This window comes from Snodgrassella sp. B3837 (assembly GCF_026535955.1).
GTDB classification, from domain to species: domain Bacteria; phylum Pseudomonadota; class Gammaproteobacteria; order Burkholderiales; family Neisseriaceae; genus Snodgrassella; species Snodgrassella alvi_E.
This window is the reverse complement of sequence record NZ_JAFNPI010000019.1, coordinates 236,968-294,638: the sequence shown is the minus strand read 5'-3', so window position 1 is coordinate 294,638 and position 57,671 is coordinate 236,968. Positions and strand designations below refer to the sequence as shown.

Below are 57,671 nucleotides of genomic sequence, written 5' to 3'. Positions count from 1 at the left end.
GGCTTTGGACATTGTGAAAGAACGTTTTGCGATTACTGGTGTGCAGCCACAAGAGGTTCGTTTCGATTTAATCGGAGTGGATTCGTTGCATGGGGCGACGTTGTCTCGGAATAGTCAGCCTTACGAGGTGCGTGTACGTGTGGCCGGCCGTTTTGAAACGAAAGCTGCTGCTGCGGTGGTGGGTAATGAAGTGGAAGCTTTGTATACCAATGGTCCTGCTGGCGGTGGTGGTGCAATGAAGTCTGTCAAAGAAATTGTGGCGATGGATTCTACTTATATTCCGCGTAATCTGGTGACAACCAGCATTGACTATCTGGAGGTTTGATAATGAAGCTACGTGAAATTGCACACTCTCGTACTGGTGATAAGGGCAATACTTCTAATATTTCGGTAATTGCTTATCAACCTGAAGACTTTGAGCGTCTGAAAGCGGCTGTTACACCGGAAAAGGTGAAAGCGTTTTTTGCTGACGTTGTGACTGGTGAGGTGGTGCGCTATGAGCTGCCAAATATTGGTGCGCTGAATTTTGTGATGTATGGCGCGCTGGGTGGCGGGGTGACCCGTTCTCTGGCTCATGATATGCATGGCAAAGGGCTAAGCGCCGCAATTCTAGATATGGATATTGAGTAATTGCTAAATGGCTGGCGGTAGCTGTGGGCACTGCCGGCCGACAAGACGATATGTCCTGATGTGCATGTAGGCTGGAAGGGTAGTTGCTTTTTGTCTGGATTTTGGTTTGTCTCAGGTTAGAAAAATATGAAAACGAAACAGCTCAGTTTGGCAGATGTGAAAAATCATCTGTGGGATGGCATGACAATTATGTTTGGCGGTTTTATGGGTATAGGTACGCCTGCCAGATTAGTACAGGCCATTCTGGATGCAGGGGTGAAAGATTTAACGATTATTGGCAATGACACGGCATTTGTGGAAACCGGTGTAGGGCCGTTGATTACGCATAATCGGGTGAAAAAAGTAATTACTTCCCACATTGGTACCAATCCGGAAACTGGTAAAAAAATGATTGCCGGCGAGATTGAGGTGGAGCTGGTGCCGCAGGGTACTTTGGCTGAGCGTATTCGCGCAGCCGGTGCTGGTCTGGGCGGAGTGCTGACGCCAACAGGGCTGGGAACGGTGGTTGAGGAAGGTAAGCAGAAAATTGAGGTGAATGGGCGCGAGTTTCTGCTGGAACTGCCTCTGGAGGCTGACTTGGCTATTGTGGAAGCCAAAACGGCCGATAAGCTGGGTAATTTGGTGTATGAGCTGGCGGCGCAGAATTTCAATCCGCTGGTTGCTCTGGCAGCGAAAACGGTAATTGTGGAAGCGAATAACGTGGTTGAAGTAGGCGCAATTACACCAGATGCAGCGATTACGCCAGCAGCACTGATTGATTATATTGTTTATCCAGCATAGGGGATTATTGCCATGAATGCAAAAGAGCTGATTGCACGCAGAATTGCGCTGGAATTTAATGACGGTGATGTGGTGAATCTGGGGATTGGTCTGCCGACACAGGTGGCCAATTATGTGCCGGAAGATGTTCATATTACCTTACAGTCTGAAAATGGTTTTCTGGGTCTGGCAGCATTTAATCCAGATGAAGCCAATCCGAATATGGTGAATGCTGGGGGGCAGCCGTGTGGTATTGCAGCTGGTGGCTGTACTTTTGACAGTGCGTTTTCATTTGCGCTGATTCGCGGCGGCCATGTGGATGCCTGTGTGCTGGGTGGTCTGGAAGTGGATCAGGAAGCCAGTCTAGCCAATTGGATGGTACCTGGCAAAATGGTGCCGGGCATGGGAGGAGCGATGGATTTGGTTACCGGAGCTCGTCGTGTGATTATCGGTATGGAACACTGCACGAAGAACGGTGAATCGAAGATTCTGAAAAAATGTAGTCTGCCGCTGACAGCTAAAAACAAGGTAAATCTGATTGTTACTGAGCTGGCGGTGTTTGCTTTTGACGATGGGCAGCTGGTGTTGCAGGAGCATGCGCCGGGCGTTGATTTGGAAACGATTAAGGCCAAAACACAGGCTGAATTTATGGTTGCAGAAAATTTCTGCGAAATGACAATCAGCCAGCGAGGTTTGTAAAACGGGCAGTTGTCAGGTTAAGGAGTAGATATGGAACATGCGGTAATTGTTAGTGCAGCGCGTACACCAGTAGGCAGTTTCAATGGTTCGCTGGCCAGTGTGGGTACGGTGGATTTAGGCAGATTAGTGATTGCAGAATCGATTAGTCGTGCCGGTGTCGATGCGGGGCTGGTTGATGAAGTTGTGATGGGTAACGTGTTGCAGGCAGGACTGGGACAAAATCCGGCACGGCAGGCAGCACTGGCAGCTGGGCTGAATGATACGGTACCGGCTTATACGGTAAATAAAGTATGCGGTTCTGGCCTGAAAACGGTGGCTTTGGCGGCACAGGCTATTGCAGCTAAAGATGCAGAAGTGGTTATTGCGGGTGGTATGGAAAATATGAGCCGTGCACCGTATCTGCTGGACAGTGGAGCACGCTGGGGCTTTCGTATGGGCAATCAGCAGGTAATTGATACGATGGTTCATGATGGTCTGACTTGTGCGACCAATCATTATCATATGGGTATTACTGCTGAAAATATCGCACAAAAATATCAGATTAGCCGGCAGGAGCAGGACGAGCTGGCTTTACGTTCGCAGCAGCTGGCGGCACAGGCTGTGGCTGCTGGTGTGTTCGACGCTGAAATTGTGCCGGTGACGATTAAGTCGCGTAAGGGTGAAGTGGTGTTTGCTCGTGATGAGTATCCGCGTGCAGAAGCAACCGCTGAGGGGCTGGCTAAGTTAAAACCAGCTTTCCGCACCGATGGTACGGTGACGGCGGGTAATTCATCTGGTATTAATGATGGTGCGGCAGCAGTGATGGTGATGGCGGAAAGTAAAGCCAGAGAGCTGGGTTTGCAACCGCTAGCGCGTATTCGCAGCTATGCCAGTGCCGGTGTTGATCCTGCGCTGATGGGGCTTGGGCCAGTGCCGGCGACACAGAAAGCTTTACAGAAAGCTGGTCTGTCTCTGGCAGATATTGATCTGATCGAGGCTAATGAGGCTTTTGCTGCGCAGTTTCTCGGGGTTGGGCGTGAGTTGAACTTTGATATGGATAAAACCAATGTTCATGGTGGGGCAATTGCACTTGGTCACCCCATTGGTGCCAGTGGTACACGTATTCTGGTAAGCCTGCTGTATGGTTTGCGTAAACGTGATGTACAGCTAGGTTTGGCTACGCTGTGTATTGGCGGCGGTCAGGGTATTGCCATGATAGTGGAACGGATGTGATGTTGTCGCAATTGTGTTAGCAAGGAATGGAATATGTGAGCCATGTAATACTGATGTGTTATGTGGCTTGTTTTTTGTCAGAAACTATACCAGTTGATATGGTGTAACTTGGTATTTTAATTTTTATCTTCAATCATTTGCAGAATGTCGGCTTCTGTCATGTTTTGGGTTTGATTGGCGAAGGTGTAGCAGTCAGGTTTGTTGTCTATATACACTTGTAGGTTGAAGTCCAGTGGCAGGGGTGGTTTGAAAATCCATGCAGCTATGTAATATTGGCCGCTGTGTTTTAATCGGTAGTAAAGATGGGTGCCGCATGCTGAACAGAATGCCCGTTCTGCCCATTCTGATGATTGATAATGAGTAATCAGCTCTTTGTTGTGAAAGTGAATTTTGCCAGTATGCATGATGGTCATTAATGGACCAGCATTCCATTGGCGGCAGGTATGGCAGTGGCAGGCACTCATGGAATAATTTTCCAGTTCAAGGGAAAAAGTAATTTTTCCACACAAACATGAAGCAGTGTGATTTGCCATGTATGGACTCCGATAGAAGATGTAAAGTGTAGTAGACGGCAGCTGTTAGGCTTTATGTCTGACTACTGCTGTCTGTAGGCTTTGGTTATGTTTTTATATTGCTACTGACTACACTTTTAGATGGAAGCGATATATAAGGAGATGATGCACACGACGCCTACTCCCCAAATGCAGGAGCGGGCAAAGGGTTTATCTTTGATGTAGCAATATAGGTAACCTAGCCGGCTGAGTATGAATAGAACGCTCCAGTAATTAATAGTGAGCTGAGCAGCCTTGCCAGTGGCATGAGCTATGATAACCGCAGCGGCAAAGGGGGCAAAAATTTCGTAACCATTCTGTTGCGCTGCATTGGCGCGAGCAGCTTTGCCATACGCTCTAGCCAGAAATGCGCGCGGTTGATGATTGTCGTCGGCAATGAAACCACCGCTTTTTTTTGCATAAAAGGCGGTAATCCATGGCAGTAGCATGGCTATGAAAACACACCAGTAGGCAAGGGTCATGATGTTATCCTGTTGAGTATGCTTATGTGCTGGGTTGATAATGGTATTAACTATATTAAGGGTATATTTGCTTTCGGTTTTATCCGGTTCTGACTTTACCCTGAATTTAAATTATAAGATAATTCAAAGTTTTTCAAGTTTTTTGTGTTTGATAACTATTTTTATGTGTTTGTTGCGCTGATGAGGTGGTCGTCGGGCGGTTTTGAATGGTAAGGCGATTTTGTCGGCGATTTTTGTTTCGGGAACTCTACCATGTTGTTTAAAAAGTTGGCTGACCAGAATGTGTCGGGCAAGACTGTTGTTATTCGGGTGGATATGAATGTGCCGGTAAAGGATGGTGTGATTGCAGATGATACGCGCATTCGTGCTTCGCTGGCTTCAATCCGTTTTTGTTTGCAGCAAGGGGCTGCTGTGGTGGTATTGACGCATCTGGGGCGTCCGAAAGCTGGAGCACCGAAGCCGGAAGACAGTGTGGCGCCGGTAGCACAACGTCTAGGCGAGCTGCTGGGGCAAGAAGTCAGGGTAGTGGAAGATTGGCGTGAGCATAAACCACAGTTACAGGCGGGAGAGGTGGTGATGCTGCCTAATGTGCGCCTGAATGTTGGTGAAAAAGAAAATGACTCAGCTCTGGCTGCGGCTTATGCTGCGCTGGGTGATGTGTATGTAAATGATGCGTTTGGGACGGCACACCGAGCTGAAGCTTCTACTGTAGCGGTAGCCGCGGTGGCGGGTATGGCCTGTGCTGGTATGCTGTTGACTGCTGAGCTAGATGCGCTGTCACAAGCGTTGCAAAATCCCCAAACACCGGTTGTTGCGATTGTGGGTGGCAGTAAGGTATCGACTAAACTGACGATTCTGGAGAGTTTGGCTGATAAAGTGGACCATTTGATTGTTGGCGGTGGGATTGCCAATACTTTTTTGCTGGCACAAGGCTTGCCAGTGGGACAGTCGCTGGCGGAATCGGAGCTAGTAAACAGTGCGCGGCAGATTCTGGACAAAATTGCGGCTAAGGGCGGGGATATTCCGCTACCCACTGATGTTGTAGTGGCAAAACGCTTTGCGGCAGATGCGCCGGCTGAAATCAAAAATGTGGCAGATGTGGCGGCGGATGATATGATTTTGGATATTGGCCCGCAGTCGGCACAAAGGCTGGCACAGATGCTCAAATCGGCCAGAACAATTGTTTGGAACGGCCCAGTAGGGGTGTTTGAGTTTGCTTCGTTTGCGCATGGTACTGAGGTGCTGGCTGAGGCAATTGCGGCTAGTGAAGCTTTTTCAATTGCCGGTGGCGGCGATACGCTGGCGGCGATTGCTCAGTTTGGTGTCAAGGATGATATTAGTTATATCAGTACTGGTGGTGGTGCATTTTTGGAGTTTTTGGAGGGTAAGACTTTGCCAGCTGTGGCTGCGTTAACTGCCCGTGTGTAGGTTGGAATAATTCTGCCGGTACTGCTCTGGTATCTATGATGATGGCGAAACCGCTACTAATAGCGGTTTCGCTTTTTTTATGGCCGTAAGTCCGGCTGTTAGGACTACTCTGATGTGATGATAAAGAATGAGATTATGGATTTGTTTGGATTTGAATGAGTGCCGACGCAGGCAGAAAGCAGAATTTTTTTCAAAATGCGCACTTTTTTAATTTTTTGCTTGGTCTGTTTTTACTTATCAACTATAGCCTGAATGTTAATTTTTTGACAATGGCTTATTTTCAAGTTAATAATAATGCTGTTTTGTTAATTTTATTTTAATTTTGTTTGTTTAAGTCATTTAATTTCATTGATTTATAAATAATTATTTCAAATATTGGTATTGATTGCTGGCTGACGGGCAGGGTGGAAGCTTTGCGTGTTGGGTGGCAATTTTTATTCACACACTTCAGGTTAGGAGTAGTTGATGTCTGGTTCTTCAGGTGGTTGCTGGCGTTGTTTACCTCGCTGGCTGCTGGTATTGATTTTACTGGCAAGTGGTCTGGCGCTGGGCTATGGCGGGATTGTGCTGCTGATGCAGGGCGGATCCATTTATTATCTGCTGGCCGGTATTGCTTATCTGGTGCTGGCGGTGCTGGTAGCTAAGCGTAAGTCTTGTATGGCTTTAGTTTCACTGCTGATTTTTGTGGCAACGTTTATCTGGGCATTGGTTGATGCGCCGGAGCTGACTTTCTGGCCGCTATTGTCGCGACTGGTGGTGCCGGCTCTGCTGCTGATGATGACTTTCTGGTCAGGCAGTGGTTATTCTGGTGTTTCGACTGGGGCGCGCCGTTTCTACAATTGGGGCGGAGCAGTTATTTTCCTAGCGTTGCTGGCTACGCTGATTGCGGCATATTTTCCTCATGGTGAGATTCGTAATCAGGTCGCCATTAGCGAGAATGCAGCTGCTGCTCAGGTAAGTGCGCGTAATCCAGCTGATTGGGCATTTTTTGGCCGTAATCAGCATGGGACACGTTTTGCGCCTTATACCCAAATTAATCCGGATAATGTACGTAATCTACAGGTGGCATGGACGTTCCATACCGGCCGCCGTACCAGTGGCAAGGCAATTGGTGTGGATGAAAATACGCCGTTGCAGATTGGTGACAAGCTGTATTCGTGTACGCCGGAAAATCTGGTTTCGGCCATTGATGCGGATACGGGTAAGCTGATCTGGCGCTTTGACCCGAAAGCGCGTACAGCCGAACATGTGACCTGTCGCGGTGTTGGCTATTATGATATGGATAAGGACGAAAGTCTGACTACAGCAGAGAAAGCAGCCTATACTGAGCCTGTATGCCGCCGCCGTATTGTGGTTTCTACTGTTGATGCGCGTTTATTTACGCTGGATGCGGATAAAGGAACGTTGTGCCCAGGTTTCGGTAATAAAGGCTATGTGGACCTGAAAACGTATATGGGGCCGACTGAAAACAGTAAGCGCTATCACCCAACTTCGGTACCGGTAATGATGGGGCATCTGACGGTGGTTGGCGGCTGGGTACGTGATATCGTGCATGGTGAGCCTTCCGGTGCGGTGCGTGCGTTTGATGTGCGTGACGGTAAGCTGGTGTGGACTTGGGATATCGGTAAACCGGATGGTTTAGCTAAACCTGGTCAGAACTATACTTTAGAAACGCCAAATGTATGGACTATTCCTACTTATGATAAGGAACTGAATCAAGTTTACTTACCAACTGGTAATGGCCCTCCGGATTACTGGGGCGGTGACCGCAATCACATTAAAGAAAAATTCGGTGCGGCTGTGGTGGCTCTAGATGCCAGCACGGGTAAGCTGCGCTGGGTGCGACAGCTGATTCACCATGATGTGTGGGACTATGATCTGCCTTCTCAGCCGGTGTTGTATGATGTGACTAATGATAAAGGACAGAAAGTTCCTGCTCTGATTCAGACTACTAAGACCGGTCAGATTTTTGTGATTGACCGTCGCAATGGTGAGTTTGTGACTAAGGTAGTGGAACGGCCTGTACCGACTGCTCCGGCTGCAGAAGGTGAGCGTCTGGCGACTACGCAGCCGGATTCGGTAGGTATGCCGAGTATCGGAAATGAAACGCTGACTGAGCAACGGATGTGGGGTATTACGCCGTTTGACCAGCTGTATTGCCGTATTTTGTTTAAGAAATCGGTATACAAAGGCCGTTTCACGCCACCGGGTGCGCAACCCTATATTGAATGGCCTAGTCTATTGGGTGGTATGAACTGGGGCGGTATTTCGATTGATGAATCGCGCAATCTAATGTTTGTTAATGATATGCGCATGGCGCTGCGTATGCAGTTGGTCACCCGTGAGCAGGCTAAGCAGTATAAGGTATCCACTGATGAAGTACCTGGCTTTATGGGTACAATCCGGCCGCAGGTGGCAGGTATTTATGGTGGGGTGAAGATTGATATTCTGCAGTCTCCACTGGGTGTGCCGTGTCAGCAGCCTCCGTTCGGTACAATGAGTGCTATTGATTTAACCACTAAGCAGCTGGTATGGCAGGTACCTTTGGGTACGGTGCAGGATACTGGTCCGCTGGGTATTAAGACGCATCAGCAAATGCCGATTGGTATGCCTACTTTGGGCGGTCCTACGGCTACAGCTTCTGGTCTGGTGTTCTTTGCTGGTACGCAGGATTATTATCTGCGTGCTCTGGATGCGAAAACAGGTAAGGAAGTGTGGAAAGCGCGTCTGCCGGTGGGTTCGGTGGCTGCCCCGCTGATTTATGTTTCGCCGAAAACAGGTAAGGAATATGTAGTGATTTCAGCTGGTGGCACCAGCCATGCTACGGATGTAGGCGATTATGTAATTGCTTATGCGCTGCCGGATAAGAAATAATTCTGGCCGTTTGATTCAACAGCACCTGTAATGCAGGTGCTGTTTTTTTTCTGATGGCGCTATAATGGTATTGTTTACTTATTAATTGCATTTATATTCCTGTTTTTACGCTGGTTTATGAAATACTGTTGATGATATAAGAATGTGATGCTGTGGTGCATTGTTAACTGAAATAATAAGGAGTTGTGTTATGAAAAGTTTTACCCGTGTAGTAACGCTGGCTGCTTTGTCTTCTTTGAGTATGGCCGCTTTTGCAGCACCCGCAACGGAGGTGCCCACTGCGGTGATGACTGAAACTGTAGTGGTTCAAGAACATGCACCGGTAAAAGGGTGGGTGAATACGCATTCAATTTTGCCGCAGTTGAATTTGAGTACGCAACAGAAGGCGCTGGTGCAGAAAATTGATCATCAATATGCTAGTCAGCGTCCGTTGATGAGTAATGAAAATCGGCAGACATTGTCTAATCTTCAGCAGCTGCGTAGAAATCTGGTTACTGGCAAACGTTTTGATGATGCTAAGGCTAAGAATATGATTGCGCAGGAACAGCAGATATGGGCGCAGCAGCAACAGGCTCGCGCTGATTATGATTTTTTACAGCTGAAACGGGAACACGATATTTATCAGATTCTGACGCCTAAACAGCAGCAGCAATATTGGCATTTACGCCAGCAGCAGAAGTTGTTGCGCTGATGCGCTGGTGTGTATTCTGTTGATTGAAAACCCCGGATATCCGGGGTTTTTGTATGTGGGTTGGCAATGTATCAGAAGCGTATCTGAGCCCGTGCCCAAAGAGTACGGCCGGGTTCGTTGACGCGACGTTCCTGTACGGAATAGGTGTCGAAGTCGTAGGCAGATTTGTTGACAGCTTCGGCATAGGTTTTGTTGAAGAGGTTGTCGATGCCGATTTGTACGAGTGCGTGCTTGTTCGGTTTCCAGCCTGCATTGAGGGCAAGCGTGCCGAAACCATTGCTGCGGCCTAAATCCATGCCGACGATGTTGCCCTGATTTTTGGCATAGCGATGCTGGCTGGCAGCTAAACGCCAAAGGGCACCGGCGCTGAAGTGTTCGTTTTCCCAGTTGAGGTACGTGCGCCATTCTAGTGGTGGTGTTTGTGCTAGCGGCCGTTTGTCGCTGCGGTTGCTGGCGTAGGTATAAGCCAGACTGCCACCAAGATTCCAGTGTGGGGCAAACTGCCAGTTAGTTTTGGCTTCGAAGCCATAGCGACGGGCATTAATCTGGCGGGCAAAATTTTTGTTGTTTATGCTTTCAATCAATATGAAATCATTGATTCTGCTAGCGAAGATGTCGATGGAGCTGGTGATGCTGCTGCCTTGATAGCTGAGGCCAGCGTCGATTTCGTGGTTGGTTTCTTTGTGCAGTTTTGCACCATTTGTTTTGCTGCGTTCCCAGTAATCGGGGGCACGCTCGGCCTGACCATAGCCAATATAGCTGGTGAATCTGTCACCACGGTGTTGCAAACGCATGAAGCCTGCGTTTAGGCCTTCATGTTGATGTAGATAATTTGGGGCAATGGTATTTTTCTTAGGGTTGAACTGGGTATTGGTCCAGTCGTGACGCAGACCACCGTAGAGACTATTGTTTTCGTCGAAATTCCATTCGCTTTGCACGTAGACACCATGGCGTTTATAAGTCTGATTCCATTCAAACGGCCATCTGGTGAAGTTTTCTGCCTGATGTTTGTCGGTGCTCATTATCATCGGGCGTGCGCTGACTTCGTCACTCTGCCAGTCTGTGCCAATTTCGCTGTGGGTATTGCCAAGCTCTATCTGTGCCGACAGTTTGGCTGATTTAATTTCACGTCCTGGATTCATGACTGAATACATGCGCCGTACCGGCATGGCTGCTTGATGCGTACTGTCCATTCCGTTCATGCCTGTACCCATTTTCATGCCCATACCCATGCCGCCATTCATTTTCATTGGTGGAGTAGTACGCAGGCTGAAGTTGTCCATGACATGATCAATTTTGCTGCGGCCGTATTCAAACTGTATCTGGCTTAGCCAGTCGGTTATGTTTTGCTGACGCAGTTTCATTGACCAGCCACGGCGGTTAAATTGGGTACCGTCCATTGACCGGTCGGCATAGCGGGCATGGCCGGTGCTGTGTTCATACTGTACGGCCAGCAAGGTATCAGTAAAGGGTGTGAGGGCAGCCTGCACCATCTGGTTGTTGCGCTTGAAAGCGGAATGAACGGTGTCACCATCACCATCTTTGTAGTCTTTTGATTCGTTATGGCTGGCATTAAGTCGCAGCCAGCCGTACTGATTGCCCAGTGTGCTGTCTATGTAGGCATCGCTACGGCCAAATGAGCCTTTGGTAAGGGCGCTATCGAGTTTGGCCGTGGGCTGTGTGAGTGGTTTTTCGTCACGCATGAATCGGACTGAACCAGTAATCATGCCCGGCCCTTGATTAACGGCCTGAGGGCCTTTAGTAATGATTACGCGGTCGTAGCTGGCCGGAAAGAGGTAGGATGTGGGCGGGTCCATGCGTCCGGGGCAACCACCGAGTACAAACTGGTCGTCGGCGGTAATGAGCAGGCGCGAACCGCCAAGACCGCGCAGCAAAGGGTCGCCGGAGCTACCGCCTTTGCGGGTAACACTCATGCCGGCTACGGATTTGAGTAAGTCGGCACCATCCTGTGCCGGTAGAGGTTGAAGGGCGGTTTTGGGGTCGATAATTTCGATACCGGGTGCATTTTGCTTTGAAGCAACAACCACAATGGGACTTAGTTCGGTGGTATGAGAATCAGAATTAACTGGCTGGGGCTGAGCCTGTGCTTTGACGAGAATGCAGGACAGTGCAAGAAAAACAAGAAAGCGGGAGGGAATATACATGGGGTGAGTCTGTCCAGATGCAGGTATGGATGTGGCTTATTATATCTTAATCAATACAAACAAATCTTTAAACAATAAAATCATTTGTTTAGGCGGACAGGTTAATGTGCTTTAATTTTTTAGTGACTTAACCATTGTGATAGTACGTAGATGATGAGACCGATACATCCGCCCACCAATGTGCCGTTGATGCGGATGAATTGTAAATCGCGGCCGACACTTAGCTCGAGTTTATCTACCATCTGCCGGCTATCCCAGCTTTTTACTTTGTCTGCGATAAACTGGCTGACGCGATTTTTGTACTGCTTGATGAAATGGCGTGCACATAGTGTGATGCGGGTGTCGAGCCGGCGCATAAATTGCGGATACTGGCTGGCTTGCTGTTGCATATGGGTACACAGGCGAATGAGCTGCTGCTGCCACCATGAATTATGTTGAGTGATGTCCTGCTCACTCCAACCAACGAAGCTATCCCATAAATCCATGATGCTTTGCTGTAAGGCGGCCGATTGTAGTAATTGCTGCCGGCTAGTGGCCAGTTGGCGATGCCAGCGGCGGTTGCGGCGTAACTGCCGCTCGATGATGAGCAGTTGTTTGCGACTGGCACGCCAGAATGCATGTTGTGGATTGTCTAGTACAGCGTCTATATAGGAATCAGCCCAGTTGAGGGCTTTGCCGGCTACCCAATCATCTATCTGTGCAGTGAGGGTGGTTTTGAGCGAGGCTTTGAGTTTGTCCCATGTAGAGGGGTCGCTTTTTTCAATTCTGCCTACCCATGACAGCAGGCTTTTTTCCAACTGAGCTCGTGTTTGTTCGTTTTGTAGCCAGCGGCGCACTTGTTGTAATAGTGCACGCAGGAGAATGGTGTCGATTCCTTGTTTGTTTATCAATAGCAGGAGGTTGGCTAATGTTTTGCCTACGCGGGCACCGCTGTACTGTGTGTTTAGCAGTTGGCTAATGAATCGGGAGACGTCGCTAGCGGTGGCGGTGCGTAATAGGAGCGGAATCTGACGAGTAAGGATGGGCAACCATTGCTGCTGGTTGTCTGTATTGACCAGCCATTGTAATGCGCTGGTGGCCGGATGCAGACGATAAATGCGGCTGGCGATGGCTTTGTCTTGCAAAAAATTGTTTTCGATAAAGCGTGCGAGCTCATCAGCGATTTTATTTTGCTTTTGCGGCAGAATGGCGGTGTGAGGAATGGGCAAACCGAGTGGATGGCGGAATAGGGCTGTAACCGCAAACCAGTCAGCCAGTGCACCTACCATGGCTGCTTCGGCAAATGCTTTCAGGTAAGCGAGTGCCGGATAGTGCTGCTGCCACAGACAACTGAACACAAATAAGATGCAGGCAGCAAACAGTAGGCTGGTAGCCAGAAGGCGCATGCGGCCTAATCGACGGCGTTGCTGCAAATTGTGTGCGGTATGAGACATGGGTTTGGGCTGATGTGTTCTGTGGTAGATGTAGTGATTTTAGTGGTTGCTGTCCGGTTATCCAGTCTGATTTCCGGAATTTTACCCGATTAAGTAAAAATATGGATTTGGGGAGCAGATGTGTGTGACAGGCTGTTGTTTTTTGCCGGCAGGATTTGAATTGTGGGAAAGCCGCCTATCTTCTGTAAATGAGTTTGCGGCAAAACTGTGGTTTTGCAGCACGGTAGAATGATGCGAATGGAAATTTAGGCGCTAGGCTGCGGGCGTTGCCGTTTATGCTGCCACCATTTGAAAGCATAGCCGGCAATAACCGGAATCAGGGCGTAGATAATGAGTGCTGTCCAGCTGCCGTACCAATGTACCAATTTGGTTGTGCTGCCATCACTATTGAGCATGATTTCGCTTGAGCCGTAGTGAATGGCACGCCACCAGCACATGACCAGTAAACCCAAGAATAATGGCCATATGTTGCGCGTGCGTGCGCGTTGCCATAGAAGAAAAAACACCAGTGCCCACACCAGTGTCAAGGTGGTGACGAGCAAACCCGTATCTGTTGGCAATTGCAGATAGCGGCAGATGATGAAGGTGATCACTACCCAGATGCCGGCGAGAATGGCCATGATGAATTCTTCGGGTTTATTTAGCATGCTGTTGCTTCCTTAGCGAATTTACGGCAGTTACGTTCAATATACCGCAGCTATTTTGCTTTGTCATGTGCTGGCAGCCATGGCTTCAGGGTACTAGTATCGATATCCCATTGCCAGATGCCATGCTGATTGAGCGGATTAAGGCCGCGCAGAAACAGATACCGTACGCTGATGGTGGGCGGTAGCTGTCCGTGGCTGTGCAAAAATCGGGCGCAGGCGATGCAGTAAATGAGTGCCTGTAAATAGTAATGATGTCTGGCGATAGCGGTATCCATGTTTGCCTGAGTATAGTCGTCAAGGCGGTTGCCCAGATGGTTAGATTTGTAATCGATTACATATACTTGCCCGTGTATGTCTTCGCCCATTAGGTCGATGGCGCCGTTGATATAGCCGCTGACGGTGGCAAAGTCTAGCTCTTGAGCTGCCTGAACACAGCATTCAGGCAGGCCGGGTGCTTGGGCAAACCACTGTTGTAAATCTGCGATATTAAAGTCGTCGACATGTAGCATGAAATTCATTTCGGCGACGCGCTGTGTGATGGGCAGGTTTGCTATGGTGGTCTGTGCGGACAAGGGGCAGTGGCGTACGGCATCGTTGAGTTCCTGCATGGTAGCAGCATGGGTGCTATCGAAACCGTAGCGGGCGAGACAGGCAAGTATTTGTTCTTGTTCGTCACTGTTGGCTGGCTGGCTAAATTCAGTCTGTTCTAGTATGGCATGCAGGCACAAGCCGGCATTGATGCCACGTTCAAATGCCAATAGGGCGGTTTCGGCTTCAGCGACGGGGGTTGCAGGCTGTGACAATATTTCCGCCTGATCGAGTGCTGGTGCCAGTTTTTCTTCTTCGAGGCTGTGTTCGTGGTGACGGTATTCGTGGCGGCTTAAGCTGGTGAAGCTGGTATAGCGTACAGTCTGAAATTCTCGTGGTGGCAGGGTCAGGGCGCGATAGGGTTGCTCTGGCGCTGCTGCTTCATCCGCAACGGTAGGCGCAACACTGCCTTCGCACCAGTGAAACATGGATGTGCTGCAGCCGGCTAATCGTTTTTGCCATGCTGCATGCAGGGTGCTGGAGAGATTTTTTTTATGGGTTTGTTGCCAAAACTGTAGTGATTGTTCAAGTGTGCCGTCGGGCTGCCCGTCCAGTAACCATGCCATAGGGTTGCTGGCGGTGTTGTTGCAGGCGGCTGTATAGAGAATGAGTTGTTCACGGGCACGGGTGAAAGCTACGTAATACAGGCGCAAACGTTCGGCCATGCTTTCACGTACCAATTCTGTGCGGTCAGTGTCGCTAAGAAGGCTGCTGGCAATCAGTTCTGTCTTATCCTGCTGATGCAAGCGCTGCCAATTTTCCTGATTGTTGATGGCCTCTTTGCCGTCCCAAACAAAAGGACAGAATACGACAGGATATTCTAGCCCTTTCGAGGCATGCATGGTAACAATTTTAACCAATGCTTCGTCGCTTTCCAGCCGCAGCAGGCTGTTTTCAGCTGCCGGCCGTTCGTTGTCGATGGCACTGGCTAGCCAGTCGAGCAAGGCGGTGGCGGTGGGCAGGGTTTGTTCGGCGTCGGCAAGTAATTCAGTGAGTTGCCACAGATTGGTCAGGCTGCGTTCATTGCGCTGGCTAAGCAGGTTCGTTTCCATGCTGGTGTGGCCGGCAAACCACTGCATGGCGCTATAAATCCCGTACTGCTGCCATAGCTCGCGGGTTTGCTGTGCCAGTTGTATCCATTCGCTGAGGTCGTTTTCGTTTTCGTTCAGTTGTGCCAGTTGTGCCGCTGTTTGGTTATACAGTATGCCGCCAAGAATAAAGCGCAAAATTTCGGTACGTTGTGGTTGCAGCCAAAAACGGAGCAGCGCCAGTACAGCCTGTGCTTCGGTACTGGCAAATACGGACTGATTACCCAGTGACACACTCATGATACCGCAGCGTTTAAGTGCACTGGCAATCATGCTGCCCTCGTTGTGGGAATGTACCAGTACGGCGATGTCGCCTGCCTGTAATGGCCGAGTATTGAGTAACAGTTCATCTCGTCTGCCTTGATTAATCAGGCTGGCTATTTCGTGGGCACAGCATTCTGCTGCACGTACACGCAAGCTGTCTTTATTGGGGATAAGCTCTTCGCCTTTGCTGTTGAGCTCAATTTGTTCTGGTAGCCAGCGTACGACCACGGCAGGTACGACTGTTTTGTTCAGTCTGCTATGCAGGCGGCTTTCAAGCGCCTGTGCTTGTACCGGTGGGTAATCGATACCTTCCAGCACAAATGGCAGCTGTTTGCCATTGAAGAGATGCCCGATTGCCTGTACGAGTGCCTGATGGCTGCGGTAATTGGTGGTGAGGGTGTAGCGCTGTTGCGGCGGAGTATCGGCGGCAGCACGTAGATAGGCATGAATGTCGGCACCGCGAAAACGATAAATAGCTTGTTTGGGATCGCCAACCATAATCAGTGGTCTATTTTGCTCGGCGAAAGCGGTTTTGAATATTTTGTATTGCAGCGGGTCGGTGTCTTGGCATTCGTCTACAAGTGCTATTTGCCATGTTTGTGCTAATGCGGCAGCCAGTGCAGAGGCCATGGGATTTTCTGTTGATAGTGCCATACCAACGTCGGCAAGAAGGTCGTCGTAGCTACGCTGATGGCTGTGGCGCCGATGTTCGCTCAGACACTGTTTTACGTAATTGAAGCAATCCAGCTGTAATTGCAGTACAACGCTTGTGTCTGCAGCTTGCAAGGCACTGAAAGCAGCGGCTAACTCGGCTAATACCGCTACTTCCGCTACCAGTACATCGTTTAGAGTTTGTCCTTTTCTGGTTTTTTCGTGCAGCTGGTCAGCAGACAGTTTGGCACATCTTTCTAGTGTTGCTGTGGAAAAGGTCGGTATGCTGGCTACACTTTCCAGAGCTGATTGTAGTTCGCAGAAAAGTTGTTGGTAGCTGCTGGTGCGATAAACATTACCGTTGAGATGTGGCTGTAATTGCCAGAAAGCATCCTGAATATGAGCAAAGCGCCTACTGACAGTGTGCCAGGTCTGCTGCCAACATGCATGGATAGCATCTTTGTTTACAGCCGGCGGCTGGCGCAATTGGATATCGGCTATACCACAATAACGACCCATTTCACGCATTAGGCGTGCCGGTGTAAGTTTGTAGGTTACCACAAGCTCAGCTAAGCTGTTGTTGTTGCTGACTTGCCGGCGCCAGAAATCCTCGGCAAACCGGCACAATAGTTCAGGGTCGGTTTTGATGGTTTCAGTATCAAACGGTGTCTGGCACAAAAAGGCGTAGTCAGTGAGTACGCGCTGACAGAAGCCGTGAATAGTGTAGACGGCGGCGCGGTCGAATTGGGTAATCGCTGCCTGTAGGCGCAGTATCAGACTGTTTTCGTCTTCCTGAGCACGCGCATAGTCAATCAGCTGTTGCAGTACCGGATCGTTTTGTTCGGCGGGCAGAGTGTTTTGAAGTAAGGCCAGAGCTTGGTTGAGGCGTGTCCGCAGGCGGGTTTTTAGTTCGGCAGTGGCGGCTTTGGTGAAGGTCACCACCAGTATGGCGTCTACCGGCATGTGTTCCAGCAGTACCAGCCGTGCAAACAAAGCTGCGATGTTGAATGTTTTGCCGGTACCGGCAGAAGCTTCTATGAGGCTGCTGCCGTGCAAGGGCATGGTAATGGGATTTAAGGCTTGGCTCATTGTTCTTTTTCGGCTGTTTCCAGCGTGGCCATCATTGGCAGAAGTAGTTCTTCAATCAGCTGCCAAAACAGCGGGCTGTCAATCGGCAGGGTGTCGTCACGGCCGAATACTTGGGCTACTTCGGGATATTCGGCCTGCGGTTTGCCGTTGTGGCTGTCTATATACATTTTAAAAGCTGCGCTGCGTTCTTCCGAGCCATATTCTGCTGGAGTGTTGGCTTTTTGTCGGCGCTTATACCAGTAGCGGGCGGCACTGAGACTGGTTTTCGGAAAAAACGGCAGTGGCCGGTATTGCCCAAGCTGGTAATAATCCAGCCATAAGGCCAGTTGCGCCTGTGCATCCGGCCGGCTTAGTGCGGCTAGCTTGCGTGGCTGGGGCGGGTATAGCTCGTAGGTATGCTGTTCAAACTCTGTGGCGCTGGCGCAAAAAAGCAAATGGCGCAGGTACAATTCAATGTTATCTGGTGCGGTGGGCGCCTGAGTGCGCTCGAGTAATTGTCCGCACTGGTGTATATGGCTGATGTTGCCACTGAGTTGTAGCTGTTGATGATTGAAAACGAAAACGATATCGGCTACAGCGGGGCTAAACAGTATTTCACCATCCAGAGCGAGTGTTTGGGTGCGTAAAGTCTGGCTGACAACTAAACCAAGCGCGCCTTCTGGCACCAGTCCGCTGACCGCCAATGCTGCATCCACGTCGTTAAAATCCAGATGCTGCTGGCGCGCGCGCGTGTAAGCACTATAGATTAGGGCGCTGTTTTCAATGGCAAATGGTTCTGCGGCGCTGACTGGTGCTTCTTGATACGGTGCCTGCCATTGCAATTGTTGTTGTAGCCAATGGCGTACCGGATTGCGCCAGAAACGGATAAACGTTTCAATATCAATTTCTTGTGGTTGTGGTTCGCCTTCTTCTGTGGCTGCATAAAATGGCAGTGGCTTGACCATTTTTTGATTCAAAGCTTCGGCATAATCAGAGCGGCTGCTATTCAGGTCTCCGTTAAAATATCGATAGGAAAACGGTTGTAATGGATGGCGAATGATATGTTGCTGATTAAACTGCAACGGGTTGCAGCCGGTCATAGCCGACAGTACATCTATTAGCTCATGCAGTAGGGCAGAGGGAGCCAGCTCTTCGTTTTTACGTATATCTTTACCTATGTACGACAGATAAAGTTTTTCGCCTGCGCTCAAAATGGATTCGAGAAACAGATAGCGGTCGTCATTTCGGCGGGCACGGTCGCCTCGGCGTGGATGGCGGGCAATCAAATCGAAAACAGCGGATTTAGTGGTACGCGGATAGTCTCCGTCGTTTAGTCCAAGTAGGCAAATGCAACGAAAGGGTAGACTGCGCATCGGCACCATACTGCAAAAGGTGATGCCACCCCGTAAAAAGCCGGCCTGACGAGTACCGGATAGATAGTTCTGTAAATGCTCTATGGCGATTTCTGGCTCAATTAGACACTCAAATTGTGCCAGCTCTGCTTGTGCCTGCCATTCGCCAAGGCTGGTTTCCAGTTGCTGCATGGCTTGACCAGCCAGAGAATCCGCATCGGCTACATCGTGCAGGAGCAGGCGTGTGCGGGCAATCCAATCGCTGATGCTGGCAGCGCTTTGCCAGCAACTGTGGTGCTTAATCAGACAATCAATTAACTGTTGTCCCCGAGCTAAAATCTCTGTCTGGCCAACATCGCCAAACCATGGCAATTGTTGCTGCCACAGGGCAGTGCGTTTATCGTCTGGCAGCAGCCAGCCTAGTACAGTTCGTTCTCGTGCTTGCTGCCAAGTAAAAAGTTTGTTTTCACCGCCATATTTATGGCGCATATCTGTGTCTATGCCCCAGCGAACACCTTGTTCTCGCCAGACACGGCTAATTAGTTCCACGTCGCTGTCACTTAAATCGAAACGTGCGCGCAGCGGTGATTCGTCTAATAAGGGCTGTATGCTTTCGATGTCGAAGCGGCTTTGCATAAGTTGCAAGAGTTTTTCCAGCAATTGCAGTAATGGCTCTTGCAAGCTGATTTTTACATCAGCAATATTGTAGGGCAGTGCAGGGGTGTTGCCCTGAGTCTGACCAAATACCGCATGAATGAACGGTAAATAAGGCTCGATATGCGGAGTGAGTACGGCAATGTCTTGTGGCTGCCACTCTGGATGTGTGGCTAAATCCTGCATCAGCTGCTCTTTCAGAATTTGCAGCTCACGTAAGCAGGAGTGTGCAGACACAATCTGTATAGAATTATCATAAGCTTGCTGTACATAAGGTGGGTCGGTCTGTTTGGGATGGTGCAGACACTGAATATCGTTTTGTAGCCGGTGTAGCAGGCTGTCGGCAGTGTCGCCGCATTCTGCATAAACTGGTGGCATGTACACCACTTCGCCTAAATCATTGAGTGCATCAAAAAAATCACGCCCCTGTTTTCCCAGACTGGCGAGTAGTGGATGGCCGACCATACTTGAATCAGCTTGCTGATGCTCGAGCAGTAAATCAGCAGAAAGGACATTGCCCCAGTATTCGGCACATGGATTCACTGCAAACACATGTACATCAGTGTGCTGTGCCATTATCTGCAAAGCGTGTAGATAGACTGGTGCCAGAGTGGCAATGCCAAAAACAAAAATACGTTTCGGTAGGTGTTCTTCTCGCAGCTGTGACAAAAAATCTTGCATTAGGCCAGCACGATTGGGGAAATTGGTTTCTTTGCTTAGCCAATACCATAATTCTGCCTGCCAGTCCTCATCTTCTCCAAGACCAACTAATTCTTTTTTTTGCCAATTATTTATCCAATCATTGCGATAAATTAAATATTGGTCAAACATATCTGCAAGTTTGCCGGCAAGATGGTAGGGTGCCTGTATACTGCTTTCAAGGTATGATTGCAATGCTTTGGCAGTCAGGCATAATTGTGCTCCCTGTAAATCATTGCTACGAAACAGGCTGAATAGGCGCCAGCGCAGCACATCTGTCTGAAAAGGATTGAGTCTGGGCGTGTCAGGTAGAACTTTATGAGTTAACTGCCAGATGTAAGCAGCTGGTAGGCTGAAATGCAGATTGGCTGCGATGCCGTGTTCCTGAGCCAGATAGTGGTTGAGGTAGCGGCGCATGCCCTGACTTTGAACTACAATTTCAGTCGGAGTCCAAGCTGAATACTCGGCGGTGTGCTGATACACGCTGGCCAAAAGTGCAGCTAAATCAGATAAGTGATTGGATTGATAAACATACAGCATAACAGCTTCCGCCCCTGTTCAATATTGCTATTATAGCGGTAGCACGGTGGTTTGCATCTGATTCAGAACTGGAATTTGCTACTGAGGGCTGGTTGGGCTATCTGTATGAAGATAAATAAATATCGAAAAGAGCCTCTAGTTAAAAAAATAGTTAATGCTGGTCAAAAGCGGGAAAAAATTGGAAAATAGATGATTAAATACCCTGCCATAAGCAAGTATGGCATCAGAAGAAGGATATCACAGTGAGATTTGAAGGCGTCATTGATGAGCTGGCGGCAACTAAAGGTGTCATGGCGTGTGCTGTCGTGGATTATGAAAGCGGAATGTTTATAGATGGAGTCAGCCCGTCTGGCATGGATCTGGACATTCTTTCTGCAGGCAATACTGAAATTGTACGTTCCGAGGTAAAAGCTATTGCACGCCTCTATGGACAGGAAAGCAATGAAGATGCAATAGATGATATTCTCATCAGTCTGCACAAACAGTATTACCTACTGCGGCCGATGAAGAATGTGAAAGGCGTATTCATGTTTATGGTGCTCGACCGTAAAACTGCCAATCTGGCTTTAGCTCGGAGAGCACTAAAAGTAGCCGACCGCAAATATCACGACTAAACACTTTTCTTTGATATAGCCGATACAGTTTGTTATCTGCGCGGCAGCCTCTCTGCATTTGCAGCGAGGCTGCTAATTTATTGTGCTTTCTGTACTTGTTTGTCATACCAGCTTAATAATTCCGGTGCTGGTACATAGCCAATTAAGGGTTTACTGCGATAGCCGTTACTGTGTACCACAAATAGACCCGGTGGTCCGTACAAGCCATACTGTTGCAACATGTGTCGTTGCGCTGGTGTATTGTTGGTAACATCGATTTGTAAGAAGCGATCTTCTTCAATTACTCTTCTGACCGCAGCATTACTTAAAGTAAACGCTGTCATTTCTTTACAGGAAATGCACCAGTCGGCATAGAAATCCACGACTACCGGTTTGTCTGGATCCTTATCAAACAGCTCCTGCATGGCCTGTCGCAAATGAATTGGCTTAGTGAAATATCTTCCGAAATGCTGGCCGTTTGGCGGTGTTAATGTCAAAAAGCGATGGAGCGGGGTGACATGGTGCATGACGCTGGCTGTCATAAAATAAATACCACCAGTCAGAAATAGTATGCCGGCCAGTGCTGTGAACCAGCGTCTGCGTTTGGGGGCATAATACCACTGCCAGCCCAGATAACACGCCGGTGCTACCATCAGCAAGGTATAAATGATGATCACCAGATAGTAGTTTAGAAACGGGGTGGCAATATAAGTGGCCGCGCCCAATAGCATCAACCCGAATAAATATTTTACACACGTCATCCAGTTTCCGGCACGCGGTAGGATATGTACGCCAAATACGGAAATCAGAATCAGTGGAACACCAGTACCCAGTGCCATGACATACAGTGCCATACCTCCCAGAGCAGCATCACCGCTCTGACCAATATAGCCCAGCGCAAAAGCCAATGGCGGTGCAACACAAGGACCGATAATTAGTGCCGACAATGCCCCCATAACCAGTACTGATAATAAATGACCGCCACGGAAACGGTTGCTGATGCGTTGAAAATATGCCTGCCAGCTGGCGGGTAGCTGAATACTGTATAAATCAAACATCGACAATGCCAGAATCACCAATATTGCTGCTGCAGATAGCACTACTGCCGGCTGTTGAAGCCAGCCGGTGAGAAAAGCTCCGGTACGTGCCGTTACAATACCCACCACGGTGTAAGTAAAAGCCAGCCCCTGCACATACACAAACGACAGCAGAAATGCCCGCCATTTTGTAGTTTTCTGGCGCGAACCCATGACAATTGCCGACACAATCGGCAGCAATGGATACATACATGCCGTCAGGCTCAAACCCATGCCGGCAATGAAAAACGTCATTAAATTGGTAATTAGGGTTGTCCGGGATAACTGAAACAGACTGTCACTGCCCGAATTGCCAGACCAGTCTGGAGGTGGAGCAATAGCAGGAGGGCTGCTAAAACTATCCAGCTCCGGCTGAGTAGACGCAGAAGAGGGGACAATATGATATTTGCCAGTGCGGCTGATGGTAAGAGTATTTTCCACTGGCGGATAACAGATACCAGCTTCAGCACAGCCCTGATAGGATAAGGTCAGCTGATATGGTTCGGTTTGTGTGCCTTTGTTATAGCGCCAGACCACATCAGTATGTTGGTAATAAACCTCTTGCTTGCCAAAGAATTCATCCTCTTTCTGTTTTCCCGACTGGTTAAACTGAGCGGCACCGAGCACGCCCGCCGGCTCAGTAGTAGCTAGAATTTTATTGCGGTATAAATAATAGCCATTTGCAATAACAAAATGTACCCGTATTTCATTATCATGTACATTTAACTGTGGCACAAAAGCCTGTTCCGGCGGCAACAGTCTACCGTTATTACCGGCAGCCAGCCCAGCGTGGCTCAGAACCAATAGCAGCGCAGATAACAGCACCAAATGCTTCAGTAGGAAATCCGTGCAGACACGCAAGCGAGAAAAAGAGTGATACATAAATGTCACAGTAGCCAGTTTAATTCCAACCAGAACATCGAACTCAGTAAATGGCTACCAGCAAAATCAGGCGGGGGTAGCCATTCACTTCCCCTTATGTTTCCTAAGTTTATCCACACAGAAACGGATAAAGATTGAATGTTGAGATATCAAATCAGGGGTATTGTATCAGTGCATAGGCCGAGTGATTGTGAATAGATTCGAAATTTTCGCTTTCCACGGTAAAAGATTGAATGCGCGGGTCGGCTTTAAGCGCCGTAGCTACATCACGTACCATATCCTCAACAAATTTCGGATTGTCGTAAGCGTATTCAGTTACATATTTTTCATCCGGCCGTTTCAGCAGACCATATAATTGACAGGAACCCTGCTGCTCCACCATATCAATGATTTCTTCAATCATCACAGCTTCGCAGGATTGTAGTGTAACTGTCACATGTGAGCGCTGATTATGTGCACCGTAAGCCGAAATTTCCTTACTACACGGGCATAAGCTAGTTACCGGAATCATTACCTGCAACGTGTGCTGATAAATACCGTCCTTGATCTCCCCACAGAGCTTTACTTCGTAATCCAGCAGGCTGGAAATAGCCGTCACTGGTGCCTGCTTGCGCCGAAAAAAAGGAAAACGCATATTGATTTTACCAGCCGTTGCCTGTAGCTTCTGCAACATGCTCACGGTAAGCTCTTTGAGCGCCGCAAAATCAATGCTGACTTGCTGCGAATGCATTAACTCGACAAAACGAGACATATGCGTGCCCTTCTGCTCGGCTGGCAGCGCTACTGTCATGGTTAAATCAGCTATTGTGTGTTGTTCACCGGCCGCACTCATAATACATAGGGGTAGCCGTAAGCCCTTCACTCCAACCTGATTGATTGGCATATTGCGTTTATCAACACTGCTTTGCACATCGGCAATAGTGTCCATTCTGATGGTTTTCCTCTTGAAACAATGTCAAATCTGCCCGCCAGATACTATAAAAACATCCAAACTGGCGGCACATAAGGCGTAAAATTATACTGTATGGCTTAATTCCGAGCAAATCACTCGGGATTAGGTATTCGGCAACGTGAAGCTGCCTCAGAAGCAGGGTGCATGCTAAACTAAGCACCCGCGGCAGCCGGTATTTTGCCAGTACCTGCTGCGGTACCGACAAAACCAAGACTTATCCCAGCGGAGAAAATATGAAATTTGCCACACAGACCATTCATTCCAGTTATCAGCCTGAAGAGCATAACCGTGCTTTAATGCCGCCTATTTACCAAAATAGCATGTTTGCCCTGCATGAAATCGGCGAAAATATTTCGTTTCGTTATGCACGCATCTCCAACCCTACCCGTCAGGTGTTAGAAGATACGGTAGCCGAGCTGGAAAATGGTTGCGCTGGCTTTGCCTACGCCAGTGGTATGGCCGGAATTGATGCCGTGTGGCGTACTTTTCTGCGTCCAGGTGACACTATTGTGGCTGTAGCCGATATTTATGGTGGTGCCTACGACCTACTCACAGAAGTGTATGCCCAATGGGGCGTGAATGTTATTTTTGCAGACCTCACTAATCCAGCCAATCTGGATAGCATATTGGCACAAACAAAAGTCAAAATGGTATGGCTAGAAACTCCGAGTAACCCGTTATTGCGTCTGGTAGACATCGCTGCACTGTGTGAGAAAGCCAAAGCAGCCGGAGCCATTGTTGGTATGGACAATACCTTTGGCACTCCCTATGTTCAGCAACCGCTGAATCTAGGTGTAGACATCGTGTTTCATTCTGCTACCAAATATTTGTGCGGACATTCCGATGTATTAATGGGTATTGTCGTGGTTAAAGATGAGGCACATGCGCGGCAGTTGCGAGCACTGAGTATTCAAACCGGCGGCGTGGCCGGTCCAATGGACTGTGCGCTGGTATTGCGCGGTATCAAAACTCTGGTGGTACGCATGGATCGGCATCTGGCCAATGCAGCTGAGCTAGCGCGCCGGCTGAAGCTGCATCCGGCGGTAGAAAAAGTGTTTTATCCCGGCCTGCCTGAACATGAACATCACGATATTGCTTGCAAACAGATGAAGCATGGCTTCGGCGGAGTAGTCTCCATCTATTTACGCCAGAACAGCCGCGAAGCGGCCAACAGCGTAATTAAAAACTTGCGCCTAATCCGCATGGCTGCTAGCCTTGGTGGCGTGGAAAGCTTAATTAACCACAGCTCCAGCCAGTCGCACAGCGGCATGAGTAAAGAAGTAAAAGAAGCATTAGGTATTCGGGAAGGTCTGCTGCGTATTTCTGCCGGCATCGAAGATATCGAAGATATCTGGGAGGATATCAGCCATGCACTCAATACCTTGATTTAACCAGTGTAAGTGAACAATCCGTGCACAACTACTACGACGTATTAAATGTAGCTCCCGGCGCGTCTGCAGAAGTGATTCGCGCCGCCTATCGGGCTTTGTCTCAAAAATACCATCCAGACCGCAATCCGCATAATCCGCAGGCACATCAGCGCATGGCTGAAATCAACGAAGCCTACAACGTGCTCTCGGACCCAGAAAAACGCCATCATCATGATGTGTGGATTGCGCGCCAGAGCCTGCAAGCACATGTGTCACCGGCCTTACTGGCTCGAAAGCAGACCCCGTTTGCTCCGCCAGTTTTGCTACCCAATCATCAAGACCACGTGGTTGACCTGCACGACCATGGCCATGGATGGATGTGGATAGTGGGTATCGCGATTCTGATAGCCATGGGTGGCGTGTGGTGGCGACTGGCCTATCCGCCTGCGGAAAATACGCCGGCGCAGACCGGCGCACCAGTGCTAACAGCACCCAACGGACAGCTTTTTCCGCTTAAGGCTGCCTATGTATCCGGTTATCCAGTTTTGCGTGAACGCGGTAATAACACCATCATCGTGCACGCCTCATCCTTGCAATCGCCGGTATTTGCCCAATTATACGAATTGCACGCTGGAAAATTCACCGCTATCCGCTCTTTTTATATTCCAGCGGGCGAAACCTTTGCCCTGCATAAAATCGGCGATGGCGACTTCAGCCTGCAATACCAGCGTATCAATGATGGTAAATGGGCAGTAAGCGACGGCATTGAAATCAAAAATACCGAAATCAGCCGCAAATATCAGGACATCGATATCAGACTCTAACACAATACAGCGCCGCCGCTTGACTGGTGGCCGACACAGGAACAACTGCATGCAGGCTGCTGAAGCCAAATTTACCGAAGAAACTGTACTGTGGGTAAAATACCATACCCCGAAACTGCTGACTTTTGCCATTACCCGCCCCGAAGCTTATCGCTTCAGTGCCGGCCAGTTTGCGCGATTGGGTTTTCGCGATGGCGCTGGATATATCTGGCGCGCCTATTCCATTGTCTCAGCCGAATATGCTGAGACATTAGAATTTTTTGTGGTACTGATTGAAAACGGGCCGATGAGTGCAAGGCTGGCACAGCTAAAAGCAGAAGACACCATCCTGCTTGATAAATCTGCATTTGGCTTTCTATTGCCCGGCCGCTTCACCGATGGTGAACAACTGGTTCTGCTCAGTACCGGCAGCGGCATCGCACCGTTTCTGTCTATGCTACAACAACCATCGGTGTGGGAGCGTTTTCAGCAAATCGGGCTGGTGCATTCTGTTTCTCACGCAAATGAATTAATTTTTAGCAATTATATCAAAGAATTAAATCATCATCCGCTGGTTGGTGAATATGTTGATAGATTATCCTACCAACCAGTGGTTACCCGTGAAAATGTCACAGGTGCACTGCATGAACGTTTACCACAATTATTGTCAAATGGTTCTCTAGCCAAGGGCTTACAGCTTAATTTTACTCCAGAAAAGACTCGGTTTATGCTATGTGGCAATCCAAGCATGGTAGCTGATACATTTCAGTCACTGCTGAATATGGGCTATAGCATGCATCGCAATAGAGTACCAGGGCAGATTATTATGGAAAATGGTTTTTAACAAAGGCTACGATATTCAATTGCGTTCAGCATATTTTCCAATTTGAGATATTGTGAATTCATGCCTGAGTCGCTTGAAATATTTTTTTGCATGGTAATATTTAGACCAGTATACAAATGATAAAAGGTTGAAATAATTAAATTCTTTTTTAAACATTATCAAGCTAAAATCAAAAATTTCTACACTGTGATATGGTTGTTTTTTAATATATTTAATTAATTGAATTTAATGTAAAAATATTATAAATGCTGATTTTTTTTTAGCTAAAGCGATAAATTTGGATCCTACATTTTATTATAAATTAAAAATACCTTTTACCAGTTGTTTATACCGTTAGTTAATATTTAGAATAAATGTGAAGAATGTGATTTAGCTATCCCAATCATCAGGATAGCTAAACAGGATGTTCTATAAACTATTGAATTTATTTTAAATTTAAATTAAAAATTTAGCTATAGTCATATAGCCGCTCAAATTCGCCGGTCGTTATTGATTCACCATAATGGGGAACTGTATACTTCAGCATATGATCTTGTTGAATTCTATCAAATGTTCCAGTTGCATCACTAATAATGACTGGAAGATAGCCTTTGTCTTGAGCTTCACGGAAAGTTGATTCCACACAAACATTAGTAGCATATCCTACTAAATAAAGTGTTTCTATATTATTATTTCTTAGATAAACATCCAAATTGGAACCAGCAAATCCACTTGATCCAGTTCTTCCCATTACAATAAATTCTTCGTTTATTGGTGCTAAAGTTTCATAAAATTGTGAATTAAAAGTGTCAATAGGAAATGTACCATAGTGACTGATGGCACATCTCAAGCCTGTTTTTCCATTGGCTAATTCTGGATATCCCTTTTGAAATCTTAAACCACAGTGAATAATTGGCATCTTAATCTGTCTTGCATAGACCAAAGCTGATTCAATATTTTTGATTGAATCTTCAAATAAATCTTTATCTTTAAAGCTCTGATATAAATGGCCTGTTGGGTGAAGCCATTCATTTTGGCATTCGATTAGAACTAATGCAGATTTTTTTACATCATCTGTCTTTGATTTCAATGTGGTTAAATTTGCTTTTGTCATATTATGTCTCTGAAAATTAGCGGTTAGTACAGGATAATCAGCTGATTACATTGCAATTTGGTATTTAATTTTTATACAGGTATACTATTTTACAGAATAAATTTATTTTTGCAATTTATTTACAATCATTGCAAATAAATTCCAAATAAGGTTGTAATATGGCATTTGATGATAAATTTTTAGAAACACTTATTGTGGGTATTGGTGAGGTGTCTCAGATAACAGGAATTCCAACACGGCAAATCCGTTACTGGGAGGACAAAGGTATAGTATCCAGCCTTACAAATGGTGAAGGAAAAAATAGAAGATATAATTATATCAACATAAAAAAAATGCTTTTGATTAAAGAGCTGATAGATGAAGGCTATACATTAGAGACAGCGAACTTAAAAGTTGTTAAACGTATGGAAATGATTGAATCTACAATGAACTCTTTGAAATCAATTCAATCTTGACAGTGACTGCTATGAATCTGAACCATTTTGGCCAAAAAAATAAGCAACTTCAACAGTTGTTGGCACAGTCTACACACTGGCAACGTTTGACAAACTGTCTCAAGCAAGAATTGCCTGCCACCATGAGACCGCACTTTAATGTAGCTTGTGTGCGCGATGGATGTTTGGTCGTCATCGCCTATAACAGCATGGCCGCTTCTCGATTACGCATGGTATTACCGGCATTATTACCACAATTACAACTGATTGATGGCACGGTTGAATCAGTAAAAGTTAAAGTACAGCCACCAGATTTAAAGCCTGAAGTAGTTAAACAAGCTAGTTTGGGTCCAGAGGCGCGCAGTGCATTGTCACGCTCTGCTCAGGCCTTAGCCCATCATCCCGAACTGGCGGCTGCCTTACGCCGTCTGAGTGAAAAAAATATTTAAGCCAGTCAACTGTATCGCAAATTCGGATTTGTAGAGATTTCCGACTACTCATTAGAAATCATTGCTTCGATATTTAAATGGAATATTAATTCTAGCCAAATAAATATTATTCGAAAATATAAATTCAAATTCTAAATTTAATTTCTCTAGCTTGAAAACATGGTTTACATTTATTACGTTTTAATGAAAATCCACTACAGCATCAGGAGGAATATTCAAAAAAAAAGTTTATAACAAGCATTTACTGTATTATATATTAAAATATTTTATATTCATAAAAATATATCCCGATTATGCTGCTTTTCAAAATTTCATTTTAGCTTATCGGGAAATCCGGTACATATGTAATTGAAAACATACCAGCGAGCCATTCAGATTTTGTTTACGATATTTCCATTTCATTGGCGCAAATATAAACAAAGAATCAAATGTTAACATCTAAAATATTCTCTTTATTAGTTGCAGAAAATTTAATTTATATGCCATTTAATTGAAATAAAAAACCAGCCGACAACAAAGCCATGCGCCCCCCCCATAACACATAATAGATTCATTTCTGTAGCAGCAGAACTTGGAAAAAGCGGATTCACCATTATATTAAGCCGCAGAAAACACAGCCTGTATTAGCCAGCTGGTCACATATTACGCATAATTGACACAGGCATGCAATCAGCCGCACAGTAGCACAGAGGCTTGTGTTAAAATTCCCTATTTCATGCTTACTTTTTACTGCGCCCTTTAGGTGCCGGACTATTGATTTATGTTGAAGAACCTGGCAAAAAAAATTCTCGGAAGCCGCAACGACCGGCTTTTGAAACAATATCGTAAAGAAGTATCCAAAATCAATGCCCTTGAACCAACCATTCAGGCACTTAGTGATACTGAACTACAGGCTAAAACAGCTGAATTCAAACAACGTCTGGCCGATGGCGAAAAACTGGACCACCTGCTGGTAGAAGCCTTTGCCGTATGTCGTGAGGCTAGCCGGCGCGTACTTGGCATGCGCCACTTTGATGTGCAGCTGATTGGCGGCATGGTGCTGCATCACGGCAAAATTGCCGAAATGCGCACCGGTGAAGGTAAAACACTGGTGGCCACCACAGCTGTGTATCTTAATGCTCTGGCTGGCAAAGGCGTGCACGTCGTTACAGTCAACGATTATCTGGCCGCTCGTGACGCTGGCATCATGCGTCCGCTGTATGAATTCCTTGGCATGTCTGTTGGCATCATTATCAGCAACATGGACCATGAAGATAAAAAAGCCGCTTATCAGGCTGATATCACCTACGGTACCAACAACGAATACGGCTTTGATTATCTCCGCGACAATATGGTCAGCGACTTGAGCGAAAAAGTACAGCGTGAGCTCTCATACGCTGTAGTCGACGAAGTCGATTCCATCCTAATTGACGAAGCACGTACTCCACTAATTATTTCCGGTCAGGCCGATGATAACGTCACTCTATATCAGGTAATGAACCAGATACCGCCGCAACTAATCGCCCAGAAGACCGAAGAAGGCGAGGGCGATTACTGGGTAGACGAAAAAGGTAGACAGGTCATTCTCAGCGATCAGGGGCATGAGCACGCCGAACAGATTCTCACCAAAATGGGATTGTTAAAAGAGGGCGATTCCCTTTACTCCACTACCAACATCATGCTGATGCACCATCTGATGGCTGCCTTGCGCGCCTATACCTTATACCAGCGCGACCAGCATTACGTGGTGCAGGATGGTGAAGTAGTGATTGTAGACGAGTTTACCGGCCGTCTGATGGCCGGCCGGCGCTGGTCTGATGGTCTTCATCAGGCAGTAGAAGCCAAAGAAGGTGTGGAAATCAATAAAGAAAACCAGACACTGGCTTCTATTACTTTCCAGAATTTCTTCCGCCTGTACGACAAACTAGCCGGCATGACCGGTACGGCCGATACCGAAGCATTTGAATTCCAGAATATTTATGGTCTTGAAACCGTCATCATCCCGCCAAATCGCCCGATGATACGTAAAGACCTGAACGACCAGATTTACCGTTCCATCGAAGAGAAGTTCGAAGCTGTAGTGGCTGATATCAAAGAACGCCACGCCAAAGGCCAGCCCATACTGGTCGGTACCACCAGTATCGAAAACTCCGAGCTGGTTTCCGCATTATTGGATAAAGAGCATTTGCAGCACAATGTGCTCAATGCCAAAGAGCATGCCCGCGAAGCCGACATCATTGCACAGGCCGGCCGCCCAGGCATGATTACCGTTGCCACCAACATGGCAGGCCGCGGTACCGATATCGTACTTGGCGGCAACATCAAGCCGCAAATCGATGCCATTCAGGACGACGAGAGTCTCAGTGAAGCTGCCAAAGCAGAAAAAATTGCCAAACTACAGGAACAATGGCAGCGCGATCACGATGCTGTAATAGCCGCAGGCGGGTTGCACATCATTGGTACTGAACGCCATGAAAGCCGCCGTATCGACAACCAGTTGCGTGGCCGCGCCGGCCGTCAGGGTGATGCCGGTTCGAGCCGTTTTTATCTTTCATTTGAAGACCCGCTGCTACGCCTGTTTGCCCTAGACCGTGCCACGGCCATTCTGAATCGCCTCGCGCCTGAACGTGGCGTTGCCATAGAAGCCGGTATGCTGACCCGCCAGATTGAAGGTGCCCAGCGTAAAGTGGAAAACCGTAATTTCGACATGCGTAAGCAAGTACTGGAGTACGACGACGTCGCCAACGACCAGCGTAAAGTGATTTACCATCAGCGTGCTGAAATACTGGCTAGCAACGATATCGACGGTCTGATGCAGGAAATTCGTCACGATGCTATTGTGGAAACGGTAGACAGCTTTATCCCGCCCGATAGCATGGAAGAGCAATGGGATATTGCTGGACTGGAGCACAAACTGGCCAGCGATTTCCACATCGAAGTTTCCATCAACGACTGGCTAAAAGAAGACAATAGCCTCGACAATGAAAGCATCTGTGAGCGCCTGCTAGACATGGTTGAAAAGGATTATGCTTATAAAGTCGAACAGGTTGGCCTTGAAACCATGCGTAGATTCGAACGCGATATCATGCTGCAAATCATCGACAACCGCTGGCGCGAGCATCTGGCCGATATGGATTACCTGCGGCAAGGGATTCATCTGCGCGGATACGCCCAGAAAAACCCCAAACAAGAATACAAACGCGAAGCATTTGAAATGTTTCAGGCCATGTGGAGCAACATACGCAATACCGTAGCCTCATTGCTGATTTCCGTGCGTTTCGAACAGGCGCCGGCAGAAGAAGAGACACTGCCGCCGCAGATGTTTGCAGCCGGTGCTGACGACGATGAGGATTACAGCCCCACAGCCATGGAAGCACGCGGCATCATTGTGCGCCGTAACGACCCTTGTCCCTGTGGCAGTGGCCTGAAATATAAATTGTGCCACGGCCGCCTGTAATTTCGACTAAATTATTTCATCATTCACAACAGGCTGTCGGGAAACTGGCAGTCTGTTGCTGTATTGGCAGAAGCCTGTGCTAAATGTTTCCTGTCAACTGAAATGATTAAAGTGATTACTCTAAAACCCATTGAACCGCGCATCAAATTGTCTTAAAATTCACACCTTACGCCAGCGCCGACAGCAAAAATGCTTATTCAGACATCAGGCTGGCGTATTTTCGGTTTACGCTAAAAATACCGCTTTCCTTAATCATGGATTATTAATGGCAGCCTACAACACTCAAAAAGTCCTGTCCGTACATCACTGGACAGATGCATACTTCACATTTACCTGTACCCGTGACGAATCTCTGCGTTTTCAGAATGGCCAGTTTGTCATGATTGGTTTGCTGGTGGATGGCAAACCGCTAATGCGTGCTTACAGTATTGCCAGTGCCAATTGGGAAGAAGAGCTGGCTTTTTTCAGTATTAAAGTACAGGATGGCCCATTAACCAGTCGCCTGCAACACCTGAAGCCGGGCGATGAAGTGCTCGTTAGCAAAAAGCCCACTGGCACATTGATTGCTGGTGATCTCAATCCTGGTAAAAACCTGTATTTGCTTTCTACCGGTACCGGTTTAGCACCGTTTCTCAGCGTCACCAAAGACCCTGATATCTACGAGCAGTTTGAAAAAATTATCCTGATTCACGGCGTACGCTACCAGAAAGATTTGGCCTATTACGACCACTTCACCACCGAACTGCCTAATCACGAATATCTGGGTGAGATGGTGCGCGAAAAACTGATTTATTATCCGGTGGTATCACGTGAAGACTACATTCATCATGGACGCTTAACTGATTTAATGAAATCAGGTAAACTTTTCACCGACATTGGCTTACCGCCGATCAATTCCGCCGACGACCGAGCTATGATTTGCGGCAGTCCGGAAATGCTCAAAGATTGCTGTGACACCCTCAATAGCTTCGGGCTATCCATTTCCCCGAAAATGGGGCAGCGCGGTGACTATGTAATCGAGCGCGCATTCGTAGAGCAGTAAAGCTAAACCAAACGAATTCGGCAGCAGCCATTGTCAGTCAATGTGCTGCTGATTTTATTTAGTCTGGCAGCCATATCATGCTACTCATTTAACTGCACCTTAACCGCGACTATGCAAAATCTGCTTACTTTGTTCATCATCTTGATTCCGCTGTTTGCCGGATTTTGTATTCCTGTGCCTGCCCGTGCCGTTAGCTGGCTGAATATCGGACTCTCATGGCTGGTGTATTTGATTTTATTTTTGATTGGTCTGTCACTGGCACAAGTGCCCAATCTAGGTGCCGAGCTGGCCGTCATCAGCTTTACCGTAGCAGTATTATTTGTCTGCCTTATAAGTACCAATCTACTGCTGTTTATCTGGTTTGACCGCCGTTACCCGTGGCATCTGCAACGGCAGCAGACCGCCACCCAGTCTGGTGATATCAGCATTATGGGTAGCTTAAAACAGGTAGCCTGTCTGCTGCTCGGGTTGACCGCCGGCCACTTTTTTTCTTTTAGCTGGTTAGGCAATCCGCAGGCTGCTGTCAACAAGGCACTGATTATTCTATTGCTGCTGGTGGGAATGCAGTTGCGTAGTTGCGGTATTACCTTGCGACAAGTATTTCTGAATCGCCGTGGTGTGATTTGTGCCGTTTTGTTCACACTGGCCAGTCTGCTTGGCGGTCTGCTGTTTGCACTGTTGATGCCAAACGTATCCATTAGCAAAGGGCTGGCACTGAGTAGTGGATATGGCTGGTATTCGCTTTCCAGCATTATTATGAGTAAATCCTATGGAGCCGTGTGGGGCAGCATTGCCATGTTCAATGATCTGGCACGCGAATTCTTTGCCCTGCTGTTTATTCCTCTTCTGATGCGACGCTATCCTACTGCAGCCGTCAGCATCGGCGGCGCCACCAGCCTTGATTTTACCTTGCCCGCGATACAGGCTTCCGGTGGAATCAGCGCTGTACCATTGGCCATCAGCTTCGGCTTTATTGTTAACCTCACCGCACCGGTGCTAATGGTGTTTTTTTCTTCACTGAATTTTTAGTGTAAAAAATTTTTTGTTTAGCTCTGCGATTGACCAAAATAGCCGTTCCATTTTTTGTATCTAACAAAATAGTTATTATGTTTATCAAGCGTGTATACACCAGAAAATAACGCATTATGTATCAATACTCAAAATAGCCGCTGGCCAGAGTGAATCAGTTGCCGTGAAAAAGGTGTTTGAGTTCACTGCATTACATGGATATGATCCATTACAATATCCCTTGCCCAACATTTTTTAGATTATTTTAAAGTCCATAAATAATGGCATAACCCAAAATTTTTTGTCTACAAATGACATCTATTGTTAGGTTAATGTTACATTTAAATACAAAACAAATTACGCCTATATCAATACGACTAATGTGTTTTATATCCCGTTTTTTACCACTCTATCCGTACTTAGAAAAATTATGTTCTTCACTTATCCAACATAGAAATTTTATGAATTGAAGATGATATTAATTGTTGGAAGAAGCTAAATCATATTCACAAGTAAAATAAATAACTTTAAAGAAAATTTTGTCTGGTTTAGGTTTAACTCTTTCTATTAAATTTCAAAATATTTTCTAATTTGCATTAGCAATTGATTATTAATACCTACCTTGAAAGTATTTATTAAATGTTTGTGTCAAAGTTCAAACCATTTATCCAGATTTTATATTTCTGATTATTCATAATAAAATTATTAATAAGGTATTTTAAACTGATAATACTAAATATATATTATAAATATATAATTTACGAAATTATATTTTATAGAATTATATTCAAGCAAAACTAATTAAATCCCTTTTTTAAATCATTTATTTTGACAAAACTTATTTTAAGTATTAATATTTTAATGTTTAATTTAATAAATATAATGTAAAAATTGAAAACACAAACTGTGGGAGAACAGCAACCAGACAGGAGGAACAATCTGCCGGATATCATCCGGCTAGCTATTCCGGCCGCAATAAAAAATGTTGCCTTAGATTTGGAAACAACATACAGGTATCAATCCTGATTTATTGCAATATCATTTAAATTTCACCATTCTCCAGCGGCAGTCAACAGTGCCAGAAGAAAGCAAAGCCACAGTGAATATTATTAAATATTAAATTAATGATTTGAATTAGAATTTTATGTCAAATATATCGATATATGCGCAATTTTTAACGATATATAAAAATATGTACGCAAATAGATTGCAACAAATGAAATATCTTCATTAAAATTAAATGAAATTGCTTATTCCTAACCATAATTTACAAATACAGCTTCACGAATTAGACCTGCCGTTGCTCGTATTTAAGGCGCTGCATAGTATCTGAATGATACTCAGCCTGATTTAATCAATAAACTTCGATGAACCTATACGGTAAGAAAAGAGTTGATTAATAAGTTACTGAGTTTTAAAGATTCGAAAAAATCATTCTGCCTATTTGTTTTAGTTCAAATAAACAAAGCTTTTTTATTGGCTAAAAATGCTGTTAAGAGTAAATTAAAGGCATAAAGTTTTAAAAAAAACTTTAATCTGTAAGAAATTAATCAAAACGATATATTCTCAAAACTAGACAAAGAAAGAGAACCATCATGTTTATGTGGTATAAAAATGTATCAAGAAATGAGAGAAAAACTTTTTGGGCGTGTTTCAGTGGCTGGGCACTTGATGCACTCGAAAATCAGATGTTCGGATTGGTGATTCCCTCATTAATTGCCTATTTTGCCATTACCAAAGGGCAGGCCGGATTACTCAGCAGTGCGACATTAGTTACCTCAGCTTTGGGCGGTTGGTTTGCTGGAGCACTTTCCGACCGCTATGGACGCGTCCGGACACTGCAAATCATGATTGTATGGTTTGCATTTTTTACATTTCTGGCTGCATTTGTAACCGATTACCATTGGTTGTTAGCACTCAAAGCCCTGCAGGGTTTTGGTATTGGGGGAGAATGGGCTGCCGGAGCTGTACTGATGGCTGAAACTATCTCCAGTCAGTATCGTGGCAAGGTAATGGCTATTGTACAAAGTGCATGGGCTGTGGGATGGGGATTATCCGTAATCTTGTTTTCCATTGTATTCAGTCTGGCACCGGAAAGCATGGCTTGGCGCATTATGTTTGCTGTGGGTCTATTGCCATCGTTACTTATATTTTATGTTCGCCGGCATGTAGAGGAACCGGTCAAGCAGACAGTCGAAACATCAAAAACCGAAGAAAGGCAACCATTAGCTGATGCACTCTTCGGTATTTTTTCACCCAAGCTTATTCGCACCACGGTATTGGGTGGTTTACTAGGACTGGGTGCACATGGCGGCTATCATGCCATTATGTCGTGGCTGCCAACCTTTCTTAAAGAAGAACGCCATCTTTCGGTACTTAATTCAAGTGGCTATTTGGCTGTGATTATCGTTGCATTCTGGTGTGGCTGTATCGCTAGCTCGGTACTGCTCGACAAAATCGGCCGCCGATTCAATGTAGCTTGCTTTGCCATCTGTTGTGTAATTACCGTCCGCATCTATCTTTTTGTACCATTGACTAATACCCAAATGCTGTTTCTCGGTTTTCCACTAGGCTTTTTTGCCGCTGGTATACCTTCAAGCCTTGGTGCATTGTTTAACGAACTCTATCCGCAACAGTATCGTGGTGCCGGCGTGGGTTTTTGTTATAACTTTGGCCGCATACTTTCCTCAATCTTTCCGTTTCTGGTTGGTCACATGAGTGCATCTATGTCACTGGGTTCCGCAATCGGTATTGATGCCAGCTGGGCTTATTCAATTGTAGTTATCAGTGTATTGCTCCTGCCGGAAACCAAAGGCCGTGATTTAAAGCAGATCAATCAGGATGGTCAGATTTCCGATAAGTAGTATATTAAATAAGGTAAAAAAATGATTCAGCCAACAATCGGCAGAATAGATAGTCATGCACATGTATTTACACTGGATTTGCCGATGGTGGCTGGCCGGCGCTATACACCGGCTCAGAATGCGCCACTGTCTGCTTATCTGGCGCATCTGGATGCGCTCGGCTGCACCCATGGTGTATTAATCCAGCCAAGTTTTCTGGGTAGTGACAATAGCTTTATGCTGCAAGCGATAGCTCAGGCTGCCCCGAAGCTCAGAGGCGTAGCCTGTGTTACTCCAGATATCAGTTTGCCCGAATTGGAAGCATTAGACAGAAGCGGCATCGTTGGCATTCGTCTTAATGTTATCGATGGCACCCAGCCGGATCTGAATACTGCTGCATGGCAAGATTTGCTCGAAAAAATCAAATCTCTTAGCTGGCACGTAGAAGTGCATTGCCGCAGCAACAAACTCAGCTCCATTCTGGTGCCACTGCTTAGAAAGCAGATCAATGTGGTAATTGACCATTTCGGCCGGCCATCAGATTGTAATCATAGCCGTGATTACGGTTTTCAGCAGCTATTAGAATGGGGGCACAGTGGGCTGGTGTGGTGCAAAATCTCTGCGGTATACCGCACCTGTGCTAATGCGGACGAGGGTCATAAATTTTTAGCTGATACTATACCTAAGCTTGTGGACAACCTTGGCCGTGAGCGCCTGATGTGGGGTAGTGACTGGCCGCATACTCAGTATGAACAGCAGATTAATCCTGAATATCTGACTACACAGCTGAATATGTTGTTACAAGATGAAACACTGGCACAGGCCGTATTGTGGGACACTCCGGCTAAGTTTTTTAAATTTGTTTAAAACCAAATTCAGATTGATACAACTTCTTTTATGCTAAATATATTTCTGGGCGCAATGTTAGCAAAAATCTCTGTTTTGTTATGCTGAAGCAACCCTTTATCATTTAGACCAATTCTGCAAACAAATAGCGGTAAGGTGCCTTTATTCGGAAAATGATACAGAACATATTAGAAGACTGGTTTGTTATAAGTTTTGATGTATAAATTGAACAAATATTAGACACTTTTGGTTGTTATAACAGAGATGATTATAAACAGTAGCAAAATTGTTTATATATTAATTTTGGCTGTTGGATTAAATTTATGCGATGGGTTAAATCAGGGCAAAAGTTCTGAAATTTTATAATTGCGAAGCATATATTGCAGGCTGTATAAAGAAAGTATGGCTTAATCCACTCATATAAATTAGGAATATTCACTTATGAAAAAATTCATTTTAGCTTCTGCATTATTATTTGGGCTGTGTTCGGGCGTATTTGCTAAAGGATATAGCTATGATTCCTCTAACATCGAGGACTTGCCTGCACAATGCATAACCTTGGAAACGGTTTTATCAACCACCTATAATCAATATAATATGGCTTACAGAGGGCAGAGATCGCTGGCAGATGCTGATAGAGTAGTGGGTACTGAAATTGAAAAAGCTTTTTTAAAAGGCACACCTGATGAGTATCTGCTCAATAAAAATCTACAACAATTTACTATGATTAAAAGAAACGGGCTCGAAAACGAGATTGCTCGAAACAGAATTTACAATCTCACCGGATTGATGACGAGACAGGAATTAATCAACATCGCTAAAAAAATGAAAAAGAAAGCAATGAATGGTGGTTTGACTGATAAAGATTATCGTATGTATGATGAATCAGTAATTAACGATTGCCTTGCCAGAGTGAAAAAACATCCGGAAGGTAATAGCGGCTCAGATTACTATAAAGCCATTGATTATTCAAAACGCAAAGCCACCAAGTAATATATCCAGCCGCCAAATAGGCGGCTGATTATTTTATTAATAAATGGAAAGTATTAATCCAATATCGGATACCGGTGCTGGCAGCGGGGTAGGTTGGTCGCTGCAGCAATGATGGAGTCTTCACTCAAAGATACAAATACAATCGGCTTTTAGGCTGAGTCTAAACAGGTCCTTATTTTGTACATCTTTAGAGCCTTGCAGACGCTACACAATGTTGAATTTCTAATTCTTAAAATGAAATTTTATCAAGAATAAGTTCAAAAGCTGAAATTCGTTGAAATTTCAATTGCTTTTTTAATTTCTTGCAAAGTGGAAATACCAATTTCTTCGGTTTTACTTTTACGTAAACAATTATGTATAATTTTTATTTTTTCCTTATCAAGGTTAAATTTTTTCAAGTAATCAGTTATGGTTGATGTGAGTATTTCTACTGAGTCAGAACTAAAAATGCTCAAAAGTAAGCATCCTAAATACTCAAAAAAATTCAAACGGTTTTTATCTACCAAAGTATAATTTGAATCGATATTTTCTAAGACATTATTTATAAAAATAATCATATTATCATTATCTTCACTATCTAGATTATTATAAGTTTTATAAATATCTGGAACTTTTATTTTTATAATAATGAAAAAGAAGACTAGAATAAGTTCATTTGTACGAAAACGATTATGAGATCTTGCTACGATATTCAAAATATTACAAAATGCTTCTATTTCTCTTAATGTTAATTGATATAAATAAATAAAATCCCAAATAAATACTCTTATTGTAACGCCACTGTAAAATATTACATCTACAATGTTGTTGAGTGATAATTTTTCCAGTAAAGTATTAATAAATTTATTTTTATTTGGTATTGGTAATAAATAATCAAAATCAATAAACCGGCGCAGATAGCCATTTACATCCAGTCCTTGCCCATATACCGCCCGAATGGAATGCGCTAGCTGGCTTTTATCTGTGGCCAGTACAAAAATAATATTGTCCACATTAAACAAATGTTTGGCATTTTCCAGTACTTCAATTGCAAAATTGGGGCGGCAGCGATCCAGCTCATCAATAAAGATGACCAATGGTGTATCCTTGTTTCCATTCGCATAAGAACGGGCGAGTTCGCTGAGGGCTTCTTTGAAATTACCTAGGGTGTTGCGCGATTGTTTATACTGTCTAATGTGTTCTTGTACCAGCGACTCACTTAGGCTGCTCAGTGTTTTGGTTAACTCATCGCTATTTGTTAATCCGCTTGATACCGCTTTAATACCAAGATTGGCCAGAGTTGGTGCCGTAGCTTTGAGAAAATTTGCTGCAAATCCATAAATTTTCTTGATGGATTTTTCAGCTTCATTTTTATCCTGTATGGCCAGTTTTTCGGCTGCCAGATTAATCTCCCCAATCAAAGCAATTAGTGCATCATCAGTATAATCACTTTCCCATGCATTGAAATAAATAGTCGGAATAGATTGCTGATGCAAATATTTTTCCCACATCCTGATAAAAGTGGTTTTGCCTTGCCCCCAGCCGCCATCAATACACAGCACAATTGATTGTTCAAAGCTGGTGATAAACTTGGTGAGAATTTCAATATTGTCTTTTCTGTTCAGTACATCGTTCTGAAACGGATTATCATCAGGAATTTCGATAGGTACACATTTTTTCAGGCTGTTTTCACTCATTTCAGCTTATCCCCTGTAGCCAATTTGTTAGCGGCCAGCGGCCACTTTGTTTACTCTGATTTTGTATAGATTAGAACTGTTTATGTTGTATACAAGTCCGATATCATTGCATAGGTGCAGCACATTAGCGCAATATAAATATTTTAACAGTCAGATAGGCATAAAATATCGAATCAGCTCTGTATTCGGCCACTAAATTCCAGCGGCTTGTTGCAATCAGCTTTGCTAGTAGTAGCGATAAGCAGAACAACAGGCCTTGCATTTCAGTTGAGAGTATTAGTTCCATCTAATAATATGATTTGTAAGAAAATTATTATGAATAGTAAAGTCTGGTCACAGCCGTTGCTGAAATGCCCGATTGCGTTATAAATCCCCTGTGGCTGCTTGCTTTTTGCTATAGATGGCCTTATGTGTAGATTAAACCGCGCACTGCGGTTTTTTAGCCGTTATGAGCAGTGTTAATTTTTTGGATGAATTTATTTTCAGGTAGCAGACATATGGATGTGATTCAGTATCCCGGTAGTGTATTCAAATTGCACCAGCCGTTTCCACCGGCTGGCGACCAGCCAACGGCAATTGAGGGATTGCTGGAAGGGCTGGATGATGGTTTATCCAGCCAGACTCTGCTTGGGGTAACCGGCTCAGGTAAAACCTTTACCATGGCGAACGTTATCGCCCGTAGTGGTCGTCCGGCCATCATCATGGCGCACAACAAAACACTGGCCGCCCAGTTGTACGCGGAGATGCGCGAATTTTTCCCTGAAAACGCCGTCGAATATTTTGTCTCCTACTACGATTACTATCAGCCGGAAGCCTATGTTCCCAGCCGCGACCTTTTTATCGAAAAAGATTCGGCCATCAATGAACACATCGAACAGATGCGCCTGAGCGCCACTAAAAGCCTGATGCAGCGGCAGGATGTTGTGATAGTTGCCACTGTGTCTGCTATTTACGGTATTGGCGACCCTAATGAATACCATCAGATGATTCTGCACCTTAAAGAAGGTCAGAAAATCGACCAGCGCGACATCATTGCGCGACTGGTAGCGATGCAATATGAACGCGGAGACATCGACTTTGCGCGTGGTTCTTTTCGTGTACGTGGTGACGTGATTGATATTTATCCGGCCGAAAGCTCCGAGCTGGCACTGCGCGTAAGTCTGTTTGATGATGAAGTTGACCGCATGCAATTATTCGACCCTGTATCCGGCAGCTTGCAACAGCGTGTCGGCCGCTACACCGTATTCCCCTCCAGCCACTATGTCACCCCACGTGATACGGTACTGCGTGCCTGTGAACACATCAAAGAGGAGCTGGGCGACCGCATCAAATGGTTTACCCACGAGGGGCGGCTGGTTGAAGCCCAGCGCATAGAGCAGCGTACGCGCTTTGATTTGGAAATGCTGTACGAAATGGGTTTCTGCAAAGGCATTGAAAACTATTCTCGCCATTTTTCCGGCAAACCTGAAGGCGAACCGCCACCCACTTTGATGGACTATCTTCCCAAAAACGCACTGATGTTTATCGACGAGAGCCATGTCACCGTCAGCCAGATTGGTGGCATGTATAAGGGTGATGCTTCGCGCAAGCAAAATCTGGTCGATTATGGTTTCCGCTTGCCTTCGGCACGAGACAACCGCCCATTGAAGTTTCACGAATTCGAGCGCGTGATGCCACAGACTATTTTTGTTTCTGCTACACCGGCGAAATATGAAGAAGAGCACGCAGGGCAGGTGGTCGAACAGGTGGTGCGCCCCACAGGTCTTGTTGACCCAGAAATCATCATTCGCCCTGTGGCCACGCAGGTAGATGATTTACTTTCAGAAATCAATATTCGTCGTGAAAAAGGTGAGCGTGTACTCGTCACCACTCTGACTAAACGCATGGCCGAACAGCTTACCGATTACTACGCTGAGTTAGGCGTTAAAGTTCGCTACTTGCACAGCGACATTGATACTGTTGAGCGCGTCGAAATCATCCGCGACCTGCGACTTGGATTATTCGATGTACTCGTCGGCATCAACCTGCTACGTGAGGGGCTGGATATTCCCGAAGTTTCACTGGTGGCCATACTCGATGCTGACAAGGAAGGCTTCCTGCGCAGCCACCGCAGTCTGATTCAGACCATTGGCCGTGCCGCGCGTAACGTCAACGGCAAAGCCATTCTATACGCCGACAAAATCACCGACTCTATGAAAGCGGCGATAGACGAAACTGAGCGCCGACGTGCCCGCCAGATACAATTCAATACTGAACACGGTATCGTACCGCAGCAGATAAAAAAACAGGTACGTGACCTCATCGATGGTGTGTATCACGACGAAAACGGCGGCAAAGGCCGAGGCCGCAGTAAACTCAAAGTTGGCGAAATCCATACCGAAGACGATGCGGTTAAAGAGATTGCTAAACTCGAAAAAGCCATGCAGGCAGCCGCCCGTGACTTACAGTTTGAAGAAGCAGCCCAGATACGCGACAAAATTCGCGCCATCAAAGAAAACCTGCTCTTCGGCGCCAGTGACACCTGAATGACAAATGTTTCCGGTATCGGCCGGTGTATTGCCATCCAATAGTGGTTGGCGCTGCCCAAAAAATACTAAGCCGGCCGTACTCGGAGCATAAAATTTCCGCCCTTAGCGCCACAGGTATATACTAATCTAGCTATCTCTATACGTGCCGGCCGCTGCCGCCCAGCACCGGCACACCATACTGGAGCCATACTATGCAGCTCTCGCATCGCCAGCACTTGCTGGCTCTGGCCAGACTTCCCGCGCTGCTTCTGCAAACCGCCGCCAGCGTAGTGTGTACCGCAATATTTTGCTCCATCCTCTTCATATGGCGAGTAAGTAGCGAGCTGCCACTGCATCCCGTCAACCTGCTCAACCACAACGATATTCGCCTTATCCTAATATTACTCTGCGGCTGCATGCTGTTTGCCTTTCTACCCTCACTTCTGTCTGCCATCCTCAGCAGCTACCTCAGTCACCACCTGCCACGTCTCATCATCAGTGCCGTAGCCGCCGGCACCGCTTTGTTTACTGCCCTGATACAGAACTGGCTGTTTGTCTGGCCGCTAGACTGGTTGCCCCTGCTCCTCAATGCACTGGCGGCCGGACTTAGTGCACTATGCTTTGCCAATGTAAAAATACTAGCAAAAAAACATTAGTTATCAGGCTGTAATTATCTGCACTCTCGCCATTACAGCCGGCTGTTATCGCAAATCTTCAATATCATCATACACATAATCGGCTCCCGTTCCTAAGCTGGTGTAGCCATCACCTGCTGTTATCAAAAAATTTCATCGTCATCATAACAATCGTCAAACAGCAAAATAATCAACCAGCTAATCGTTGCAAAACCAGCATAGCCGCGCCAGAACTAAATTTACTATTGCTGAGGACAAGTAAAAGTGCTTAAATTAAGCACTTATTATTGTCAATGATTTAAGTCAAAAACACATAAATCACACCAATAGTGAATACTTCTTTGTGCTAACTTCCAGATAAACACTTATCAGAACAACCTGAAGAGAAGAGAGAAGAGTTTGCGTTATGAAAAACACCAAATGCGATAGCTCAGCAGACGTCGTACTCATTGGCGCCGGCATCATGAGCGCAACACTGGGAACATTTCTCAAGGGGTTACAGCCAGACTGGCAGATAAACATCTACGAACGCCTTGCCGATGTAGCCGCCGAAAGTTCCGATGCATGGAATAATGCCGGTACCGGCCACTCAGCCCTGTGCGAACTCAACTATACACCTGAGCTAAAAGACGGCACAGTTGAAGTATCCAAAGCCATCAAAATCATCGAGCAGTTCGAGCTGTCCAAACAGTTTTGGGCCTCACTTGTTGACGCCGGCATGATTTCTGACCCTAGCGAATTCATCCGCAGCGTTCCTCACATGAGTCTCGTGCGCGGTGAAAAGGATGTAGATTTCCTACGCAAACGCTACCATGCCCTGCAACAATACCGCCTGTTTCAGGACATGCTCTACACCGAAGACAAACAACAAATCAGCCAGTGGGTACCCCTTATGATGCAAGGACGTGACAACAGTGAGCCCGTTGCCGTCACTTGGTCAGACCTTGGTACCGACGTAAACTATGGCTCTTTAAGCCGCCTCTTAATCAACAACCTTACCGAACACGGTTGTCACCTGCATCTTCAGCACGAAATTATTGACCTCCGGCAGGAAAATGGCCGCTGGGTGCTTGACATCAGAGACCTCTCTACCAATACCCGTCAGCAGGTATCTGCTCGTTTTGTATTTATCGGTGCTGGTGGTGGTTCCTTGCGTTTGCTACAGAAAAGCCAAATCAATGTCAGCAAGGGCTACGGCGGTTTTCCTGTATCCGGACAATGGCTAGTGTGTAAAAACCCTGAAATCGTCCGCCGCCATAATGCCAAAGTCTATGGCAAAGCCTCCGTCGGTGCTCCACCTATGAGTGTGCCACATCTGGATAAACGCGTGATTAATGGCGAAGAAGCCTTACTTTTCGGTCCTTTTGCCGGCTTTACCACCAAATTCCTCAAACGTGGTTCCTTCAAAGACCTATTCAAAACCCTCAACTTTGCCAATATTCGTCCCATGCTCACCGTTGGCATGCACAACCTCGGCCTCGAACACTACCTCATCCAGCAAGTTAGATTAAGCTTTGCCGACCGCATGAAAGAATTACGCACCTTCTATCCTGAAGCTCGAGATGAAGACTGGCAGCTTGCCATCGCCGGCAATCGAGTGCAGGTGATTAAAAACGATCCACACAAGGGTGGTGTGCTTCAGTTTGGCACCGAGCTGGTAAAATCCGCCGATGGCACTCTTGCCGCTCTTTTAGGAGCCTCCCCCGGAGCCTCCACTTCCGTATCCATTATGCTTGAGTTACTTGAACACTGCTTTCCCGCTCAAGTGGCTGGCGATTGGTCTGCAACCCTACATAAATGGATACCTAGCTATGGCCAGAAACTCGAACACAATCCCGAGCTCGTACAGCGCATCCGCGACTGGACCCTCAAGTCGCTAGGTCTGCATATCCCTGCCAGACACACACCCACTCAGCCTGTCCATTCATAATAATAACGTTGCCATAAACTACCTGACCAAATTCTAAGAATTTGGTTTTTTTTCATCTGTAACCCTCATACATCCCATCACAGTAACACTGACTACCAAAGTTTTGCATGCCTCTAACGCAGCAGCTACTTTAAGTTTTAGTGCTTCGACGTCTTTAATCCCGAAAAGTTTTTCACCGTATTAAGGGGGATGAAATGATTAATAAAAAGTTGGTTTTACCATTATATTTAGCGTGTCGGCATCGCCCTGAATTGAGGAAATTGGCCATAACAAGTTTTGTGTTAGCTAGGCACGCAGCAACTAGAAACTGACTTGTATTTGCGTCATTAGAAAATAAAAAAATCAGAAGTCATAAAAATTCTAGAAACCAGACAGAAATTGTAAAAGGTAAAGGTATCAGAAAGGGTACACCATACTTATTAGTTAGGGGCACAAAAAGGCAAGCGAAGCAGGCAAAGATAATATCAGCAACAAGCGAGTGGTGTATAAGAATGAAATGTGTAAGCAACTCAATCTTGATGGCATTTAGCCGGCCAGGCTTAGCAAATTTCTCCTCAGCATCGTCAGAAAAATTTATATTGGCAACAAAGGTTAAAATTTAATAGAAGAAAGCCATAAATTGATGGTTAGATACCTGCATGAATTTCATCTCGAAAACATGCATTCCGGCATTTTTTGATTGACACTTATTTGCCTAAGCAGAGACAGGCACTTTCACCACAAAAGATTGAAATAATAAAAAAAGTATTGCTAAGTTTGCTGAATTAGCAGTACTCTCAATACAGCGTTTCATTAACGCTGACTTCGCCCCAACGCCATTGCATTGATATCAGTGCAGTGGCGTTTTATTGTGTACATTGCCAATATCACTCTTTTTGAACAGATTATAGTGTATTAATGATATTGGTATAATCAATCCCGTGGCTTTGCTTCAGCTTCTATTTATCAAAATATATCTTAATGGATAAAATACAAATAAAATATCGAATATAATTTAGCATAATAATATGCCATAGGGTTTTAGGTTGAATATAAGTACTAAAGTAATCAATCTCTATATTAAAGATAACTTTTTTTCAAAATTTCTAGAATATATTTGAAAATAGATATTTTACATAAAATATACAAATATAATATTATTTTTTAAATTATCCAGCATATTATCGGCTATTCCGGCTATCATCTCTTGCAATTCGGCTTCAAACCTATTGTCTGAATTACCTTCGGCAAAAACTAATCCTAAATATGTTCATTAAAAGCACTCGTATACGATTGTGAAAATATGTACAGTGATCCAATCAACGACAACAGAATACAGGGTGCCAGAAATGGGGATGCTTACGAAATCGGTAAAAAATAAATGTGCATTCACCCTTGGTTCTTCTTATCTGTGAGAAAAGTGGGAGCAGAAGCATGGTCGTGTATACATCATGGGACGCGCTACTGTATTGAGAGTGGTGGATTAAGTGTTTAAATTTATTAAGATTAATAATAAGAAAGAAATGGTTATATTATGCCATATGCTAAAAAATATTTAGCTGATGTTTACCTTACCGCCCTCATCACCATTTGCCAGCGATGATTTTGGCAGGGTAAAAAATATCACCGTGCATTTTCTGGCTTGTAATCAGATTTTCATTACCTACGCTAATATTAAGAGGGTAGAAATACGCCGATGCATTCTAAGCTATTTGCCAAAAGTTAAAAGCTATGCGTGCCACGACCAAGTTTTAAATCCACGGCTGATTATCGGCGCAATTAAGCCAGGTTCGAAGCCATCAAGAAAGAGGGCGAAAACATCGCACAGATGATTATACCGGCATATAGAGGAATTACTACAGCAAGGCAAGCTGCAGGCAGCTTCGAAGTAGACTGCGATGTATGCTGACTATGGGCGGTATTGCCACCAGCACCAGCATGAGCCGACCTTGTGGCACCGGCGTAAAGCTACCTCGCAAAGTCAGACTGATATGCCGTGGCGTAGGTATATGGTTTAGTTTTCTGTGCGGGGCTGCTTTAGTGCTTTTTGCTGTTGGTGCGGAGCTGGCTGGCTGCTGATAATGTTTTTCTCACTGGAGAGGGTGTTAAATAAGGCACGGAAGTTTTGCACGGTAAAGGGGAAGGGTTTGCGCACACCGGCAGGCGGAATGGTGAATATGGTGTGACCAGGGTTGGTATTTTTAAGGCGGATGATATTTCGAACTGAAGCAAAGATGATGAGGGCAATGCTGAGTAATAACGCGGTTTTAGCAGCGATTCGAATTGTTTTGATACGGTTTTTTCTGCGGATGGTTGTTGCTGGATGGAAGTAATAGTGGCAGACTCGGCTCTGCAGTGAATGAGAAGGTGATGATGTGGCAGCGCTATGCTTAGCGTCAGCAGTGTGGTTATTAATGGGTGCCTGTTGGTTGTCGGTTTTGTGTTGCCGTTGTTCGGGCTGTGGCTTTAGCTTGCGGATGTTGTCTGTTGTTCCCATGTTTTGTCCTTTGATGCTGTGCCTGCTGTTGTGTCTTACTCGCGGTGGTTGCGAACGGTGTGGCACAGTGCTGCTTTAATTGAATTAGTTGCCGTCCTTATGCTGTACCCACCAATTTTTAGGCTTCGTTTTGAAGCGATAAATTGCGGGGAGCCCAGTATTTTTAGCAGTTTGTTGTTGTGCTGATGCAGCGTGAATGTAAGTAAGATTTAGTTACTAAAACATAGCGTTAGTATTTTACATTAAACTTTTGTTCTATGCTTGGTATGGTATATGAAATTTGTGATGGCATTGTCTGCGGTTGGACGGGCAGGTCTATACTTTATTTATTGGTAGGGTCAAAGGCTGCAGGCTGAAATCTACGGGATCATGGTAAGTGTTATAAGGTGCAGCTGTCGGTTTTGTTTGCATAATGATGATTTTATACAAGGGGAAATGAGATGCTATGCAGGCTGATTGTGGTGTTTCTGTTGTAGGTACTGGCGGGAATTTGGAAAAAGGACAATACAGCGGTCAGGAATACTGATTTACTTACGTGCAACTGCGGAGCTTGTGCTTAAGGCTATCGGCTTGAGGCCGGAAACTGCTGGTGTGGCGGCTGTAAAGCTTTGTGATAATTATTAGTATGTATGCAGGGGTTAATTTTAGATGCTACGTGCTGGAAAATAGGGATGACATCTGCTATGGCATGTTTTCCGGTAGCTGGTTGCTCTGCTATTCGTTTGATTAGCCGGATGCTGACTGAGGTAAAAATGCTATTTGAAAAGCTTAAGTAAGCCGATTACGGGTGTTAAAGTAAAATTTTGTTTGTATTTTGGTTAATTTGGTTTAGTATTTGCCAGACTATTACTAAAATACTTAATCCTTTTTTTATTTAGTATAATTGTATATTGCTTATATAAATTGGGTATATAATTATTACCTTTTGGTTGGTATTTTCAGCCGGTCTGCTGTAAATGCCTTTGCACATATTCAGAATAGCTATGCTTAATAAAGATCAGTTTGCCGATAATCATTTTATCCGTTCTATCATTGAGGAAGACCTGCAAAGCGGCAAGTGCCAGCAGGTGATGACGCGTTTTCCTCCGGAGCCGAATGGTTATTTGCATGTTGGCCACGCCAAATCCATTTGTTTGAATTTTGGTCTGGCTTATATTTATGATGGTTTGTGCAATCTGCGCTTTGATGATACGAATCCTGAGAAAGAATCGGATGAGTATGTGCGCTCGATTAAAGAAGATGTGCAGTGGCTGGGCTTTCAGTGGCATGAGGAACATTATGCTTCTGATTATTTCGAGCGTCTGTATGATTACGCAGTGGCGCTGATTCAGGATGGTAAAGCGTATGTGGATGATCTGGATGCGGAGGAAATGCGCCAGTACCGCGGTACGTTAACTGAGCCGGGCAGAAACAGCCCATATCGCGAACGTTCTGTTGAGGAAAATCTGGATTTGTTTGCGCGCATGCGTGGGGGTGAGTTTCCAGATGGCAGTAAAACGCTGCGGTTGAAAATCGATATGGCGGCAGGCAATATCAATCTGCGCGACCCAGTGATTTACCGTATCCGCCGCGTGCATCATCACCGTACTGGTGATAAGTGGGTGATTTACCCGATGTATGATTACACGCATGCGATTTCAGATGCGATTGAAAATATTACCCATTCCTTGTGTACGCTGGAATTCGAATCCCATCGGCCGCTGTACGACTGGGTGGTGGAAAACATTGCTATTGCCCATCAACCTCATCAGTATGAGTTTTCTCGGTTAGAGTTGCTGTATTCGATTACGTCCAAGCGCAAGCTCAATCAGCTGGTGGTGCAGGACCATGTTTCTGGCTGGGACGACCCGCGTATGCCTACTATTTCTGGTATGCGTCGTCGCGGCTATACTCCCGAAGGGCTGCGCCTGTTTGCTAAGCGGGTGGGAATTTCTAAAAGTGAAAATGTAGTAGATATGAGTGTGCTCGAAGGAGCCATTCGAGAAGATCTGGAAAGTGTAGCGCCACGAATGATTGCGGTGTTAAACCCGATTAAAGTGGAGCTTATTAATTTTGATGAGGCAGTGACACAAAGCCGTGAAGCGCCATACCATCCACATCATCCAGAGATGGGTGAGCGTCTGATGCCGCTGAGCAAAACCATTTATATCGAAGCCGATGATTTTGCGTTAGACCCGCCTAAAGGTTGGCAGAGGCTCACACCGGGTGGCGAGGTGCGTCTGCGATACAGCTATGTGATTAAATGTGAGGAAGTGGTGCAGGATGCTTCCGGCCGGGTGGTGTCGCTGAAGTGTTCCATCGATCACGAAACGCTGGCTGCCAAGCCGCAAGGGCGTAAGGTGAAAGGGGTAATACACTGGCTGTCTACGGAGCATGCGGTATCGGCCAAAGTACGTCTTTACGACCGGCTGTTTACAGTGGAGCGTCCGGATGCAGTACGTGGAGATGATGGTCAGTACCGCGATTTTACAGAATTTCTGAATCCGGCCTCGGTAACGGAAATTGATGCGCTGGTCGAACCAGTAGCGAATACGCTGGCACCGGAAACGCGCTATCAGTTTGAGCGGTTGGGCTATTTTGTTACCGACCGCTACGACCATACGCTGGAAAATCCGGTATTTAACCGCACGGTTACTTTACGTGATACGTGGCAGGCACAGGCAGAAAAAAAATAATTGTGCCTGTATTCCTGTGTATATAGCCGGCCGTTATGGCCGGCTTTTTGGTAAACAGAATCCGCCGGACGGGCAGCCGGTCGCTTGTTAAAATAAGCATAATGGTAAGTTCTGCTGATTAAGGACAGTCTGATGAGAACAATTCCGGTGCGTGCCGGTTATCTGGCTAATCTGCCGATGCTGCTGAGCATGGTGCTGGCCGCTTTGTGGGTTTGGTATACCGGTAATACGGCGGAAAGCACGGCTCTGTTTCTGGGGATTATCGCTGGCGGACTGGTAGATTTAGATGATGGTTTTACCGGCCGGCTGCGTAATCTGTTTTTTACGCTGATTCATTTTTCTTTAGCGGCTACGGCAGTTCAATGGACATTTGGGCACCCTCTGGCGTTTTCGCTACTGATGATTTGGGCGGCGTTCACCATGACGATGATGGGTGCCATTGATGCGCGCTACCGTACCATTGCGTTTGGTACGCTGCTGGTGATGCTGTATACGGTGCTGACTTATTCGCCAATGCTGCCTTGGTATACCAATCCGCTAATGCTGATTTGCGGCACCAGCCTGTTTAGCATATGTACGCTTGTGCTGCATTTGCTGTTTCCCAATCGGCCGGTACAGGATAATTTATCAGGTGCTTTTGCGCGTCTGGCCGATTATATGCTGGTGAAAGCACAGTTTTTCGACCCAGATGAGGCTGACTTGCTGGCAGAAAAAGAATTGGCGCTGGCGATGAAAAATACGGCTGTAATTGAGGGGTTTAACCGCTGTCGCGCAGCGCTGTTTTACCGTCTGCGCCGGCAGCATCGCCAGCGCGGTTTGGGCACCTTACTGCAATATTATCTAACCGCACAGAATATTCATGAACGCATCAGCTCGCGCCATGTGGATTATACGGCGCTGGCTCACAGGTTGGCTCATTCTGATCTGATTTACCGAATTCAGCGTTTGATTGTGCTGCAGGCACAGGCTTGCCAGCAGATGAGTGAGTGTCTGCACGAGGACAAACACTATGTATTCAATACGATGCTGCGCCGTGCTGGTGAGGGCATTGAGCAGGCAGCTGAGCGCTATTGTGCTGAAAATGGTTGTGATGAAGATACACCAGGGTTGCAGCAATTGATAGCCAATGTTTTGGGAATCAATGAGCAGCTATTGTGGCTGGAGCAGGTAAAGACTGGTGCCACAGCAGAAGCAGTCAGCGAGACACAAATCGCAGGACTGGATGTGGATCGCATTCGCGATATTCTGCCGGCTGTGCGCGCTCATTTTACTTTGCAATCAAATGTATTGCGTCATGCGGTACGGCTAGCCATCCTGACGGCAGTGAGCTGTGTGGTGGTGGAAGGCTGCCAGCTTAAAATGGGCTACTGGATTCTGCTCACTGGTGTTATTGTTTGCCAGCCCAACTATTCAGCCACTACTGTCCGTCTGAAGCAGCGTATCGTGGGCACGCTGCTCGGTGTGGTAGTGGGGTCGGTGTTGCCATATTTTGTGCCGACACTGGCTGGCCGGCTGGTGATTGTGGTAGTGAGTACGGTATTGTTTTTTGCTTTCCGTGTACGCCGTTATAGTTTTTCTACCTTTTTTATTACCGTACAGGTGTTGGTTGGCTTTGCTATTATTGGCATGGATACCCAGTCGGCAATGCTGTCGCGCTTTGTGGATACGATTCTGGGTTCGGTATTGGCGTGGTGCGCGGTGTCGTATCTGTGGCCAGACTGGCGTTATCTGACGTTGGGACGGATTGCCCGCCGTGCTCTGTGCAGTGACGCTGCCTATCTGCGGCAGGTTGCGCAGCAATTGCAGCAAGGGCTGCGTGACGATGTGGACTACCGTTTAGCCCGCCGCACGGCGCATGAGCTGGCGGCAACGTTAAGTAATACGGTGGCAGATATGTCGATGGAGCCGGCGCGCTATGGACGACGTCTGCCCGAGGGCAAAACTATTTTGCAACTTAATTATGTGTTGCTAAGCTGTATTTCCGCACTCGGGGCGCTGCGGGCGCAGGTGGATCGGATGCGACCACAGCTGACGCCACAACGAATACAGCACTGGTCTGTTATCGCATCAGCACTGGCAGAGCTGATGGCGCAGGATGCTGCTGAAGCTGTGCTACAAGCTGAATGGTCAAAACTGGACACAGAGCTTGTGCAAAGCCGGCCTCAGGCGGATGAAGATGTGGTGGAGAAAGTGTTGTGGCGGCAGCTACACCGGCTGCATGAACAGCTGCCGGCCTACTGGCAGGCTTTGCAGGCGGATGCAAGGGCTGGTACTGCTGTGCAGGAATATCCATGAAAGTAGCGGAAAAAAAGCTTGCGTTAAGCTGGTTAAAATTCGTGACTAAATAAGTTAATCTTGACGTGCAGTGGTGTTTTCTCAATTATGCTATTGGTGGTTTTCTTTTAAAATCAGATATAAAGCTAAAATTTTGGCGTATGTTATACTGATATTCACCATTTCAATATTAATAATGAGAGGATTACCATGGCTGAACCTAATGAACAGATTGAGACTTCGTCTCAAGTACCGCCATTGATTCCTACCCAGAATGGTACACTGGAATTACACGACATTACGATTGTTGACCAGAGTAAGCTGAAAAAGGCGATCTCAGCAGCGGCGCTAGGCAACGCCATGGAATGGTTTGATTTTGGTGTCTATGGTTTTGTGGCCTATGCGCTAGGACAAGTGTTTTTTCCATCAGCCTCGCCCAGTGTGCAGATTATCGCTGCGCTGGGTACCTTCTCCGTTCCCTTTCTGGTGCGCCCTTTAGGTGGCGTATTTTTCGGTATTCTTGGCGACCGTTTCGGCCGGCAAAAAGTGCTGTCGACCACCATTATTATTATGGCGCTCAGTACGTTCTGTATCGGGCTGATTCCTTCCTATCACAGTATCGGCATTTGGGCTCCGGTGCTTTTGCTGCTATGCAAACTGGCACAAGGTTTTTCAGTAGGCGGTGAATATACCGGTGCAGCAATTTTTGTGGCGGAATATGCGCCCGACCGCCAGCGTGGTTTTCTGGGCAGTTTTCTTGATTTTGGGTCGATATGCGGCTTTGTGCTCGGCGCGGGGTTGGTGGTGTTGCTGGAAAATATCATGGGCTCGTCGCATTTCCTTTCATGGGGCTGGCGTATTCCATTTTTCCTGGCCGCTCCTTTAGGCTTGCTCGGCCTATATCTGCGTCATGCTGCTGAAGAAACTCCGGCTTTCCAGAAACATCTGGATATGATGGAAAAAGAAGAACAGGAAGCAGTGAGCAACCGGCCGCAGGTGTCATTTAAAGAGGTCTTGCGCCGATTTTGGCGAACTTTGCTGGTCAGCGTAGGGTTAGTGCTCACTACCAATATTACCTATTACATGCTACTGACTTATATGCCCAGCTATTTGTCGCATAATCTGCATTACGGTGAAGACCGTGGGGTGCTGATTATTATCGCGATTATGATAGGCATGATGTTTATGCAGCCAATTATCGGATTCACTAGCGACAAAATCGGCCGTAAGCCCTTTGTGATTGGCGGTTCGATTGCTCTGCTGGTACTCGCCATACCGTGTTTTCAGCTGATTACCAGCGGCAAAGTAGGGCTGATATTCCTCGGTCTGTTTATTCTTGCAGTAATATTGAATTCCTTTACTGGCGTAATGGCCTCTACTTTACCGGCCTTGTTTCCAACACGTATTCGCTACAGTGCTCTTGCCAGTGCGTTTAATATTGCGATTATTATTGCCGGATTAACGCCAACCATCGCAGCAGCACTGGTGGACGCCAGCAATAATCTGTTTATTCCGGCCTATTATCTGATGCTGGTGGGCGTAATCGGAATTGTGACCGGTATCTGTCTGAAAGAAACAGCTAACCGCCCGTTACGCGGTGTTTCACCTTCTGCCTCGAGTAAACAGGAAGCGCGTGAGCTGCTAGCACAGACTTATGAGCATATTGAGCAGAGTGTGGAAGATATCGACGCAGAAATTGCACGCCTGCAGGAACAGATACAGACGCTGGAAATGCGCAAACAGCAGTACATTGATTTACATCCGAAGCTTGAATGAGCTTTTAGTAACTTATTTGTTAAAATTCAGCCACTAATGTTAATCCATAATGGTTAATATTAGTGGTTTTTTTGGTTATTAGTAATCTGGAATCTGTAATAAAAATTATTCGAAATGCTGTTGCGTTATTAGGTTTTATAAGAAATGTAATTGGTTGTTCGTTCAACCAATTACAATGAGGTTTAGGAAATGATGAAGTTGATATATTTGCTGCTTTTAACAACTATATAGTAGGGAAGTTGAGCATTTAAGATAGCTCCAAGCCATACAGGTATTAGTCAGAAAGATGTTAATCTGTTTGTTGATCTAAATAATCAGATAGCTTTCTTGATTTGGCTGAAAAAGGGCTGGTGGATAATTCGGTATGTAAGCAATGGTGCCAGATTGATATAGTAGATTTTTTATAAAATTTTAATCTGAATATAATTTGCTTAATGAATTATCCCTGCTAAAGAATGAAGGAAAAAACTGTAAGCAGGGATATCTGTGATTTAGTTGCCATTCATGGCTTTGTCCAGTTCCTGTTGTCTGGCTTGTACGGCATCTTCTAATCCTTTGATGCGTTCCTGATAGCGTACGTAGTTGCGTTCGTTGCCCAAACGTATTTTTTTGCCTTCTTCCAGCGCTTTTTTGGCATCAGCAAGATTTTTTCGTGCAGAAGCTATTGCTGACTGGTTAGGCTGTTTTTCTGTTTCGTTGTTATCTGTGGGAGCAGAATGGTTGTCCACAGCAGGTTTGTAGGCAGGTGTGGTGGAGAAATTTCCCCCTAAATTATTGGCCTGACGACAGTTTTTGCCATTTGGTACTTCTGAATAGCTGTGGTTGCCACGGCTGTCGGTACATTCGTATATCTGTGCTAGTGCAGTAGTGCTCAGTAAGGAGCATAGTGCAGCCAGAATGAGGTTTTTTTTCATGATTTGTCCTTTGTCAGGGGGTTACATGCGGCCAAGTTCGCGCTGAATGGCCTGAATATTCTGCTGGCGGTCGAGTACGGCGCTTTGCAACTCGGTAGTATTGCCGCCTTTGCCAGTACGGCTGCGGTTAAGTGCTTCCTGTGCCTGAGCCAGTGCGTTGCGCTCGTTGGTCAGTTCCTGTTGCAGGATTGCACGGCGGGTATTGTCGCTGCCTTTGGGTACGATATTTACCGAGGGCTGGGGTCCACTGTATGCTGTGGCTACGCGTGTGGCCGGGCGCGGTCGACTACGCACGCTTGTTGAAGAGCTACTACTGCGGTAGCTGGGGCGGCTGTCGCTATAGCTGCCGATAGCAGGCAAGCTAGCGACGGCACAGTTGCCTTTAGGTTTTGATGTATAGACAACTTCGCCGTTTTCAAGGCAGGTATATACTTTTGCCGGTACTTGCGCACTGATGAGCAGACTGCCAGAAATGATCAGTATGGGAAGCGCTTTTTTATATGTCATTATTAAACCTTGTACATCAATCATTCAGTTTTGTTGGCTGATGTCTTCAAGCTGTTGCTGCCATTCAAGCCATTTTTCTTCAGTTTGGGTTAATTTTACTTTGAGCTCGGCTAGTTGGGTAATGGTTTGTTGTAATTTTGTGCGGTTTTCGTCAAGGTAGGCTTCTTCGCTGGCGAGAAAGGCTTCGCCTTCCTGCTGCTGCTGTTGCCAGGTTTCCATGTCGCGTTCGGCTTTTTCGATATTTTTCATCAAGGGTTTGGTCAGTTTGGCTCGTTCCTGCCGCTGTTGTGCTTCGATGCGTTTTTGCTCTTTGCGCTTAATGCTGTCGCTGGAGTTTTGCGGCTGGTCGATACTGGTTTGCTCTTGTGTCAGACGCCATTGGCGGTAGTTGCTTAGGTCACCATCAAAGTGTCTTAGCTCACCATGATTAAGGTATATCAGGGCATCGGTGGTGGATTCGAGCAGGCTACGGTCATGCGACACTACGATTAATGCGCCCTGAAAGCTTTGTAACGCTAGTGTCAGGGCGTGGCGCATGTCTAAATCCAGATGGTTAGTGGGTTCATCCAGCAGTAAAAGGTTGGGCTTCTGCCACACAATCATGGCCAGTGCCAGCCTTGCTTTTTCGCCACCTGAAAAAGGGGCTATAGGTTGCATTGCCATATCGCCGATAAACGCAAAGCTGCCAAGGAAATTGCGAATTTCCTGTTCGCGCACGTCTGGAGACAGTTGCTGAATGTGCCATATTGGGCTTTGGTCGGCACGTAAGGTTTCAAGCTGGTGCTGTGCAAAGTAGCCGATTTTGAGTTTTTCGGCTCGCACAATCTGTCCGCTTAATGCTTGCAGGCTGCCGGAGATGGCTTTTATTAGGGTGGATTTACCGCTGCCATTGACACCTAGCAGACCATAGCGGGCACCCGATTCGACTGAGAGGTCGATGCTGTGCAATACCGTTCGGTCGCCATAACCTAGATTGATGTTTTCCAGTTTTAGCAGCGGATTGGGCAGATGGTCTGGCTGGGCAAATTCAAATGAAAACTCGCTGTCCAGATGAGCTGGTGCGATACGTTCTAATCTGGCCAATGCTTTGATGCGACTCTGTGCCTGCACTGCTTTGGTGGCTTTGGCTTTGAAGCGGTCAATAAAGGATTGCAGATGCTGT

42 protein-coding genes (2 of these 42 only partly in view) are annotated in these 57,671 nt (G+C 46.2%); 26 read left to right on the top strand and 16 right to left on the bottom strand.

Annotation, left to right across the window (positions count from 1 at the left end; genetic code table 11):
- The 5 genes from J3U67_RS08215 to J3U67_RS08195 form a co-directional block, all read left to right on the top strand.
- Positions 1-325 carry the end of an acyclic terpene utilization AtuA family protein gene (locus J3U67_RS08215; RefSeq protein WP_267391487.1) on the top strand. 1,013 nt of this gene lie to the left of the window's left edge, so the window shows 325 of its 1,338 coding nt (coding positions 1,014-1,338); its start codon lies beyond the left edge, outside the window; it ends in the stop codon at positions 323-325.
- Positions 326-327: 2 nt separating this feature from the next.
- Positions 328-630, top strand: a complete 303-nt coding sequence (locus J3U67_RS08210) for a hypothetical protein (RefSeq protein ID WP_100139627.1) — start codon at positions 328-330, stop codon at positions 628-630.
- A gap of 126 nt (positions 631-756) precedes the next feature.
- Entirely contained in the window at positions 757-1,410 is a 654-nt protein-coding gene (gene atoD, locus J3U67_RS08205; protein ID WP_267391484.1) for an acetate CoA-transferase subunit alpha, read from the top strand.
- Positions 1,411-1,422: 12 nt separating this feature from the next.
- Positions 1,423-2,088 carry a 3-oxoacid CoA-transferase subunit B gene (locus J3U67_RS08200; protein ID WP_267391482.1) on the top strand — a complete coding sequence of 222 codons (666 nt, stop codon included), beginning with the start codon at positions 1,423-1,425 and terminating at the stop codon, positions 2,086-2,088.
- A gap of 30 nt (positions 2,089-2,118) precedes the next feature.
- Positions 2,119-3,300: an acetyl-CoA C-acetyltransferase gene (locus J3U67_RS08195; protein ID WP_267391480.1), complete on the top strand. Its 1,182-nt coding sequence runs from the start codon at positions 2,119-2,121 to the stop codon at positions 3,298-3,300.
- A gap of 116 nt (positions 3,301-3,416) precedes the next feature.
- Here the strand turns inward: J3U67_RS08195 and J3U67_RS08190 are convergent, their stop codons facing one another.
- On the bottom strand, positions 3,417-3,833 hold the full coding sequence (locus tag J3U67_RS08190; RefSeq protein ID WP_267391479.1) for a GFA family protein: 417 nt from the start codon (positions 3,831-3,833) through the stop codon (positions 3,417-3,419).
- 116 nt (positions 3,834-3,949) lie between these two features.
- Entirely contained in the window at positions 3,950-4,333 is a 384-nt protein-coding gene (locus J3U67_RS08185) for an MAPEG family protein (RefSeq protein WP_267391478.1), read from the bottom strand.
- A 252-nt stretch (positions 4,334-4,585) separates the two neighbouring features.
- Between J3U67_RS08185 and J3U67_RS08180 the strand changes: the two genes are divergently transcribed.
- From J3U67_RS08180 to J3U67_RS08170, 3 genes are all read left to right on the top strand, one after another.
- Entirely contained in the window at positions 4,586-5,761 is a 1,176-nt protein-coding gene (locus J3U67_RS08180) for a phosphoglycerate kinase (protein WP_267391477.1), read from the top strand.
- A gap of 465 nt (positions 5,762-6,226) precedes the next feature.
- On the top strand, positions 6,227-8,635 hold the full coding sequence (locus J3U67_RS08175; RefSeq protein WP_267404696.1) for a membrane-bound PQQ-dependent dehydrogenase, glucose/quinate/shikimate family: 2,409 nt from the start codon (positions 6,227-6,229) through the stop codon (positions 8,633-8,635).
- Between the two features lie 190 nt (positions 8,636-8,825).
- Positions 8,826-9,326 (top strand): Spy/CpxP family protein refolding chaperone, encoded by a 501-nt coding sequence (locus J3U67_RS08170; RefSeq protein WP_100139635.1) that lies wholly within the window; start codon positions 8,826-8,828, stop codon positions 9,324-9,326.
- A 71-nt stretch (positions 9,327-9,397) separates the two neighbouring features.
- Here the strand turns inward: J3U67_RS08170 and J3U67_RS08165 are convergent, their stop codons facing one another.
- The 5 genes from J3U67_RS08165 to recC all read right to left on the bottom strand — a co-directional run bounded on the left by J3U67_RS08165 (position 9,398) and on the right by recC (position 20,475).
- Positions 9,398-11,491, bottom strand: a complete 2,094-nt coding sequence (locus J3U67_RS08165; protein ID WP_267404690.1) for a TonB-dependent copper receptor — start codon at positions 11,489-11,491, stop codon at positions 9,398-9,400.
- Positions 11,492-11,610: 119 nt separating this feature from the next.
- The gene (locus tag J3U67_RS08160) at positions 11,611-12,924 is read right to left on the bottom strand and encodes a DUF445 domain-containing protein (RefSeq protein WP_267404688.1); all 1,314 of its coding nucleotides are present in this window, start codon (positions 12,922-12,924) and stop codon (positions 11,611-11,613) included.
- A gap of 245 nt (positions 12,925-13,169) precedes the next feature.
- Positions 13,170-13,571: a hypothetical protein gene (locus J3U67_RS08155; RefSeq protein WP_100156217.1), complete on the bottom strand. Its 402-nt coding sequence runs from the start codon at positions 13,569-13,571 to the stop codon at positions 13,170-13,172.
- Between the two features lie 50 nt (positions 13,572-13,621).
- Complete coding sequence (gene recB, locus J3U67_RS08150) at positions 13,622-17,251, bottom strand: exodeoxyribonuclease V subunit beta (protein ID WP_267404684.1); 3,630 nt, start codon at positions 17,249-17,251, stop codon at positions 13,622-13,624.
- Entirely contained in the window at positions 17,248-20,475 is a 3,228-nt protein-coding gene (gene recC / locus J3U67_RS08145) for an exodeoxyribonuclease V subunit gamma (protein WP_267404683.1), read from the bottom strand. Before recC ends, recB begins: the two co-directional genes overlap by 4 nt.
- A 242-nt stretch (positions 20,476-20,717) precedes the next feature.
- Here recC and J3U67_RS08140 point away from each other — a divergent pair, with 242 nt between their 5' ends.
- Positions 20,718-21,089, top strand: a complete 372-nt coding sequence (locus J3U67_RS08140) for a hypothetical protein (protein ID WP_257377951.1) — start codon at positions 20,718-20,720, stop codon at positions 21,087-21,089.
- Between the two features lie 77 nt (positions 21,090-21,166).
- On the opposite strand, the gene dsbD is transcribed toward J3U67_RS08140, so the two are convergent.
- Both dsbD and folE2 read right to left on the bottom strand, forming a co-directional pair.
- The gene (dsbD, locus tag J3U67_RS08135; protein WP_267391469.1) at positions 21,167-23,026 is read right to left on the bottom strand and encodes a protein-disulfide reductase DsbD; all 1,860 of its coding nucleotides are present in this window, start codon (positions 23,024-23,026) and stop codon (positions 21,167-21,169) included.
- A gap of 154 nt (positions 23,027-23,180) precedes the next feature.
- Entirely contained in the window at positions 23,181-23,954 is a 774-nt protein-coding gene (gene folE2 / locus J3U67_RS08130) for a GTP cyclohydrolase FolE2 (RefSeq protein ID WP_267391468.1), read from the bottom strand.
- 257 nt (positions 23,955-24,211) lie between these two features.
- Here folE2 and J3U67_RS08125 point away from each other — a divergent pair, with 257 nt between their 5' ends.
- The 3 genes from J3U67_RS08125 to J3U67_RS08115 are packed head-to-tail and all read left to right on the top strand — an operon-like array spanning position 24,212 to position 26,995.
- Positions 24,212-25,369, top strand: a complete 1,158-nt coding sequence (locus J3U67_RS08125; RefSeq protein WP_267391467.1) for a trans-sulfuration enzyme family protein — start codon at positions 24,212-24,214, stop codon at positions 25,367-25,369.
- A gap of 20 nt (positions 25,370-25,389) precedes the next feature.
- Positions 25,390-26,172, top strand: coding sequence for a J domain-containing protein (locus J3U67_RS08120; protein WP_267391466.1), 783 nt, complete (start codon positions 25,390-25,392; stop codon positions 26,170-26,172).
- Between the two features lie 49 nt (positions 26,173-26,221).
- The gene (locus J3U67_RS08115) at positions 26,222-26,995 is read left to right on the top strand and encodes a ferredoxin--NADP reductase (RefSeq protein WP_267391465.1); all 774 of its coding nucleotides are present in this window, start codon (positions 26,222-26,224) and stop codon (positions 26,993-26,995) included.
- Positions 26,996-27,443: 448 nt separating this feature from the next.
- Here J3U67_RS08115 and J3U67_RS08110 read toward each other — a convergent pair whose 3' ends face one another.
- Positions 27,444-28,088: a cysteine hydrolase gene (locus tag J3U67_RS08110; RefSeq protein WP_267391464.1), complete on the bottom strand. Its 645-nt coding sequence runs from the start codon at positions 28,086-28,088 to the stop codon at positions 27,444-27,446.
- 158 nt (positions 28,089-28,246) lie between these two features.
- On the opposite strand from J3U67_RS08110, the gene J3U67_RS08105 reads away from it, so the two are divergent.
- From J3U67_RS08105 to J3U67_RS08070, 8 genes are all read left to right on the top strand, one after another.
- Positions 28,247-28,543, top strand: a complete 297-nt coding sequence (locus J3U67_RS08105; RefSeq protein ID WP_267391462.1) for a MerR family transcriptional regulator — start codon at positions 28,247-28,249, stop codon at positions 28,541-28,543.
- Positions 28,544-28,554: 11 nt separating this feature from the next.
- The gene (locus J3U67_RS08100) at positions 28,555-28,971 is read left to right on the top strand and encodes a DciA family protein (protein WP_267391461.1); all 417 of its coding nucleotides are present in this window, start codon (positions 28,555-28,557) and stop codon (positions 28,969-28,971) included.
- A 760-nt stretch (positions 28,972-29,731) separates the two neighbouring features.
- A complete protein-coding gene (secA, locus tag J3U67_RS08095; RefSeq protein ID WP_267404681.1) occupies positions 29,732-32,407 on the top strand; it encodes a preprotein translocase subunit SecA in 2,676 nt (891 codons plus the stop codon).
- A gap of 265 nt (positions 32,408-32,672) precedes the next feature.
- On the top strand, positions 32,673-33,449 hold the full coding sequence (locus tag J3U67_RS08090) for a ferredoxin--NADP reductase (protein ID WP_267391459.1): 777 nt from the start codon (positions 32,673-32,675) through the stop codon (positions 33,447-33,449).
- A gap of 111 nt (positions 33,450-33,560) precedes the next feature.
- Positions 33,561-34,478, top strand: a complete 918-nt coding sequence (locus J3U67_RS08085; protein WP_267391458.1) for a lysine exporter LysO family protein — start codon at positions 33,561-33,563, stop codon at positions 34,476-34,478.
- Between the two features lie 1,574 nt (positions 34,479-36,052).
- A complete protein-coding gene (locus J3U67_RS08080) occupies positions 36,053-37,321 on the top strand; it encodes an MFS transporter (protein WP_267391457.1) in 1,269 nt (422 codons plus the stop codon).
- A 21-nt stretch (positions 37,322-37,342) separates the two neighbouring features.
- Positions 37,343-38,167: an amidohydrolase family protein gene (locus J3U67_RS08075; RefSeq protein WP_267404678.1), complete on the top strand. Its 825-nt coding sequence runs from the start codon at positions 37,343-37,345 to the stop codon at positions 38,165-38,167.
- Positions 38,168-38,587: 420 nt separating this feature from the next.
- Positions 38,588-39,139, top strand: coding sequence for a hypothetical protein (locus J3U67_RS08070; protein ID WP_267391455.1), 552 nt, complete (start codon positions 38,588-38,590; stop codon positions 39,137-39,139).
- A 257-nt stretch (positions 39,140-39,396) separates the two neighbouring features.
- Here the strand turns inward: J3U67_RS08070 and J3U67_RS08065 are convergent, their stop codons facing one another.
- Positions 39,397-40,815, bottom strand: a complete 1,419-nt coding sequence (locus J3U67_RS08065; protein ID WP_267391454.1) for a KAP family P-loop NTPase fold protein — start codon at positions 40,813-40,815, stop codon at positions 39,397-39,399.
- Between the two features lie 497 nt (positions 40,816-41,312).
- Here J3U67_RS08065 and uvrB point away from each other — a divergent pair, with 497 nt between their 5' ends.
- Entirely contained in the window at positions 41,313-43,340 is a 2,028-nt protein-coding gene (gene uvrB / locus J3U67_RS08060; protein ID WP_100139657.1) for an excinuclease ABC subunit UvrB, read from the top strand.
- Positions 43,341-43,408: 68 nt separating this feature from the next.
- Here the strand turns inward: uvrB and J3U67_RS08055 are convergent, their stop codons facing one another.
- A complete protein-coding gene (locus J3U67_RS08055; protein ID WP_267391453.1) occupies positions 43,409-43,699 on the bottom strand; it encodes a hypothetical protein in 291 nt (96 codons plus the stop codon).
- Between the two features lie 39 nt (positions 43,700-43,738).
- On the opposite strand from J3U67_RS08055, the gene J3U67_RS08050 reads away from it, so the two are divergent.
- Both J3U67_RS08050 and mqo read left to right on the top strand, forming a co-directional pair.
- The gene (locus J3U67_RS08050) at positions 43,739-43,978 is read left to right on the top strand and encodes a hypothetical protein (RefSeq protein ID WP_267404676.1); all 240 of its coding nucleotides are present in this window, start codon (positions 43,739-43,741) and stop codon (positions 43,976-43,978) included.
- A 385-nt stretch (positions 43,979-44,363) separates the two neighbouring features.
- Positions 44,364-45,887: a malate dehydrogenase (quinone) gene (gene mqo, locus J3U67_RS08045; protein ID WP_267404674.1), complete on the top strand. Its 1,524-nt coding sequence runs from the start codon at positions 44,364-44,366 to the stop codon at positions 45,885-45,887.
- Between the two features lie 1,993 nt (positions 45,888-47,880).
- Here mqo and J3U67_RS08040 read toward each other — a convergent pair.
- On the bottom strand, positions 47,881-48,363 hold the full coding sequence (locus J3U67_RS08040; RefSeq protein WP_267391449.1) for a hypothetical protein: 483 nt from the start codon (positions 48,361-48,363) through the stop codon (positions 47,881-47,883).
- Between the two features lie 983 nt (positions 48,364-49,346).
- Here J3U67_RS08040 and J3U67_RS08035 point away from each other — a divergent pair.
- The 3 genes from J3U67_RS08035 to proP all read left to right on the top strand — a co-directional run bounded on the left by J3U67_RS08035 (position 49,347) and on the right by proP (position 55,088).
- Complete coding sequence (locus J3U67_RS08035; protein ID WP_267404672.1) at positions 49,347-51,038, top strand: glutamine--tRNA ligase/YqeY domain fusion protein; 1,692 nt, start codon at positions 49,347-49,349, stop codon at positions 51,036-51,038.
- 132 nt (positions 51,039-51,170) lie between these two features.
- Positions 51,171-53,333: a YccS family putative transporter gene (gene yccS / locus J3U67_RS08030; protein ID WP_267404670.1), complete on the top strand. Its 2,163-nt coding sequence runs from the start codon at positions 51,171-51,173 to the stop codon at positions 53,331-53,333.
- 189 nt (positions 53,334-53,522) lie between these two features.
- Positions 53,523-55,088, top strand: a complete 1,566-nt coding sequence (proP, locus tag J3U67_RS08025) for a glycine betaine/L-proline transporter ProP (protein ID WP_100152177.1) — start codon at positions 53,523-53,525, stop codon at positions 55,086-55,088.
- A gap of 491 nt (positions 55,089-55,579) precedes the next feature.
- On the opposite strand, the gene J3U67_RS08020 is transcribed toward proP, so the two are convergent.
- The 3 genes in view from J3U67_RS08020 to J3U67_RS08010 are tightly spaced (at most 24 nt apart) and all read right to left on the bottom strand, a layout consistent with a single transcriptional unit that may run on beyond the window.
- Entirely contained in the window at positions 55,580-56,002 is a 423-nt protein-coding gene (locus J3U67_RS08020; RefSeq protein WP_267391446.1) for a DUF4124 domain-containing protein, read from the bottom strand.
- Positions 56,003-56,023: 21 nt separating this feature from the next.
- Positions 56,024-56,509, bottom strand: a complete 486-nt coding sequence (locus tag J3U67_RS08015; RefSeq protein ID WP_100152702.1) for a hypothetical protein — start codon at positions 56,507-56,509, stop codon at positions 56,024-56,026.
- A 24-nt stretch (positions 56,510-56,533) separates the two neighbouring features.
- Positions 56,534-57,671 carry the 3' portion of an ATP-binding cassette domain-containing protein gene (locus J3U67_RS08010; protein ID WP_267391445.1) on the bottom strand. Its footprint extends 767 nt past the window's final position, so the window shows 1,138 of its 1,905 coding nt (coding positions 768-1,905); its start codon lies off the right edge, out of view; its stop codon occupies positions 56,534-56,536.

What these genes read in the sequence shown, in the direction of transcription:
- J3U67_RS08210 (WP_100139627.1), top strand. Translation starts at nt 328, where the DNA reads ATGAAGCTACGTGAAATTGCACACTCTCGTACTGGTGATAAGGGCAAT.
- J3U67_RS08075 (WP_267404678.1), top strand. Translation starts at nt 37,343, where the DNA reads ATGATTCAGCCAACAATCGGCAGAATAGATAGTCATGCACATGTATTT.
- J3U67_RS08050 (WP_267404676.1), top strand. Translation starts at nt 43,739, where the DNA reads ATGCTGTTTGCCTTTCTACCCTCACTTCTGTCTGCCATCCTCAGCAGC.
- mqo (WP_267404674.1), top strand. Translation starts at nt 44,364, where the DNA reads ATGAAAAACACCAAATGCGATAGCTCAGCAGACGTCGTACTCATTGGC.
- atoD (WP_267391484.1), top strand. Translation starts at nt 757, where the DNA reads ATGAAAACGAAACAGCTCAGTTTGGCAGATGTGAAAAATCATCTGTGG.
- secA (WP_267404681.1), top strand. Translation starts at nt 29,732, where the DNA reads ATGTTGAAGAACCTGGCAAAAAAAATTCTCGGAAGCCGCAACGACCGG.
- uvrB (WP_100139657.1), top strand. Translation starts at nt 41,313, where the DNA reads ATGGATGTGATTCAGTATCCCGGTAGTGTATTCAAATTGCACCAGCCG.
- J3U67_RS08190 (WP_267391479.1), bottom strand. Translation starts at nt 3,833, where the DNA reads ATGGCAAATCACACTGCTTCATGTTTGTGTGGAAAAATTACTTTTTCC.
- J3U67_RS08180 (WP_267391477.1), top strand. Translation starts at nt 4,586, where the DNA reads ATGTTGTTTAAAAAGTTGGCTGACCAGAATGTGTCGGGCAAGACTGTT.
- J3U67_RS08080 (WP_267391457.1), top strand. Translation starts at nt 36,053, where the DNA reads ATGTTTATGTGGTATAAAAATGTATCAAGAAATGAGAGAAAAACTTTT.
- J3U67_RS08185 (WP_267391478.1), bottom strand. Translation starts at nt 4,333, where the DNA reads ATGACCCTTGCCTACTGGTGTGTTTTCATAGCCATGCTACTGCCATGG.
- J3U67_RS08125 (WP_267391467.1), top strand. Translation starts at nt 24,212, where the DNA reads ATGAAATTTGCCACACAGACCATTCATTCCAGTTATCAGCCTGAAGAG.
- J3U67_RS08040 (WP_267391449.1), bottom strand. Translation starts at nt 48,363, where the DNA reads ATGGGAACAACAGACAACATCCGCAAGCTAAAGCCACAGCCCGAACAA.
- J3U67_RS08100 (WP_267391461.1), top strand. Translation starts at nt 28,555, where the DNA reads ATGAATCTGAACCATTTTGGCCAAAAAAATAAGCAACTTCAACAGTTG.
- dsbD (WP_267391469.1), bottom strand. Translation starts at nt 23,026, where the DNA reads ATGTATCACTCTTTTTCTCGCTTGCGTGTCTGCACGGATTTCCTACTG.
- recC (WP_267404683.1), bottom strand. Translation starts at nt 20,475, where the DNA reads ATGCTGTATGTTTATCAATCCAATCACTTATCTGATTTAGCTGCACTT.
- J3U67_RS08035 (WP_267404672.1), top strand. Translation starts at nt 49,347, where the DNA reads ATGCTTAATAAAGATCAGTTTGCCGATAATCATTTTATCCGTTCTATC.
- J3U67_RS08160 (WP_267404688.1), bottom strand. Translation starts at nt 12,924, where the DNA reads ATGTCTCATACCGCACACAATTTGCAGCAACGCCGTCGATTAGGCCGC.
- J3U67_RS08200 (WP_267391482.1), top strand. Translation starts at nt 1,423, where the DNA reads ATGAATGCAAAAGAGCTGATTGCACGCAGAATTGCGCTGGAATTTAAT.
- J3U67_RS08020 (WP_267391446.1), bottom strand. Translation starts at nt 56,002, where the DNA reads ATGAAAAAAAACCTCATTCTGGCTGCACTATGCTCCTTACTGAGCACT.
- J3U67_RS08165 (WP_267404690.1), bottom strand. Translation starts at nt 11,491, where the DNA reads ATGTATATTCCCTCCCGCTTTCTTGTTTTTCTTGCACTGTCCTGCATT.
- folE2 (WP_267391468.1), bottom strand. Translation starts at nt 23,954, where the DNA reads ATGGACACTATTGCCGATGTGCAAAGCAGTGTTGATAAACGCAATATG.
- yccS (WP_267404670.1), top strand. Translation starts at nt 51,171, where the DNA reads ATGAGAACAATTCCGGTGCGTGCCGGTTATCTGGCTAATCTGCCGATG.
- recB (WP_267404684.1), bottom strand. Translation starts at nt 17,251, where the DNA reads ATGAGCCAAGCCTTAAATCCCATTACCATGCCCTTGCACGGCAGCAGC.
- J3U67_RS08115 (WP_267391465.1), top strand. Translation starts at nt 26,222, where the DNA reads ATGCAGGCTGCTGAAGCCAAATTTACCGAAGAAACTGTACTGTGGGTA.
- J3U67_RS08070 (WP_267391455.1), top strand. Translation starts at nt 38,588, where the DNA reads ATGAAAAAATTCATTTTAGCTTCTGCATTATTATTTGGGCTGTGTTCG.
- J3U67_RS08105 (WP_267391462.1), top strand. Translation starts at nt 28,247, where the DNA reads ATGGCATTTGATGATAAATTTTTAGAAACACTTATTGTGGGTATTGGT.
- J3U67_RS08090 (WP_267391459.1), top strand. Translation starts at nt 32,673, where the DNA reads ATGGCAGCCTACAACACTCAAAAAGTCCTGTCCGTACATCACTGGACA.
- J3U67_RS08015 (WP_100152702.1), bottom strand. Translation starts at nt 56,509, where the DNA reads ATGACATATAAAAAAGCGCTTCCCATACTGATCATTTCTGGCAGTCTG.
- J3U67_RS08175 (WP_267404696.1), top strand. Translation starts at nt 6,227, where the DNA reads ATGTCTGGTTCTTCAGGTGGTTGCTGGCGTTGTTTACCTCGCTGGCTG.
- J3U67_RS08110 (WP_267391464.1), bottom strand. Translation starts at nt 28,088, where the DNA reads ATGACAAAAGCAAATTTAACCACATTGAAATCAAAGACAGATGATGTA.
- J3U67_RS08170 (WP_100139635.1), top strand. Translation starts at nt 8,826, where the DNA reads ATGAAAAGTTTTACCCGTGTAGTAACGCTGGCTGCTTTGTCTTCTTTG.
- J3U67_RS08065 (WP_267391454.1), bottom strand. Translation starts at nt 40,815, where the DNA reads ATGAGTGAAAACAGCCTGAAAAAATGTGTACCTATCGAAATTCCTGAT.
- J3U67_RS08195 (WP_267391480.1), top strand. Translation starts at nt 2,119, where the DNA reads ATGGAACATGCGGTAATTGTTAGTGCAGCGCGTACACCAGTAGGCAGT.
- J3U67_RS08085 (WP_267391458.1), top strand. Translation starts at nt 33,561, where the DNA reads ATGCAAAATCTGCTTACTTTGTTCATCATCTTGATTCCGCTGTTTGCC.
- proP (WP_100152177.1), top strand. Translation starts at nt 53,523, where the DNA reads ATGGCTGAACCTAATGAACAGATTGAGACTTCGTCTCAAGTACCGCCA.
- J3U67_RS08155 (WP_100156217.1), bottom strand. Translation starts at nt 13,571, where the DNA reads ATGCTAAATAAACCCGAAGAATTCATCATGGCCATTCTCGCCGGCATC.